We start from the raw sequence: 55861 nt of genomic DNA, 5'->3' as shown, positions 1-55861 counted from the left end.
GGTCGCCGTCGTCCTCGCCCTCATCGGCCGGCTCGACCTGGCCGCCACCGCGCGGGCGCTCCGTGTCGTACTCGTCATCGCCGTGGTGGTCGCCCTCCTGCAGTGGTGGCTGTTCACGTTGCCTCGGGCTGTGGAGTCCCTGCTCGACCTGGTCTCGTTGGCCCTGCTGGCACTCACCCTGACCGTCACCACGCCGACCACCGAGACGCTCGACGCCGTGGTCCGCTGGATCCGCCCGCTGCGTCGCGTCGGCGTCGACCCGGAGCGCGTCGCCCTCACGATCTCGATGGCGATCCAAGCGCTCCCCGGCACCCTCACCATCGCCCAGGAGACCCGCGACGCCGCCCGCGCCCGCGGCCTCGGCCGCTCCCCCAGGGCCTACCTCACCCCTTTCGTCATCCGCGTCGTCGCCCGGGCCCACGAGACCGGCGACGCCCTCAAGGCCCGCGGTCTCGGCGACTGACGCTCCTCCAGCCGAATCGGTAGTTCTGTCGGCCGAATCTGTAGTTGTGGGTGACGAAACTCGACTCTCGTCACCCACAACTACAGATTCGGCTCTTCATTTCTGCGGTTTCGGCGAGGGGTTACCAGCCGGGCGGGAGGCGGTGGTCCCAGAGGGCGGCGTCCTCGATCTGGGCGGCGAGGGAGAGCAGGAGGGACTCCTCGGCGGGGCGGGCGGCGAGCATGACGCCGACCGGAAGGCCGGCCGGGGTCCAGTGGAGGGGCAGCGAGATGGCGGGCATGCCGGTGACGTTCCAGGCGGAGGTCCAGGGGGTGAACTCCTTCTGGGCCTCGAAGTCGGCGGCGGGGTCGGCGTCGTCGCGGATCTCGCCGACCTTCGGCGGCGGGGTGGCGAGGGTCGGGGTGAGCACGGCGTCATAGGGCGCCAGCGCCTCCAGCGCCACCGCCGCGAAGCGGCGCAGCTCCGCGATCGCCAGCCCGAACTCCGGGCCACTGACCGCCTCACCCCGCTCGGTGAGCCAGCGGGTCAGCGGCCGGATCTGCGAGCGCTGCTCGGGGGCGAGGTTCACGACCGCCATCGCGGTCCCGACGGCCCAGACCGTCTCGAAGATCGCGACCGCCTCGACCGGCAGCGGCCGCGGGATGTCGATGATCTCGTGACCGAGCGACTCCAACAAGGACGAGGCGTTCTCCCAGGCGGTGACGCACTCGGGGTCGACCGTGGCCGGGGCGATCAGCGGCTCGATGAACCGGGCGATACGCAGCCGCCCGGGCGGGCGCTCACAGGCGTCCAGGAACGGGAGCGGCTCCTCGGGAGCCCAGAACGGATCACCCGTACGCCGCCCCGCGAGCACGTCGAGGAAGGCGGCCGCGTCCCGCACCGTCCGGGCGATCGGGCCGGCGGTGGCGAGCCCGGCCGCGTCGCCGTACATCGGCGACGGGGAGATCCGCGCGCGGGTCGGCTTCAGGCCGACCAGGCCGCAGCACGAGGCCGGGATCCGGATCGAGCCGCCACCGTCGGATCCCTGCGCGACCGGCACGAGCCCGGCGGCCACCGCAGCGGCAGCACCTCCGGAGGAGCCACCGGCGATCCGCGTACGGTCCCAGGGGGTGACGGCGGGCGGCGCCACGTCCGGCTCGGTGTAGCAGGGCGACCCGAACTCGGGGGTGTTGGTCTTCCCGAGCGAGATCATCCCGGCCGCCTCGATCGAGAGCGTCACGTTGTCGGAGACGTCCGGGACGAAGTCGGCGAAGGCGGCCGACCCGAAGGTGGTGCGTACGCCGCGGGTGAGGTTGAGGTCCTTGATAGCGGTGGGTACGCCCCACAGCGGTGAGGCGCCGACAGGCTTGACCGCGAGCTCACGAGCACACGTCGAGATCCGCTCCTCGGCCACGGTGACGAAGGCGCCGACATCGTCGAGCCTGGCGATCCTGTCGAGATAGTGCTCGGCGAGCTCTCCCGGGGAGACCTCGCAGCGATGCAGCAGCTCTCCCTGCTCCAGGGCGGTCAGATCATGAAGCTCGGCCACCCCTGCAGGCTAACGCCACTCGTCCTCGAGCATCGCGTAGTGCACCAATGTCGTCCACTCCCCCTTGAACCACTCGGCCTCACGCTCGACCGCCTCCTTGCGCATCCCGAGCCGCTCGACCACCCGCGCCGAGGCGGTGTTGCGCTCGTCGATCCGGGCGACCACCCGGTGCAGGCCGAGCCCGTCGAAGGCCAGGCCCAGCAGCGCACGAGCGGTCTCGGTGGCGAAGCCCTGACCGTGGAAGTCGGGGTTGAAGGCGTACCCGATCTCGCCCGCCCGCTGTTCCTTGCTGTGCCAGAAGAGCACGATGTCGCCGATCAGCCGGCCACTGTCCCGGTGTTCGACGCCGAGGCAGAGCACCTCACCCTCCCGGCGCAGCACCGACGGCCGCTTCCACGCCGCATAAGACTCGCGCAGCGCGTCGCGGTCTTTCGGCACCGGCGGGATGTAGCGGCACACGTCCTCCCGCGACAGATAGGCGTGCAGATCCTCCAGGTCCCGCTCGACGTCGAGGGGACGCAGCAGGAGCCGCTCGGTGGTGATCGGGTAGTCCGGCGCGAGCACGGGCTCGCCGAGCTCCTGGAAGAGGCTCAGGTGCAGGTCGGCGGGGCCGTCGAGGCGCGCGTTGAGCGACTCCCACGGGGTGCGGGTCGGCGGCGCCACCAGCGTCGCGCCACCGTCCACGAGCCGGGAGGTGACTCCGGCGGAGTCCTCGACCTCGAACGCCACCCGTACGTGCCCGGCGGCCGGGCGCCCGACCTCGACCTCGTCGATGTAGGCGTGCTGGGCGGAGTTGGCGAGCTCGAGCGTGGCCCGGCCGGCCTCGAGGATCATCACCTGCGCCTCACCCGGGCCGGAGTAGGCGGCCTGCTCGGGAAGGCCCAGGGTGTCGCGGTAGAAGGCCACCGCCTCCTCGTAGTCCTTCGCCTCGACCACCAACCGAAGCTGCTTCACGGGTCCACTCATGCCCGCAACGTACGGCCGAATGCGCGAACGCGCACGCGATAAATGACGAAGGTCAGGTCTCTCCCCCCGGAGAGACCTGACCTCGTGGTGCCGTCAGGATGGGGATCAGACGGCAGCGGGCTGGAAGCCCGCGAGCTTCTCGACGGCAGCGGAGAAGCGCGCCTGGACCTCGGCATCGGCGAACACGTCGACCTCGTGCGCAGGCTGCGAGACGATCGCGTCCTCGACGACGACCCCGCCCGCGATGCCGATGGAGCGAGCGGCGTCGGCGTGCGCCCACTTGCCGCCGTAGGGGGTCGGGGTGATCCCGACGACGGAGACGATCTTGTCCTTGATGGCGCCCGCGGCGTACGGACGGGAGAGCCAGTCGATCGCGTTCTTGAGCACACCCGGGATGGTGGCGTTGTACTCCGGGGTGACGATCAGCACGCGGTCGGCCTCGGTGATCGTCTTGCGCAGCTGGGTGACGGCCTCGCCCGGCTCGGCCTCGAGGTCCTCGTTGAAGAACGGCAGCTCGCCCAGGCCGTCGACGATCTCCAGGGTCACGCCCTCGGGCGCCTCGGCGGCGAGCTTCTCGGCGAGCTTACGGTTGGTGGACTCGGCACGCAGGCTGCCAACGAGTACGGCGATGCGGGTGTCGGACACGGGTTCTCCTCGAAAGACGCGGAAAGTTCAATGTTGAACCGTCCAACGTCGTCCTTCCGGAGATTCATTCCGCGACGACGGCCTCCGACGGTGTGGGCTCGCTCACATGCCGGCGAAGACCGAAGGTCAGCCCGTCGACGAGCGCCTCCCAGGACGCCTCGATCACGTTGGCCCCGACCCCGACCGTCGTCCACGACGTCGAGCCGTCGGAGGTCTCGATCAGCACCCGCGTCTTCGCGTCGGTGCCGTGCCCCTGGTCGAAGATCCGCACCTTGAAGTCGATCAGGTCGAAGTCGGCGACCACCGGGAAGGCACGCGTGATCGCGGCCCGCAGCGCCTGGTCCAGCGCGTTGACCGGGCCGTTGCCCTCTCCCGTCTCGACATGACGTACGCCGTCGGCATGGATCTTCACGATCGCCTCGGTGGTCGAGGCGGCCTCTGACCCGCCACCGCGAGCCTCGGAGATGACCCGCCAGGACTCGACGTCGAAGTAGGAGGGGCGGGCACCCTCCACCTCCTCGATGAGAAGCAGCTCGAAGGAGGCATCGGCCGCCTCGAAGGTGTAGCCCTGCTCCTCGAGCGCCTTCACCCGGTCGGTCACCCGGGTCACCAGGTCACGGTCGTCGGAGAGGTCGTAGCCCAGCTCGCGGCCCTTGAGCTCGATCGACGCTCGGCCGGCCATGTCGGAGACCAGCAGCCGCATGTCGTTGCCGACGCCGGCCGGGTCCATGTGCTGGTAGAGGTCGGGGTCCACCTTGATCGCGGAGGCGTGCAGACCGGCCTTGTGGGCGAACGCGGAGGCACCGACATAGGGCTGCCGGCCCGCGGGTGGCACATTGGTCACCTCGGCGACCGCGTGGGCGACCCGGGTGGCCTCGCCCAGCAGCCCGGTCGGCAGCACCTCCCGGCCGAGCTTGAGCTGGAGGTTGGCGACGACGGAGACCAGGTCGGCGTTGCCCGTACGCTCCCCGTAGCCGTTGATGCAGCCCTGCACGTGCATCGCGCCGGCGTCCACGGCGGCCAGCGAGTTGGCGACGGCACACCCGGTGTCGTTGTGACAGTGGATCCCCACCGCTCCCTGGGTGTGCTCGCGGACGTCGTGGACGACGTCGGCCACCCAGGTCGGGAGCATCCCGCCGTTGGTGTCGCACAGCGCGACCACCTCGGCACCCGCCTCGTAGGCGGTCCTGAGGACCTCCAGCGCGTAGTCGCGGTTGGCCCGGTAGCCGTCGAAGAAGTGCTCGGCGTCGAGGAAGACCTGCTGGCCCTCCTCGCGCAGGTGGGAGACGGTGTCGCGGATCATCGCGAGGTTCTCCGCGAGCGTGGTGCGCAGCGCCAGCTCGACGTGGCGGTCGTGGGACTTGGCGACCAGGGTGACGACGCCGGCGCCCGAGTCGCGGAGGGCGGCCACCTGGGGGTCGTCGGCCGCCTTCACCCCGGCTCGGCGGGTCGACCCGAAGGCGGCCAGCCGGGCATGCTTGAGGTCGAGCTCATCGACCGCTCGGCGGAAGAACTCGGTGTCCTTGGGGTTCGCCCCGGGCCAGCCGCCCTCGATGAACCCGACGCCCAGCCCGTCGAGGTGTCGCGCGATCGCGAGCTTGTCGGCGACGCTGAGATTGAGGCCCTCCTGCTGCGCGCCGTCGCGCAGGGTGGTGTCGTAGACGTGGAATTCCATGGCGCTGTGTCCTCGGGCTGGCTGAATCTGGGCTGGGCTGGGCTGGGCAACAAAAAACCCTCTCGGGAACGAGAGGGTGGCGCGTCGGGCAGGGCTCGACGCGCTAGCGAATGATGATGACGTGGTTCGTCATACGCCTGATACTGCCACGAAATCTCCGTCCGTGGGACGGGCGTCTCACCAGCCGAGGAGCTCCACCCACCACGGCTCGTCGCCACCGGAGAACTGCGAGCCCTCCTCGGAGAGCGACTGGATCGGGAAGAGCGCGAGCGTGACCACCACGGCGAACGCGAGGATCCACGGAACCCATCGCGCCGAGGTCCGGTGGACCACCCTGGTGACCGGGTCACGCAGCCGGTCGCGCCCCGACCCGGTCCACAGCGCGGTCACGAACGCCAGCCCGGCGAAGGTCAGGGTGGCTTCGAGGGAGAGCTGCAGGGCGTAGCCGATCAGCACCGCGGCCACCACGAACCCGAAGCCCCACACCCCGACGACGAACGTCTTCGGCAGTGCGCGGACCAGCCGCCAGGGCGCGCCGATGAGAAGGCGTGGCGCGTCGTGCCACTTGCGGCCTCGGTACCAGCGCCAACGCCGCAGGTCGCCGGCCGCGAGGGTGCCGGCGCGGATCAGCCAGGCGGCACCGAGCACGGCCAGGAAGCCGCCGCTCGGGAAAGCCGCGATGACGCCGACGGTGAAGGCCAGCAGGCCCAGCCAGATGGCGGCGCGCCGGGGCTTCTCCAGGCGGGGGTCGTGTCGCCGGCTCACCGGCAGGGCGACCGGGGTGACCGGCGTGGTGGCCTTCTCCCGCTCTGCCCGGTCGCTCAGCGAGAGCTGCTCGACCGGCTTGTGCACGAACGGCCGGCGCGGCGTACGCAGCCACTCGCGGATCTCGTCCAGAGTCGGACGGTCGGCGGGGTCGGGCGAGAGCGCCTGGCCGAGCAGCCCGCGCAGCGGCTGCGGCACTCCCTCCAGGTCGTGCTCGCCGCGCCGGGCGCGGTCCATCAGCTTCATCGGGTTGCCCTCGCCGAAGGGCGGACGGCCGGTCGCTGCGTACGCCACCACGGAGGCCCACGAGTGCACGTCCGAGGCCGGGGTCGCCGGGTCGCCGACCGCGATCTCGGGCGGCAGGTAGCCGGGCGTGCCGATCAGCAGCCCGGTCACCGTGATCCTCGGGTCGTCGGCGACGCGGGCGAGCCCGAAGTCGATCAGGATCGGGGTGCGCCCCTCGACGATGATGTTGGCCGGCTTGATGTCGCGGTGGAGGACGCCGACGGCGTGGCAGTCGGCGATGCCCTCGGCCAGGTCGCTGGCCAGCTGCTCGACGTCCTCACGCGAGAGCGGGCCCTCGTTGACGATCTTGTCGTGCAGCGTCGGGCCCGGGACGTACCTGGTCGCCAGCCACGGCACCTGGCCCCACGGGTCGGCGCCGACCACGCCGGCCACCCACCGGCTCCGCACCCGCTGCAGCGACGAGACTTCGCGCGCGAGCCGCTGGCGGCCTTCCTCGTCGCCGACGAACTGCGTACGCAGCACCTTCAGCGCCACCCGCTCACCGCTCGTGCGGTGGCTGGCCAGGTGGACCCGCCCCATCCCGCCCTGCCCCAGCAGGGAGATCAGGTCGTAGTCGCCAACGGTCTCCCGCTGGCTCGCCGGCGAGCGGCGTGGGGCTGTCGTCACGCGACAAACCTTATCCGCCGCAGCCGACATCCGGCCGAGGCGTCGGCCCCGCAGGCCGAGACGTCACGTACGTCGGCCGAGGTGGCACCTCGGTGCCACCTCGGCCGACCTGAGTGACGCTTCGGCCTGCCGACCTGACGCCTCGCGAGTCAGACGATCTTGCGCATCCAGCCGAAGGTGTCCTCGGCCCGGCCGAACTGGATGTCGACGAGCTGCTTGCGGATGGTCTTCCAGACCTCGCCGCCGGCGGAGGCGATGGAGCCGCCGTTGTAGACGAGCTCACCGACCGGGGTGACGACGGCGGCGGTGCCGCAGGCGAAGACCTCGGTGATCTCGCCGGACTCGACGCCCGACTTCCACTCGTCGATGGCGAACTTGCGCTCCTCGACGGTGTAGCCGAGCTTGCCGGCGAGCTCGATGATCGAGGACCGGGTGATGCCCTCGAGGATGGTGCCGGTCTCGGGGGTGACGATCCGGCCGTCGGCGTGGACGAAGTAGAGGTTCATGCCGCCGAGCTCCTCGACGTACTTCCCCTCCTGCGCATCCAGGAAGACCACCTGGTCGCAGCCGTTGGCCGACGCCTCGGCCTGGGCGACCAGAGAGGAGGCGTAGTTGCCGCCGGTCTTGGCCGCGCCCATGCCACCGCGGCCGGCGCGGGTGTATTCCTCGGTGAGCCAGATCCGGACGGGCTTGACGCCGCCCTTGAAGTAGGAGCCGGCGGGCGAGGCGATGACCATGTAGGTCACGTGCTGGGCCGGACGCACACCGAGGAACGCCTCCGAGGCGAACATGAAGGGCCGCAGGTAGAGGCTCTTCTCGTCGGTCTCGGACGCCTCGGGCACCCAGCGCTGGTCGACCTTGACGAGGTCGAAGACGGTCTGCACGAAGTCCTCGATCTCGAGGACGGGCAGCGCGAGCCGCTCGCTGGAGCGGGCCATCCGGGCGGCGTTGGCCTCAGGGCGGAAGGCCCAGATCGAGCCGTCGCCGTGACGGTAGGCCTTCATCCCCTCGAAGATCTCCTGGGCGTAGTGCAGCACGGCTGCCGACGGGTCCAGGCTGATCGGTGCGTACGCCTCGATGCGACCGTTGTGCCAGCCCTGTTCGGGAGTCCACTCAACGGTGAGCATGTGGTCGGTGAAATGGTTGCCGAAGCCTGGGTTCGCCAGGACCTCCGCGAGCTGCTTGTCGGTGGCCGGTTGGGTCGACAATGTGGTGCTGATCTCCATGACCATGAGATTAGTCCTGTTCTGCGATCGCTGTGCTATGCGGGCGGGTGAGTGTTGTGGACAGACGAAGGGCCGGGCGCAGCAGATTCTGCGCCCGGCCCTTCGAGGGTGAGCGTCTAGCTGGTTACGCGGGCGGCGATCGCGTCGCCGACCTCGGAGGTCGTACGCGGCTCCGAGCCACGCTCGGCCAGATCGGCGAGCACGGCGGCGTCGATGGCGGCGGCGGCCTCGGGGTGGCCGAGGTGCTCGAGCAGGAGGGCCCCGGACAGGATGGCCGCAGTGGGGTCAGCCTTCTGCTGGCCGGCGATGTCGGGGGCGGAGCCGTGGACGGGCTCGAACATCGAGGGGAACTCGCGGGACGAGTTGATGTTGCCGGAGGCGGCCAGGCCGATGCCGCCGGTGATGGCAGCGGCGAGGTCGGTGATGATGTCGCCGAAGATGTTGTCGGTGACGATCACGTCGAAGCGGCTCGGGTCGGTGGCGAGGAAGATCATCACCGCGTCGATGTGGAGGTAGTCCACGGTGACGTCGGGGAACTCCTCGGCGACCTGCTGGGTGATCCGCCACCACAGCGAGCCGGCGTTGACGAGCACGTTGGTCTTGTGGACCAGGGTCAGCTTCTTGCGCGGTCGAGCCTGAGCGCGGGCGAACGCGTCGCGTACGACTCGCTCCACGCCGTAGGCGGTGTTGACCGAGGTCTCGGTGGCGACCTCGTGCGGGGTTCCGACCCGCATGGCGCCACCGTTGCCGGTGTAGAGGCCCTCGGTGCCCTCGCGCACGACGACGAAGTCGATCTCGCCCTTGTCCAGCACGGCGGCCGCCAGCGGGGAGGTCGCGCCCGGGAAGAGCCGGCTCGGGCGGAGGTTGACGTAGTGGTCGAGCTCGAATCGGAGCTTGAGCAGCAGCCCGCGCTCGAGGATGCCGGGAGGCAGGTTCGGGTCGTTGGGCTTGCCGCCGACCGCACCGAGCAGGATGGCGTCCTGCTCCTTGATCTCGGCGAGAACCGACTCGGGAAGCACCTCACCGGTGGCGAGATAGCGCTCGGCGCCGAGGTCGTAGCGGGTCTGCTCGAACTTCACCGGAGAAGCGACCTCGAGCACCTTCAGCGCCTCGGCGGTCACCTCCGGCCCGATGCCGTCGCCGGGGATCACTGCGAGGTTGGTCGTAGACATACGGCGAGACTAGTTGTCGTCGGGACGCTGGCCGCCGTTGTCCCGCAGGTCGAGCGCCTGCTGCACCGCGGCGATGGTGTTCTCGACGCTGTGCGGGTTGTCGGGGTTGTGGCTGGCCGGGCCCCACTCGCGGCTCCACTGGTTGTACTCAGCAGGGCTCTCGGGGTACATCGCGTACATGGCTTCTTCCTTCACACATCGGGGAATCACAGGGGTGTGGGAGAGAGAAGCCGGGGTCTTCAGAAGACGGAAGCCACCGCGACGAGGTGGCTTCTCCTGCGGTCGTTACCGCCGGGCCCCGTCGCGGCACTCGAGTACGAGAAAAATGCTCCGCATGGTGAACTGACGGTAACCCGAGATGGCCGCTCCGTCATCGAATCTGGACCAAAGGTCCGACATCCGAGACACAGATGCGGGCAAGTCCTCCGGCTATCCGGAAGACTGGACCTGTGAGCGCACCTCCAGAGCTGCCAGACATCGTGACCCGCGCCTTCGACGTCTCCCGTCGTGCGGGCTACGTGTCGTTCTGCCGCAACGAGACCGGACGGCTGCTGGCGACCCTGGCGGCCACCCGCAGCGGCACCATGGCCGAGTTCGGCACCGGGTGCGGTGTCGGCACCGCCTGGCTGCGCAGCGGCGTACGCGGCGGGGCCGCCAAGATCGTCTCCGCCGAGCTCGACGAGCACCTCGCCAAGGAGGCGGCGGAGATCTTCGCGGACGACGAGCAGGTCGAGGTGATCGCCGCCGACTGGGCCATCCTCCGCGACCGCGCGCCGTTCGCGTTGCTCTTCCTCGACGCCGAGACCCCCGGCGGGGTCTCCCCCGACCAGCTCGCCGACCTGGTCGAGGAGGGCGGGATCGTCGTCATCGACGACCTCATCCCCACCGACCTGTGGCCGCCGATCGTCTACGGCCGCGTCGACAGCCTGCGCGAGTCCTGGCTCACCGACGAGCGCTTCACGACCGTCGAGGTCATGGTCGCGCCTGACACCAGCGTGCTGATCGCCACCAAGCGCTGAGCCCCGCCACTGGCGCGGCGGTCAGATGGCGCAGCCGTCGGGACCGCAGGCGTCGCCGTCGCCGACGAGCGTGAGCGCAGGCTTGGTCTCGGCGTGCACCTTCTCCAGCAGCTGGCTGAACAGCTCGGTCGGCTGGGCGCCGGAGACGCCGTACTTCCCCTCGACGACATAGAACGGCACCCCGGTGGCGCCGTAGTCGCGCGCCTGATCGATGTCGGCCTGGACGTCGCCCGCGAACTCCTCGCTCGCGAGCACCTCGTCCACGCGGCCGGCGTCGAGGCCGACATTCACAGCGGCCTGCTTCAGGACGGCGTGGTCGCCCATCGACTCACCGCGGGTGAAGTACGTCGCGAGCAGCTCCTCCTTGAGCGCGGCCTGCTTGCCCTCGGCCTTGGCGAGGTGGAGCAGCCGGTGGGCATCGATGGTGCGCGCGTGCGGGGTGTCCTCGTGGCGGAACTCCAGCCCGGCCTCGGCGGCGGGCACGTTGGCCCGCTTCATCAGCTCGCGGGCCTGGTCCACAGAGGTGCCGAACTTCTTCGCCAGCGCCTCGACCGTGGTCTCCACCGGAACCTCGGGAGCGGTCGGGTCGAGCTCGAAGGAGTGGTAGACGATCTCGACCTCGTCGCTGTGCTCGAAGCGCTCCAGGGCCTCCTCGAGGTGGCGCTTGCCGATGTAGCACCACGGGCAGACAACGTCGGACCAGACATCAATACGCATGTCACGGGAACGTTTGGTTCGGTACGAAACATTCCGCAACGGACCGATCAGCCCCGAGACGGTCTCAGGGGAGATCAGGGGTAGGCCCAGGAACCGGCCAGGGGTCGTCCAGGGATCTGCCCGACGCGCGCGGGGACGCCATGGCGCGAGGCTCGGAGCATGATCCAGATCGATGCCCTCTCCAAGAGGTACGGCGGGTTCACGGCCGTCGACGACGTGACCTTCACCGCCGAGCCTGGCCGGGTGACCGGCTTCCTCGGCCCCAACGGCGCCGGTAAGTCCACGACCATGCGCATCCTGGTCGGACTCACCGATCCGTCCTCCGGCAGTGCACACCTCCTCGGCCGCCACTTCTCCCAGCTGCCCAACCCCGGCCGCGAGGTCGGTGTGCTCCTCGACGCCTCCGCCCAGCACGGCGGCCGCACCGGCCGCGAGATCCTCACCCTCGCGGCACGCACCATGGGCCTGCCGAAGTCGCGCGTCGCCGAGACCCTCGAGCGGGTCAGCCTGACCGAGGAGGAGGCCGGCCGCCGGGTACGCAACTACTCCCTCGGGATGCGGCAGCGGCTCGGGATCGCGACGGCCCTGATCGGCGACCCGGAGGTGCTGATCCTCGACGAGCCCGCGAACGGCCTCGACCCGGCCGGCATCCGCTGGATGCGGGACCTGCTGCGCGGCTTCGCCGACGACGGCGGCACCGTGCTGCTCTCCTCGCACCTGCTGCACGAGATCGAGGTCATCGCCGACGACATCGTGGTCATCGGCAACGGCCACATCGTGGCGCAGGGCACCAAGCAGGAGCTGCTCGCCAGCGGCGAGACGTACGCCCGTACCGGTGACCCCACCTCACTCGGCCGGGCGCTGCAGCGGGCCGGGTACACCGCCGAGATCACCACCGAGGGCGCCGTCCGCAGCGACGCCGACCTCGCCACCGTCGGCCAGATCGCCTTCGACGCCGGGCTGGTGCTGACCGAGCTCCGCGCCGCCGACGGCGCCGGCCTGGAGGAGATGTTCCTCCAGCTCACCGCCGAGACCCAGCGTGACCACCTCCAGACCCCGGAAAGGGAAGCAGCATGACGACCACGACCATCGCTCCGGAGCCTGCCGGCCCGGCTGCGGTACGCCGCCGCGAGCGGCCCGTGCCCGCCCCGATCCCGTTCGGCCGGATCGCCGGCATCGAGCTGCGCAAGATGTTCGACACCCGCTCGGGGTTCTGGCTGATGGCCAGCCTGGTCGTGCTCTCCCTGGCCGCGACCGCGGCAACGATCATCTTCGTCGACGCCGACAACCTCGACTACGAGGGCTTCGCCAGCGCCTGGGGCATCCCGATGTCGGTGATCCTGCCGATGATCGCGGTGCTCGCCGTCACGAGTGAATGGAGCGCTCGCAGCGCGTTGACGACCTTCACCCTGGTGCCCGGACGCGGTCGCGTGATCGGTGCGAAAGCCGTGGTCACCGCCCTGGTCGGAGTGGCCGCCATCGCGGTCGCAGCACTCGTGGGTGCCGTGGGCTACCTCGGCGTCGCGACCGTCATGGACCTCGACCCCGTGTGGAACCTCTCCTTCGCCGAGCTCGCCCGGGTGACCTTGGCCAGCGAGATCGGGATGTTCATGGGCTTCATGCTGGGGATGCTCTTCCGCAACTCCCCCGCGGCCATCGTGGCCTACTTCGTCTATGCGCTCGTGCTCCCGACCGTCTCCTCGGCACTCGCCTCCACCAACACCTGGTGGGCCGAGCACGCCACGTGGTTCGACCTCAACTGGGCCACGATGAACCTCTACACCGAGATGACCGACAAGATGTGGGCGCAGCTGGGAGTCGCCGGCCTGATCTGGCTGATCATCCCCACGCTCGTCGGCCTCCGCCTCGTCCTCAGGTCCGAGGTCAAGTAACCCGCCGAGTCGGCGCAACTGTCCCACCCAAAACCGCCGAGTCGGCGCGTCTGTCCCAATGCTCTGGGACAGACGCGCCGACTCGGGTCGGTTTTGCGGGACAGTTGCGCCGACTCGGCACTTGGGTCAGCGGGCGGCCGAACCCTCGGTGTAGTCGTCGTCGGTCTGGCTCCACGAGAAGTGGGCGCGCAGAGCCTTGCCGGTGGCCTCGATCGGGTGACCGGCCTCCTCCTCGCGCAGCTTCTGGAACTCGACCGCACCGTTGTCCTGGTCGGCGATGAAGCGGCTGGCGAAGGAGCCGTCCTGGATCTCGGCGAGCACCTGCTTCATGGTCTCCTTGACCTGCGGGCCGATGACGCGCGGGCCGGAGACGTAGTCGCCGTACTCGGCGGTGTCGGAGATCGACCAGCGCTGCTTGGCGATGCCGCCCTCCCACATCAGGTCGACGATGAGCTTGAGCTCGTGGAGCACCTCGAAGTAGGCGATCTCGGGCTGGTAGCCGGCCTCGGTCAGCGTCTCGAACCCGGCCTGGACCAGGTGGGACACGCCGCCGCAGAGCACGGCCTGCTCGCCGAAGAGGTCGGTCTCGGTCTCCTCGGTGAAGGTCGTCTTGATGACGCCGGCGCGAGTGCCGCCGATGCCCTTGGCGTAGGACTTCGCGAGGTCCCAGGCGGAGCCGGAGGCGTCCTGCTCGACGGCGATGATGTCCGGGATGCCGCGGCCGGCGACGTACTCACGACGGACGGTGTGGCCCGGAGCCTTCGGGGCCACCAGGATCACGTCGACACCCTCGGGCGCCTTGATGTAACCGAAGCGCACGTTGAAGCCGTGGCCGAAGACGAGGGTCTTGCCGGCGGTCACGTGGGGCGCGAGCTGGTCGTTGTAGAGACCGCGCTGGTGCTGGTCGGGGGCGAGGATGACGATCACGTCGGCCTCGGCGGCGGCGTCGGCAGGGCTGAGGACCTTGAAGCCCTCCTCCTCGGCCTTGGGGGTCGACTTCGAGCCGGGCTGCAGGCCGATGCGCACGTCCACACCGGAGTCACGCAGGTTGAGCGCGTGGGCGTGGCCCTGGCTGCCGTAGCCGATGACGGCGACCTTCTTCGCCTGGATCAGCGCGAGGTCGGCGTCGTCGTCGTAGAAAATCTCAGCCACGAGGGCTTCTCCTTCAGTTGTTGTTGATAGGGGTTCAGACCGCGGAAGGCGGAGCGGGCACAGCCACGGATCGCAGGCTGCGCTCGGAGATCGACCGGGAGCCGCGGCCCATGCCGACCATGCCGGACTGGGAGAGCTCACGGATGCCGAAGGGCTCGATGACCCGGAGGAAGTCGTTGAGCTTGCCGGTGTTGCCGGCGAGCTGGACGATGACGGAGTCCGTGGACACGTCGACGACCTTGGCCCGGAAGAGCTGGATGGTGTCGAGCACCTGGCTGCGGGTCTCCGTGGTGGCGGAGATCTTGACCAGCATGAGGGCGCGCTGGACGCGCGACTCAGGCTCGAGCTCGACGATCTTGATCACCTCGACCAGCTTGTTGAGCTGCTTGGTGACCTGCTCGAGGGGGGTGTTCTCGAGATTGACCACGACCGTCATGCGGGAGACCTCGTCGTGCTCGGTCGGTCCCACCGCGAGGGATTCGATGTTGAAGCCGCGGCGCGAGAAGAGCGCGGCCACGCGGGCCAGGACGCCGGGCTTGTTCTCGACCAGGACGCTCAGCGTGTGCTTGCCACCGGTCTTCACGGGCTGGATGCTCATCAGAGGTCGTCCTCGTCGAACTCGGGCGCGAGGTCGCGCGCGTACTGGATCTCGTCATTCGAGGCGCCGGCCGGAACCATCGGCCACACCATGGCGTCCTTGTTGACACGGAAGTCGACCACGACGGGCATGTCGTTGATCTCCATGGCCTTCTCGATGGTCGCGTCGACGTCGTCGGCGGAGTCGCAGGCCAGGCCGACGCAGCCCATGGCCTCGGCCAGCTTCGGGAAGTCGGGGATGCGCTTGGGCTGGCCGTGGGACTGCAGGTTGGTGTTGGAGTAGCGCTCCTCGTAGAAGAGGGTCTGCCACTGGCGCACCATACCGAGGTTGTCGTTGTTGATGATCGCGACCTTGATCGGGATGCCCTCGATCGCGCAGGTGGCCAGCTCCTGGTTGGTCATCTGGAAGCAGCCGTCGCCGTCGATCGACCACACGGTGGAGTCCGGGCAGCCGACCTTGGCGCCCATCGCGGCCGGGACGGAGTAGCCCATCGTGCCGAGCCCGCCGGAGTTGATCCAGGTGTTGGGGTGCTCGTAGCCGATGAACTGCGCGGCCCACATCTGGTGCTGGCCGACGCCGGCGGTGAAGATCGTCTCCTCGCCGGAGATCTTGCCGAGACGCTCGATGACGTACTGCGGCGAGAGGCCCTCGGCGGGGATGTCGTAACCGAGCGGGTACGCCTTCTTGATCCCGGCCACGAAGGCGACCCAGCCCTCGTAGTCGCCCTCCTTGCCGGCTTCCTTCTCGGCGGTGAGCACCGTGATCAGGTCGGCGAGGACCTCGCGCACGTCGCCCACGATCGGGACGTCGGCGTAGCGGTTCTTGCCGATCTCGGCCGGGTCGATGTCGGCGTGGATGACCTTGGCGTTGGGAGCGAAGGAGTCCAGGTTGCCGGTCACTCGGTCGTCGAAGCGGGCACCGAGGCTGATCAGCAGGTCGGACTTCTGCAGACCCGCGTTGGCGGCGACGGTGCCGTGCATGCCCGGCATCCCGAGGTGCTGCGGGTGGGAGTCGGGGAAGGCCCCGCGCGCCATCAGCGTGGTCACGACCGGGATCCCGGTGAGCGTGGCCAGCTGCAGCAGCTCGCCGTGGGCACCGGAGCGGATCGTCCCGCCACCGACGTACAGGACAGGCTTCTTGGCCTCCAGCATCAGGCGCGCCGCCTCGCGGATCTGCTTGGCGTGCGGCCTGGTCACCGGGCGGTAGCCCGGCAGGTGGAGCTCGGTCGGCCACCGGTAGGTGGTGGTGGCCTGCAACGCCGACTTGGTGACGTCGACGAGGACCGGACCCGGACGTCCGGAGGACGCCAGGTGGAAGGCCTCAGCGACCCGGAGCGGGATCTCCGCCGGGTCGGTGATGAGGAAGCTGTGCTTGGTGACCGGCATCGTGATGCCGCGGATGTCCGCCTCTTGGAAGGCGTCGGTGCCGATCATCGCCGCGCCGACCTGGCCGGTGATGGCGACCATCGGCACGGAGTCCATGTTGGCGTCGGCGAGCGGGGTGACCAGGTTGGTCGCCCCTGGGCCGGAGGTCGCCATGCAGACGCCGACCTTGCCGGTCGCCGCGGCGTAGCCCTGGGCGGCGTGGCCGGCACCTTGCTCGTGGCGTACGAGGATGTGGCGGATCTTCGAGTCCATCAGCGGGTCGTACGCCGGAAGGATCGCTCCTCCCGGAATGCCGAAGATGTTCTCGGCCCCCGCTGCTTCCAGCGACTTGATCAGGCTCTGGGCGCCTGTCATCTGCTCGCTCATGTCCGCCGTCCTACTCCTCGGAGCTTCTACTCATGGGATCTCGTGGGGTTGCTTGTGCAACAAAAAACCCTCCGGCCCGGCGGGCAACGGAGGGAGACGCGTCGTCTGGGGCCAGTGGCTCCTAGGCGACGCGCCTGATAAGTACGAGAATGCTGTGCAGCATGCCCACACGTTAACCCCATGTGTCGCGCCGTGTCACCACACCCTACCGCGCGTCCCATGATTTGAGATCACCGTCCCAGTATCTGTCAGTCGTTCGATCGGGGATCTCAGGGTTCTCACCGAGGCGGCGGGCCCGCGCGGATCGCTAGCCTGTCCCTACGTCCCCGACGGGTCGACGTACGTCACGCTGGCGATGAACGGCTGGGCCGACCCGGCGCCCGCGTGGTGGCTCAACCTGAAGGCCCGGCCCGAGGCCCTCGCCGAGACCGTCGACGGCCCGCGACGGGTGCGCGCCCGCGAGGCCACCGGGGCCGAGTGCGAGCGCCTCTGGACGCTGCTCGCGGAGGCCGACGACGGCTGGGGCGACCTCGACGACTTCGCGGCCCGGCGCTCCCACCAGACGCCCGTCGTGGTCCTGGAGGTCACCGAGCCGGCGTCGTGACCCGTCCGCTCAGCCCAGGCCGAGCCGCTCGCGCAGGAAGGTCCAGGCGAAGGCGGAGAGGTGGGCAGACTGCGCGTTGTTGGCCGCGCCGCCGTGGCCGCCCTCGATGTTCTCGTAGTAGGTGACGTCCTTGCCGGTCGCGGCCAGCAGCGCGGCCATCTTGCGGGCGTGGCCGGGGTGGACGCGGTCGTCCTTGGTGGAGGTGGTGAGCAGGACCGGCGGATAGGTCTTCGACCCGTCGAGCAGGTGGTAGGGCGAGAACGTCCGGATGTACTCCCACTCCTCCGGCACGTCCGGGTCGCCGTACTCCGCCATCCACGACGCCCCGGCGAGCAGGTGGGAGTAGCGCTTCATGTCCAGCAGCGGCACCTGGATCACCACAGCGCCGAACAGCTCCGGGTAGAGCGTGAGCATGTTGCCGGTCAGCAGCCCGCCGTTGGAGCCGCCCTGGATCCCGAGGTGGCTCGCGTTGGTCACACCGGTCTCGGCGAGGTGGCGGGCGACGGCGGCGAAGTCCTCGTAGGCCCGGTGCCGGTTCTCCTTCAGTGCCGCCTGGTGCCAGGCCGGGCCGTACTCCCCTCCACCGCGGATGTTCGCCACGGCGTAGACGCCGCCCTCGTTGAGCCAGGCGCGCCCGACGCCGGCGGAGTAGCCCGGGGTCATCGGGACCTCGAAGCCGCCGTAGCCGTAGAGCAGGGTCGGCGCCGGGCCACCGCTGCCGTCGAGGGCGGCTTCGGAACCGACGATGAAGTAGGGGATCCGGGTGCCGTCGGCCGAGGTCGCGAAGCGCTGCTCCGCACGGAGCCCGTCCGTGTCGAACCAGGCCGGCGCCGACTTGAGCGGTTCGACGGTCTCGGCGCCGATGGTGGTCAGGCCGTACGTCGTCGGGGTCAGGTAGCCGCTGGTGACCACCCAGACCTCGTCGGACTCGACCGCGTCGACGGCACGGGTGCCGACCGCGGCCACCGGGTCGGTCTCCGGGAACTCCGAGCGCACCCACTCCCCGGACGCCGACGCCGGTGGGGTCAGGACGTGCAACCGGTTCTTGACGTCCTCGAACACGTTGAGGACGAGGTGGTTGCGGGTCCAGGTCGCCCCGGCCAGCGAGGTCTTCGGGGTGGGTTCGAAGAGCACGGTGAGGTCCCGCGCGCCGGCCAGGAACCGGTCCGCGTCGGTCGCGAGCAGCGAGCCGGCGGCGTACGTCCGCTCGCCGACGGTCCACTCGTCGCGGAGCTCGACGAGCAGCCACTCCCGGTGGAACCCCGCCTCGGCCGAGTCGGGGATGTCGAGCTTGGTGAGCGTCTGCTCGGGCGTGCCGGGGTCGGTGGCGACGTACGTCTCGGACTTGTAGAACGCGATCGAACGGCTGACCAGGTCGCGCTCGAAGCCGGGGGTGTGGATGCGGCGCGCGGAGATGTACATGTCCTCGGCGGTGCCCTCGTAGACCACCGTCGCGTCCTCGAACGGGGTGCCGCGGCGCCACAGCTTCACGATCCGCGGGTAGCCGCTCGGGGTCAGCGAGCCGGGGCCGAAGTCGGTGAAGACGTAGACCGCGTCGGGGCCGCACCAGGAGAGGGCGCCCTTGGCGCCGCCCTGCTCGACGGCACGGGTGAAGCCACCGTCGGCCGGGCTCACGAACGCCTTCTCGACGAGGTCGAACTCCCGGGTGACGTCGGCGTCCGAGCCGCCCGGGGACAGGTCGACGAGCACCTTGCGCCAGGGCTCGCCGGGCTCGGGCCGGAGCACCGAGGCGCCGTGCCACACCCAGCTCTCGCCCTCCTCGGCGGCGAGCGCGTCGAGGTCGAGCAGGATCTCCCACTCGGGGTCGTCGGTGCGGTAGGACTCCGGCGTCGTGCGTCGCCAGATGCCGCGCTCGTGGTCGGCGTCGCGCCAGAAGTTGTAGAGGTGCTCCCCGAGCCGCGAGACCTCGGGCACCCGGTCGTCGGAGTCGAGCACCTCGAGGATCTGAGCCTCGATCTTGGCGAACACCGGGTCGGAGCCGACGCTCGCGTGCGCCTCGTCGTTGCGCGCTCGCACCCAGGCCAGCGCGTCGACGCCCTCGACCTCCTCCAGCCAACCGAACGGGTCGTCCCCGGCGGGGTCGAGCGGGGTCACGATCGTCTGCTCAGCGGTCATGCGGGAAGGCTACTTCGCGGGGCACAAGTTGCAGCCGACCGGCACAATTGCGGCATGAGCGAAGCGGACGGGTCGTCGAAGGGTCTACCGCGGCGAGCGGCGACACGGACGGCCAAGCTGGCCGCGCTGCCGATGGGGTACGCCGGGCGCAAGGCGCTCGGGCTCGGGAAGCGGATCGGGGGCCGTCCCGCCGAGGCGGTGCTGGCCGACGTCCACCAGCGTACGGCCGATCAGCTGTTCCGCACCCTGGGCGAGCTCAAGGGCGGCGCGATGAAGTTCGGGCAGATGCTCTCGGTGATGGAGGCGGCGCTGCCGGAGTCGCAGGCGGCCCACTACCGCGCCCAGCTCACTCGGCTCCAGGACTCCGCTCCCCCGATGCCGACCGGGATCGTACGCGGCCTGCTGGCCCGCGACCTCGGCGCCGACTGGGCCTCGCAGCTGGTCGAGCTGTCCGAGGAGCCGGCGGCCTCGGCCTCGATCGGGCAGGTGCATCGCGGCCGGTGGGCCGACGGCCGTGAGGTCGCGGTGAAGGTGCAGTACCCGGGCGCCGACGAGGCGCTGCGCGCCGACCTGCGCCAGATCGGCCGGGTCGCGGCGATCGGCAACGCGGTCGTGCCCGGGATGGACGTCAAGGCGCTGGTCGCCGAGCTGCAGGAGCGGGTCGTCGAGGAGCTCGACTACCCGAAGGAGGCCGAGGCCCAGCACGTCTTCGCCGAGGCGTATGCGGACCATCCCCTGATCGACGTCCCCGATGTCGTCGCGGTGGGACCGTCGGTGCTCGTCACCGAGTGGGTGGAGTCGGAGGGCTCGATCGCGAAGGTGATCGCCGAGGGCACCGCCGAGGAGCGCGACCACTACGGTGAGCTGCTGGCACGGTTCTGGTTCTCCGCACCGGGGCTGACCGGGATGCTCCACGCCGACCCCCATCCGGGCAACTTCCGGGTCCTGCCCGGTGGCCGGCTGGCGGTGCTCGACTTCGGCCTCGCCGCGCGGCTCCCGGACCGGGGCTTCCCGGAGCCGATGGGCCGGCTGATCCGGATCGCGGCGACCGGAGATGCCGAAGCGCTGGTCGCGGGCCTGCGCCACGAGGGCTTCATCCGGGAAGGCATCAAGGTCGAGCCGCAGCACGTGCTCGACTACCTGGCGCCGTTCGTGACTCCCGCGCTGCAGGAGCGCTTCCGGTTCACCCGGGAGTGGATGCGGGAGGAGTTCAAGCGGATCAACGACCCCAAGGACCCCGCCTACACGGTCGGGCTGAAGCTCAACCTGCCGCCGTCCTACCTGCTCATCCACCGGGTCTGGCTGGGTGGGCTCGGCGTGCTGGCGCAGCTCAACGCCGAGGCGCCGTTCCGGGAGATCCTCGAGGAGCACCTGCCCGGCTTCGCCGGCTGAAGAGTCAGCCCGGCAGCACCGTCTGCCCCACCGGGCCGGGGTTGTAGGCGATCTCCCAGCGGACGCCGTCGGGGTCTGCGAAGTAGCCGGTGTAGCCGCCCCACTCCCGTTCCGCGGCCGCCGAGACCTCCCGCCCGAGCGACCCGGCGAGCCCCAGCACCTCGTCGACCTCCGCGCGGGTGGCAACGTTGTGGGCGAGGGTGAACGGCGCGACGCCGTCGGCGACGGCGATCCTGCCGACCTCCTCCTCGAACTCGCTCCGGTCCCACAGCGAGAGGATGACGTGCTCGCCGACGCGGATCATGACCACTCCGTCGGCCTCCATCTCAGGGGTCCAACCGAGGCCGTCGACGTAGAACGACCGGCTCGCCGCCACGTCGGCGACGGCCACGGTGATGAAGCTGATGCGCTGGTCCATGGCAGCCACACTGCCACGGACCAGCGCGGGTGTCAGGCGTCCTTGACGCGGCTCGGCTTCTCGCGCAGGACGTCACGACGAGCGCGGTACTCGTTCTCGTCGATCTCGCCCGCGGCGTACCTCTCCGCCAACCGTGCCTCGCCCGCGCGTCGTGGCCCCTCGGCCATCCGCTTGCGGTTGTAGAGGACGACCGCGGTGATGATCGCCGCGATCACCAGGAACCACAGGATCGGGAAGATCGGCCAGAACGCCGGCGGCCCTCCCCCGTCCTGCCACGGTCCGCTCTCGCGCCACGGACCCCAGTGGTCGTCGGCCACCACCGTGGCCACCGTCTCGTTGATGCTCATCGCTCGTGTCCAATCTGTCGGGCTTGCCTATGCCCTCCAGAGTGCTGCGCGCGAGCCGCCGGCACATCGGCTCAGGAGCGGGTGCGTCGTACGCAATCGTGCGTACGCATCCCCTACTCGCACCGGAGCCGGCTGAGCTGGCGGCCCTGCTCGTCGAAGTTCGTGGGGTCGAGCCAGCGCTCGTGCGCGTCCCGCACGTTGGGCCACTCCTCCGCCGTGACCGAGAACCAGTCGGTGTCGCGGTTGCGGCCCTTGACGACCATGTGGTTGCGGAACCGGCCCTCGTAGCTGAACCCCAGCCGCTCCGCGGCCCGTCGCGACGGCTCGTTGAGCGCGTCGAGCTTCCACTCGAACCGCCGGTAGCCCAGGGTGTCGAAGGCGTGCCGCATGAGCAGGTGGATCGCCTCGGTCGCCGCCCGGGTCCGGGCCATGGCGGGCCCGAAGAGCACTCCGCCGACCTCGATGCTCCCGTTGCTCGGGTGGATCGCGTGGTAGCCCGCGACGCCGCTCGCGCGGCCCTCTCGCTCACCCTCCTTCGGGACGAACGCGAACGGCACCACGTCGTCCGCGTCGACCAAGCCCGCCAGATGCATCCACAGGTCCTGCAGGGTCGTCGGCATCGCGATCGGACGGTACGTCCACAGGTCGGCGTCGTCGGGGCCGCAGACCGCAGCGTACAGGTCCGAGTACTGCGCCGACGAGAGCGGCGCGACCCGGACGTAGCGTCCCTCGAGAGCCACCGGCTCGGGCCAGGGCCGGGGCTCCCAGCCCTCGACGACGTCACCCACCGGATACGAGAAGTTCAGCACGGTCCTCATTCTCGCCGACCGTCGCGAGCGAGCGCCGGGCGCCACCGAGGGCGAGCATCCCGGCCAGGCAGCCGAGGAGCAGCACCCCGGCGAGGATCATCACCGACTCCACCGCGAACCGGTCGGCCAGCGGCCCGAAGACGATCATCGAGACCGGCATCGCCACCGACATCACGATCCCGTAGAACCCGAACACCCGGCCGCGCATCGAGTCCTCGACCTGCTCCTGCAGGACCGTCGCGGCGGGCACCAGCAGCATCTGGAAGAGGATGCAGATCACCAGACCGGCGACCGAGAACACCCAGAAGTCCGTCGAGACACCCAGCCCGACCACGAGCAGTCCGACGCCGACCGAGGCCGCCACCATCAGCCGCACACGGCGCTTCACCTTCGGTCCGAAGACGGCCATCGCCGCGCCGCCGACGACCATGCCGACGCTCCAGAACAGCTCGTTGACGCTCAGCATCCAGACCTCGTCGCCGAAGCTGCGCGTGATCATCAGCGGCGTGAGGTGAGCCGGCGCGCCGGCCATGAACATCACGACGGCCACGAGGCCCATCACCCAGCGGACCGAGGCGTTCCCCCGGACGTACCGGACGCCGGCGACGAGGTCACCGAGGTAGCTGACAGGCTCCGACGAGCCCGTCGAGCGGACCGTCCGGGCCACCGGCACCAGCAGGAGCAGCAGTACGCCGATCACGGCCGTCACCACGTCGATGAAGAAGACGGTGACGATGCCGGTGCTCGCGTAGACCGCGGCGGCGACCGCCGGCGCGAACAGCATCATCCCCGACTGGATCGTCTGCTGGACGCCGTTGACCCGCATCAGGTGCTCGGCCGGGACGATCTGCGGCAGCATCGCGTTGACCGCGGGCGCCTGCACCCCGGCCAGCGCCGAGCGGACCGCCATCGCCAGGAAGATCATCCACAGGTCGCCGGCCCCGCTCAGCATCAGCAGCGCGAGGACCAGGGTGGCCGCCGCGATCGTCGAGTCGGCCCCGATGATCAGCAGCTTGCGCGAGTGCCGGTCGGCCCAGACGCCGCCGAAGACCGACACCACCGCCTGCGGCAGCATCCCGGCCGCGACGCTCAGGGTCAGCACGGCGGCCGACCCGGTCTCGACGGTGAGGTGCCACATCACCGCGTACGCGACGATCATCGAGCCCAACGACGACACCGTCTGGCCGCCCAGGAAGACCAGCAGATTCCGCTTCCAAGACTTCTGATCCGACCTCTGACCCGACATGACCACTCCCGCATCCGGTGGGCCGCCGTGTCGGCCCCTCACCCATGCCACGAACGGCCACGGCCCGTTTCGACAGAAGCCGGTGCGGGCTATTCGGGTGCCGGGTCGAAGTCGAAGGCGGGCAGCCCGTCGAGGCTGGTCAGGTTCTTGGTACGCCGGTAGGCGGCCGAGCCCTCGACCCCCTTGCGCTCGAAGTACGGCCCGAGCAGGTCGCGCTCACCGACGTACGACATCAGCGGGACCGCGAAGCCGCACGAGTCGGAGACCCGCTCGATGTCCACGACGACGACCGCGCGGGCGCCGGGGAGGTCGGTGAAGCGACCGGCCAGGTCGGCGTACTCCTCGTCGTAGCGGGTCACGACCCGGCCGCGACCGTGGAAGCGGACGATGTTCGGCGCCCCGTCGAAGGCGCAGAACATCACCGTGATCCGGCCGTTCTCCCGTACGTGCGCGATCGTCTCGCTGCCGCTCCCGGTGCCGTCGAGCCACGCGAAGGTGAGCTCGTCGATCATCCCGAAGGTGCCCGGGATGCCCCGGGGCGACAGGTTGACGTGACCCTCACCGGAGAGTGGCGCGGTGGCCACGAAGAAGACGACCTGACGATCGACGAACTCCCGCAGGCGTCCTTCGACGCGCGCGTGAACCTTTCCCATCGCCGGTTACTCGGGCACGTTGCGGTAGGCGCCGTCGGAGGCCGAGGTGGCCATCGAGGCGTACGCCCGCAGGGCCGCGGAGACCTTCCGGTCGCGGTTGGCCGGGGTGTAGGGCTTCTCGCGCTTCTCCTGCGCCGCGCGACGCTCGCCGAGGACGATGTCGTCCACGTCGAGGGAGATCGAGCGGTTCGGGATGTCGATGGAGATCTGGTCGCCGTCCTCGACGAGCGCGATCAGGCCGCCTCCGGCCGCCTCCGGGGAGACGTGGCCGATGGAGAGACCGCTGGTGCCGCCGGAGAAGCGGCCGTCGGTGATCAGGGCGCACTTCTGGCCCAGGCCGCGGCCCTTGAGGAACGAGGTCGGGTAGAGCATCTCCTGCATGCCCGGCCCGCCCTTCGGGCCCTCGTAGCGGATCACCACCACGTGACCGGCCTCGACCTTCTTGGAGAGGATGCCCTCGACCGCGGCGTCCTGGGACTCGAAGACGATCGCGGTGCCGGTGAAGGTGAGGCACTCCTCGGGCACGCCGGCGGTCTTCACGACGCAGCCGTCGGGCGCGATGTTGCCCGACAGGATCGCGAGACCGCCGTCGGCGGAGTAGGCGTGCTCGAAGTCGCGGATGCAGCCCTCGGCGGCGTCGGTGTCGAGGCTGGCCCAGAGGTTCTCGGTGGAGAACGCCTCGGTCGTACGCACCCCGCCGGGCGCCGCCAGGAACAGGTCGAGCGCCTCCTGGCTGGGGTTCTCGGCGCGGATGTCCCAGGTGTCCAGCCACTCGTCGACGGAGGCGGAGTGGATGGTGTGGACGTCCTCGTTGAGCGCGCCGCCGCGGCGCAGCTCACCGAGCAGGGCGGGGATGCCGCCGGCGCGGTGGACGTCCTCCATGTGGTACTTCGGGCTGTTGGGGGCGACCTTGCTCAGGCACGGCACCCGCCGCGAGATCGCGTCGATGTCGTGCACGTTGAAGTCGAGCTCGGCCTCGCGGGCCGCGGCGAGCAGGTGCAGCACCGTGTTGGTCGAGCCGCCCATGGCGACGTCGAGCGCGACCGCGTTCTCGAAGGCGCTGCGGCTGGCGATGTTCCGCGGCAGGACGGACTCGTCGCCCTCCTCGTAGTAGCGGCGGCACAGCTCGACGATCGTACGTCCCGCCTGCTCGAACAGCGCGCGGCGCTTCGCGTGGGTGGCCAGGGTCGACCCGTTGCCGGGCAGGCTCAGGCCGATGGCCTCGGTGAGGCAGTTCATCGAGTTGGCGGTGAACATGCCCGAGCACGAGCCGCAGGTCGGACAGGCCGAGCGCTCGACCGTGTCGAGCAGCTCGACGCTGACCGCCTCGTTGACCGAGAGCACCATCGCGTCGACCAGGTCGAGCTTGTCGTGGACGATGCCCTCGATGGCGGTCGTCTTGCCGGCCTCCATCGGTCCGCCGGAGACGAAGACGACCGGGATGTTGAGGCGCAGGCTGGCCAGCAGCATGCCGGGGGTGATCTTGTCGCAGTTGGAGATGCACACGATCGCGTCGGCGCGGTGCGCCTCGACCATGTATTCCACCGCGTCCGCGATCAGCTCGCGGCTCGGCAGTGAGTAGAGCATCCCGGCGTGGCCCATCGCGATGCCGTCGTCGACGGCGATCGTGTTGAACTCCTTGGCCACTCCCCCGGCCTCCTGGATCTTCTCGGCGACGATCTTGCCGAGGTCACGGAGATGGACGTGGCCGGGTACGAACTCGGTGAACGAGTTGGCGATCGCGATGATCGGCTTGCCGAAGTCGTCATCAGTCATGCCGGTCGCGCGCCAGAGCGCGCGGGCACCCGCCATGTTGCGGCCCGAGGTCGAGGTTGCGGAGCGAAGAGTGGGCATGCCAGAAGGCTAGACCCGTTGGCGTACGTCCTCTAACACAACGCCACGCGGTGGACGGATCGTGTGTCAGCGGAACGCCGGTGCCAGGCGGAGGGGGTGATCACACCCCAACGGTCAAGGAGCTCCGTACGGCGGCCGGAGGCAGGGCCGGCATAGTGATTCCAGAAGTGGTCGATCTGGGCTGATTCAGCGCTTGACGATGAGCCCAGATCGACCACTTTTCCGAACCAGAATCTAGCGTCTACATGCTAGATCTAGCCCATGAAGACGATCACGATGACCGAGTTGAACCAGCGGATCTCCGCGGTGACTCGAGCCGTCATCGAGGACGGCGAGTCGTTCCGGGTAACCAACGGGGGTCGCGCGGTGCTTCGCCTCGTGCCCGAGGTCCAGTGGTTGGACAACCCGGTGGAGGCGCTGGTCAACGCCGGACTGGCGACTCCCCCGAAGCGACCGCACAGGCACCTCTCGGATCGCAGTGCCGCCGCACTCTCGGCCGAGCTCGATGAGGTCAACGGCGCCATCGATCTTTGAGCGGGTGTAGAGCGGCACTCGTCCGAATGCGTAAGGTCGCCGCACTCCTCGGGTTCGCGGTCCACGACCCCGTGACGGACTGATTCAGACCTTGGCCGCTCGGACCACCATCACGTCGGGGATGTCGCGGAGGATCTCGCGCCAGGTCTCACCGGCGTCGGCGGAGGCCCAGACGGAGCCGTTGCGGGCGCCGAAGTAGACACCGGCCACCTCGTGGTCGTCGGCGCACATCGCGTCGCGCATGACGCCGACGTAGAAGTGGTCGGGCAGGCCCTTGTCGAGCGGCTCCCAGTGGTCGCCGGCGTCGCGCGAGCGCCACACGATCGGCTTGGCCTCCGGTGGGTAGCGGGACTCGCCGGCCCCGATCGGGAAGGTGAAGATCGTGTCCGGCTCCTGCGGGTGGACGACCATCGCGAAGCCGAAGTCGGTGGGCAGCCCGTCTGCGATCGACTTCCAGGACTCGCCCTCGTCGTCGGAGCGGTAGACGCCGCCGTGGTTCTGCAGGTAGAGCCGCTCGGGGCGGGAGGCGTGGCGGGCGACCTTGTGGACGCACTGGCCGAACTCGGGGTACTGCTGCCCCTCGGGCAGGAAGACGGCGATGATGCCGTTGTTGCGCGCCTCCCAGGTCTCCCCGCCGTCACGCGTCTGGTAGACGCCGCCGGTGGAGATGGCCGCGGTCGCCGAGTCCGGGTCGGTGGGGTGCGGCAGGATCGTGTGGAAGGCCTGCCCGCCGAAGCCCTCGTTCCACTCGGTGCGGTGGGGGTGGTCCCACAGGCCGCGGACGAGCTCGAACGATGCGCCACCGTCGCGGGAGCGGAAGATCGCGCCGGGTTCGACGCCGGCCCAGATCGTGCCCTCCGGCAGCCCCGGCTGGAGCTGCCAGACGCGCGCGAGCGACGCGTCGACGTCCTCGGGGAACGACATCGAGGTCTCGGTCCAGGTCTCGCCGCCGTCGGCGGAGGTGCGCACCAGCGCACCCAGCCACAGCGAGGAGCATCCGGCAAGGATCCGCCCGGTCCCGGGCTCGATCATGGCGGAGTAGATCTCCTCCATGTCATGGTGCGGACCGGTGAAGTCCCAGTCCTGCCGGGCGTCGTCAGAGCGCCCTATCCACAGACCCTTCCGGGTCCCGACAAGCAGCTGCGTACCCATGTCTTCCAGCATCCACCCGCTCGACGTCTGTGACCAGGAGATTTCAGCGAAAGAACGCACCGGAAAACGACCCACGTCTGCGGTATCCCCCGGGCGCGGATTCTTCGGCCTGGGCGGCCCAGCCCCTAGCCTGAAGTCATGACCAGACCTGTTTCCTGGGAGCAGTTCACCGCGATCCTCTTCGACCTCGACGGCGTGATCACGCCGACCGCGGTCGTGCACATGCGCGCGTGGGAGGAGATGTTCAACGCCTATCTCCAGGAGAAGACACCGGGGGCGCCGGCCTACACCGACCAGGACTACTTCGCGTACGTCGACGGCAAGCCGCGCTACGACGGCGTGCGTGACTTCCTCGCCTCCCGGGGCATCCGGCTTCCCGAGGGCACCCCGGACGATGCGCCGGAGCTGGAGACCGTCTGCGGTCTCGGCAACCGGAAGAACAACGCCTTCAACCTGGTGCTCGAGCGGGACGGCGTGGAGGCCTACCCCGGCTCGGTGAGGTTCTTGGACTACCTCGCTACGCTCGATGTCCGGCTCGGCGTGGTGTCGTCGTCGGTCAACGCTCCGACCGTGCTGAAGGCGGCGGGGCTGCTGGACCGCTTCGAGACCGTCGTGTCGGGAGCCGTCGCAGATGAGCAGGGCCTACCCGGCAAGCCGGCGCCGGACACCTTCGTCTACGCCGGTAAGGTCCTCGGAGCCACCCCGGACGAGGCCGTCGTTCTCGAGGACGCGGTCTCCGGGGTGCGCGCCGGCAAGGCAGGAGAATTCGCGCTCGTCGTCGGGGTGGATCGTGGTGCGGGCCACGACACCCTCACGGCCGCCGGCGCCAGCCTCGTCGTATCGGACCTTGCTGAACTCATCCCTGACGGACACAGTCCTGAACCACCTGCTCGAGGAGCACAGCAGTGAAGACCAACGTCGGCCCGAACCCCTTGGACCGGGCCCGTTACCCCATCGACCCGTGGCGGCTGGTGGAGACCAGCTACTCCCCCGACGATCTCGGCCTGACCGAGACGATCTTCAGCGTCGCCAACGGCTATCTCGGCATGCGCGGCACCCCTGAGGAGGGGCGCCCGACCTATGCGCACGGCACCTTCATCAACGGGTTCCACGAGACCTGGCCGATCCGTCACGCCGAGAACGCCTACGGCTTCGCGAAGACCGGCCAGACGATCGTCAACGCCCCCGACGCCAAGATCATGAAGATCTACGTCGACGACGAGCCGCTGACCTTCGGCACCTCCGACCTGGAGGAGTACGAGCGGGTGCTCGACTTCCGCGAGGGTGTGCTGCGGCGACACCTGGTGTGGCGTACGCCGTCGGGCAAGCGGGTCGCGATCAAGTCGACCCGGATGGTGTCGATGACCCAGCGTCACCTCTCGATCCAGACCCTGGAGATCACGATGCTGAGCGGCACGGCGCCGATCGTGATCTCGTCCCAGCTGCTCAACCGGCAGGACGGCAAGGACGAGTACCACGTGCCGGCGGCGGCGCTCGGCGAGGGCATGGACCCGCGCAAGGCCTCCGCGTTCGACACCCGTGTCCTCATCCCGCAGATGTCGGTCGCCGACGAGGACCAGATGACCCTCGGCTACCGGTGCGCCAACTCCGGGATGACGATCGCCGTCAGCGCCGCCCACCAGATCGACACCCCGGACCCGGTCGAGACCGTGGTCCGCGCCGAGGACGACCTGGCCAAGACCGTCTTCCGGGTCGACGCCACCGAGGGCAGCACGCTGCGGATGCAGAAGACGGTGGCGTACCACACCTCCCGCGGGGTGCCGGTGCGCGAGCTGGCGGACCGCTGCGGACGTACGCTCGACCGGGCGATCCGGCTGGGCATCGGTCACTTCGAGCGCGACCAGCGCAACTGGTACGACGAGTTCTGGTCGGCAGCCGACGTCGAGATCACCGCCGCGGCGGCCGAGGACGACGAGGACATCGCGGCAGCCCAGCAGGCGATCCGGTTCAACCTGTTCTCCCTGGCGCAGGCGACCGCCCGCACCGACGGGCTCGGCGTGCCCGCGAAGGGCGTCACCGGCTCCGGCTACGAGGGACACTATTTCTGGGACACGGAGTGCTACGTCGTCCCGTTCCTCTGCTACACCCAGCCCGAGGTCGCCCGCAACGTCATGCACGCCCGCTCGGTGATGCTCCCGGCGGCCCGGCAGCGGGCGCTGGAGATGGCGGCGAAGGGCGCGCTGTTCGCATGGCGCACCATCAACGGCCAGGAGGCCTCGGCCTACTACGCGGCCGGCACCGCGCAGGTTCACATCGACGCCGACATCGCCTTCGCGCTGATGAAGTACGTCTACGCGACCGGCGACACCGGTTACCTGATCCGTGAGGGCGTCGACATCCTGGTCGAGACCGCGCGGATGTGGGCCGACCTCGGCTTCTGGCGCCACAACGGCGAGCCGTCGTTCCACATCCACGGCGTGACCGGGCCGGACGAGTACACCACGGTGGTCAACAACAACCTGTTCACCAACGTGATGGCCCGCTACAACCTGGAGAAGGCCGTCGAGACGATCGAGATGCTCCGGACGGAGTACCCGCGCGAGTACGCGCAGGTCATCGGCCGGCTCGACCTCTCCCCCGACGAGGTCGTGGAGTGGGGTCGCTGCGCCGCGGCCATGCACATCCCCTACGACGAGGGTCTGGGGATCCACCCGCAGGACGACAACTTCCTCGACCGCGAGGTGTGGGACCTGCCCAACACCCCCGACGAGGTACGTCCGCTGCTGCTGCACTACCACCCGCTGGTGATCTACCGGTTCCAGGTGCTCAAGCAGACCGACGTCGTGCTCGCCCTCTTCCAGCAGGGCAACCGGTTCACCGCCGAGGAGAAGCGCGCCGACTTCGAGTACTACGACCCGATCACCACCGGAGACTCGACGCTGTCGGCGGTCGTGCAGTCGATCATGGCGGCCGAGGTCGGCTACCACGACGACGCGCTGCGCTACTTCTACGACGCGCTCTACGTCGATCTGCACAACATGCACGGCAACACCGTCGACGGGATGCACATCGCCTCGACCGGCGGCGTGTGGGGCGGGCTCGCCTTCGGCTTCGGCGGGATGCGCGACTACGACGGCAGGCTCTCCTTCGACCCGCGTCTCCCGGACTCGTGGGGCTCGCTGATCTTCCGGGTGCAGTGGCACTCGACCCGGATGCAGGTCGCGGTCACCCGTGACCAGATCGTCTTCACGGTCGTCGACACCCCGGGCGAGGAGTTCGACATCCCGATCAGCGTCCGCGGAGAGGAGTTCGTGGTGTCGAAGGGCTCGCCGGTCATCGTGCCTCTCGCCGACCAGGGGCCGCGGATCGGCACTCACCTGGACGAGGAGCCGCACGGCGGCGTACGGCCGGACGGGTCGAAGATCACCGCCACCGTCCCGACGCCGATCCCGCCGGAGATCTACGAGCTGGACCACGTGGAGCACCCGATGGTGCCGCACGACCCTCCGCGCGGCTCCGAGCGGCTCGCGGAGGAGGCCAACAAGGCCGCCAACCTGTCCAACATCTCGCAGACGGACTCGGCCGAGTAGCCGGTCTTTACCTGGCCTAGACTGACCGGGTGGTGCATGCTTCCTCTTTCCGGGCGAGGCTTGCCCACCCGGTCGTCCTGGTCCTGATCGGGATCGCGTCGGTGCAGGTCGGCGCGACCTTCGCGAAGTCGCTCTTCGACGAGGTCACGCCGACGGCCATGGTGTGGCTGCGGCTATCGATGTCCGCGCTGATCCTGCTGGCGATCACCCGGCCTCGGGTCCGGGGGCTGTCGCGGCGCGACTGGCTGGTCGTGGTCGCGTTCGGAGCCTCGCTCGGGCTGATGAACTGGGCGATCTACCAGGCCTTCGCCCGGCTCCCGATCGGGATCGCGGTCACGATCGAGTTCATCGGCCCGCTCACGATCGCCCTGGTCACCTCGCGGCGTGCCCGCGACCTGGTCTGGGTCGCACTGGCGGCGGCCGGAGTGATCCTGCTCGGTCTCGAGCCCGGCCGGATCTCGCTCGTGGGCGTGCTGTTCGCGTTGCTCGCGGGGGCCTGCTGGGCAGCGTACATCGTGCTGTCGAAGGCGACCGGCGCCCGCTGGGAGGGGCTTGACGGGCTCGCGCTGGCCTCCACCGTCGCGGCGGCGGCGCTGACCCCTGCGGCGATGGCGTACGCCGACGGGCTGGGGTCTCCACACGTGTGGCTGGTGGGGCTGATGGTGGGCCTGATGTCGTCGGTGATCCCCTACTCGCTCGATCTTGTTGCCCTGCGTTCGATCAAGCCGGGGCTCTACGCGATCCTGATGTCGCTGGAGCCGGCTGCCGGTGCGCTGGCCGCGATCCTGGTCCTGCACGAGGGTCTCTCGGTCCTGCAGTGGCTGGCCATCGCCTGTGTCGTGGTCGCCTCAGCAGGGGCGACGCGCACTGGCAAGCCCGATCATCACGTGCCGGCGGAGTCGACCCCGGCGTGACGTACGCGCCTCGTCGCACGACGTAGTGGGGCGTTTCACACAAGCGACATCGGATCGTCACTGACTCCGAATGTTCGGGTCACTACAGTTTGGTGACAACTCCCCCGCACTTCCTCCATCCGGTCCCCCGCCTGTCTCTGGAGTTGCTCCGTTGTCGACCGTCATCGCCCCCGCACACACCACTGCCGTCGCCCAGGTCGCCGCCCTCTTCGCCGCTCGCACCGCGGGGCGGATGGTGGGCCCGTTCCTGCGACCGATCCAGCTGCTGCTCGCCTGGCCGGTCGCCTCCCAGCTCGTCGCCCGCCACAACGCGAAGGCCGCCGAGGAGGCGCTCCTGCTCCGGCGTGCCGAGCGTGAAGACGTCCAGCACTACCTCCAGCTGCTCGCATCGGAGAGAATGTCTGCATGAGTGTTCCGCGGGCGATGGCCGAGTCGACGGTCGCGTTCCGTGACGTGCTCTCCGACGACGGCACCCTGATCCGCGCCTGGACCAACGACCCTGAGGGCGTGATCGACGGGCCGACCGTGCTGCTGTGCAACGGTCTCGGCACCGGCCCGTGGAACTGGCCGGCGCTGCTGCACACCTCGTGCGGCGTACGCGTCGTCTCCTGGCAGCACCGCGGCACCTCCGGCTCGGCGCGACCCAAGGACCTGGAGCAGACCACCTCGCGACACTTCGCCGAGGACGCGTTGTCGGTGATGGACGCCTTCGCGCTCTCGCGGCCGGTCGTGATGGGCTGGTCGATCGGCGTCAACACCGCCTTTGAGCTGGCCGCGGACCACCCCGAGCGGGTCTCCGGCATCTTCGGGGTCGCCGGGGTGCCCGGCGACACCTTCAAGTCGATGCTCGGGCCGCTGCCGCTGCCCGCCCCGGCCGCCGCGCTCGTGACCCGCACCGCCGCGAAGGTGCTGCGCCGCACCGGCTCCCTCATCACCCCCGTGGCGACCCGCCTCGAGCTCGGGCCGCGGGCGATCGAGATGTTCTCGAAGGCCGGGCTGATCGGGAAGGTCCCCGACCCCGAGCTCGCCGCGGCCGCGCTGGCCGAGTTCCTGACCACCCCGGTCGAGTGGTACTTCCACCTCGCGCTGCGCACCTCCCAGCGCCGCTCGGTCTCCCCGCGCCGCATCAAGGTGCCGGTCGTGCTGGTCGCGGGCACCCGCGACCTCATCGCCGGGGCGCGCCACATGTCGCGGGTCGCCTCCGACCTCAAGAACGGCACCTTCGTCGAGCTCGACGGCACCCACTTCGTACAGATGGAGCAGCCCGACCGCGTCCATCAGCTGCTGCTCGGATTCCTTGCCCGGGTCTCCGAGCACCAGCGCGCCTGACCGGCGCCGAGACGTCACTCCGGTCGGCCGAGACGTCATGCGCGTCGGCCGAGACGTCACGTGCGTCGGCCGAGGCGTCGGCGGGTGCGGCTGCAGCGGGCTGTAACACGTCGTTCGTGGAACTACTCGCCCTTTCGGAACGACCGGATAGTCCTACGAACGACGTGTTACACGTGCGGCGCCGGCCAGATCTCGGCCGACAGGAGCGACTACTCGGCCGACCGGAGTGACGGCTCGGCGGGGGTGATCATGGCTCGGCGAGCGGCTCGGCGGAGGGTGGCGAGGACTGCCGGCCCGAGGAGGGCGACCGCGATCGCGGTGGTGATCGCGCGCATGGTGTCCCAGCTGCTGGTCGAGGTGACCAGGGTGTAGCGCAGGAACGTCGCCAGGTTCTCGCCGAACGCGGCACCGGGCTCGTAGGAGAGGTTGCCGCTCGCCCCGGGCACGGTGACCCCGGTGAGCAGCGGCCAGCCCTGCAGGTTGAGCAGGAGCCCGTAGACGTACGAGGCGAAGATTCCGTACGCAGCGAGCAAGGCGATCTCTGTGCGCCCGGTGGCGCGTGGCAGGAGCCCGGCGCCCATGGCGACCCAGGCGGCGCCGAGCATCTGGTAGGGCAGCCACGGCCCGACGCCGGCGGTGACCAGCGCCGCGACGAACAGGCTGGTGCAGCCGAGCACGAACCCGAAGGCAGGGCCGAAGACCCGGCCGCCGAGGATGAGCATGAAGAAGACCAGCTCCACCCCGCCGGTGCCGGCGGAGACCGCGCGCAGGACGGCCTCGATCGCGCTGAGCACGCCGAGGAGCGCGATCATCCGGGTGTCGATGCCGCCCGCGGCGAGCTCGCTCAGCAGCACCACCAGCATCAGCGGCAGCAGCGCGAGGAAGATGAACGGCGGCTGCACCCGCTCGTAGCCGTGGAGCAGCAGCGGCCAGGCGAACATCATCAGCCCGGCCACGGAGATGATCGCGAGCAGAAGAGCGGTGCGGGGCGAGAACCTGATCATCCCTCGCCCACCGCCTCGACGACCTCGCGCACGCTCAGCCAGCCCGGCCCGAAGACCTTGCTCACCTGGGGCGCGAAGGCCGGCGACTCGGCGGTGACGCTGCGTACGTCGCCCGCGGAGACCACCTCGCCGTCGGCGAGCACCACCACGTCGTCGGCGGCCTCGGCGACGAACTCGACGTCGTGGGTCGCCACCAGGACCGCCTTGCCCGCGTCGGTGAGGTCGCGGAGGATCGCAGCGAGCGCGTGCTTCGCCGCGTAGTCGAGGCCGCGGGTGGGCTCGTCGAGGAGCACGATCGGCGGGTCGGCGCTCAGGATCAGCGCCAGTGCCAGGGCGAGGCGCTGCCCCTCGGAGAGGTCGCGCGGGTGCTGGTCGTCGGGGATGCCCGGGACGAGGCTGTCGAGGATCTCGCGCGTCCGCGGTCCGCCCGCGTCGCACTCCTCGGCCACCGTCTCCAGGTAGAGCAGGTCCGCCGCGGTCTGCGGCAGCAGCCCGACGAGGGTGCGGCGCTCCTCGGGGTCGAGGATCGCCGGATCCTTGCCGCCGACGTCCACCGACCCGGCCAGCCGCTTCTGGGTCCCCTGCAGCGTCCACAGCAGCGTCGACTTGCCCGAGCCGTTGCGCCCCATCAGCGCTGTCACCCGCCCCGCGGGCAGGTCGATCGAGACGTCGTGCAGGACCGGTGTACGTCCTCGGGTGACGGTGAGGCCGGAACTTCTCAGGCTTTTCCTGCACCTCTCTGGCGTTGCATTGCCAGAGAGGTTCAGGGATACCCGGTTAACCGGGTATCCCAACGCCCGCGCCTTCCGCCTCGCATCCCGCACCGTCAACGGCAGCGGCGACCAGCCGAGCTCACGCCCGAGCTCGACGAGGGGCGGTACGACGGGCGAGTCCTCGAGGACGTCGCCGGGGTCGCCGACGGCGACGGAGCCGTCGCCGACGAGAAGGGCGATCCGGTCGGCGAAGGGGACGACGCGCTCGAGGCGGTGCTCGGCGAGGACGACGGAGGTGCCGAGGTCGTGGACGAGCCGGGTGATGGTGGCGAGCACGTCCTCGGCGGCGGTCGGGTCGAGGGCGGAGGTGGGCTCGTCGAGCACCACGACCCGCGGGTGGGTGGTGAGGACCGAGCCGATCGCGACGCGCTGCTGCTGCCCGCCCGAGAGCGTACGCAGCGACCGCTGCCGCAGCTCGGCGATGCCGAGCAGGTCGAGGGTCTCCTCGACCCGGCGCCGCATGGTCGCCGGCGGGAGCCCGAGCTGCTCCATGCCGTAGGCCAGCTCCTCCTCGACCGTGTCTGTGACGAAGCCGGCCACCGGGTCCTGGCCGACGTAACCGATGATCCCGGCACGCTCGCGCGGCGGCGTACGGACGATCGAGGCGCCGTCCAGCATCAGGTCGCCTTCCAGAACCCCGCCGGAGAAGCGCGGCACCAGGCCGGCGAGGACGCCGAGCAGCGTCGACTTGCCGGAGCCGGTCGGGCCGGAGACGAGCAGCAGCTCGCCCTCCTCGACGGTGAGGTCGACGTCCTTGAGCACGTGCTCGGAGGAGTCAGGCGGGGTGAACGTGATCCCTCGCAGCTCGATCATGCGACTGCCTCCTCCGGGACGAGCGATGATGAAGGAACGGGCGCGGCGACGGCCGGGACCAGCCCGACGAGCACGCCCGCCAGGGCGGTCAGGGTGACCTCGGGAGCGGCGCTGACACCGGGAAACGCCACCGGGACCTGGTCGCGGGCGACCCACCAGCCCGCGGCCGCGACCAGCACACCGCTCAGCGCCACCACCACCTCCGGCCAGCGCCACCGGTCGGGCCGGTAGACGGTCCGGGTCACCCGGCGGCCGGCCAGCCTGAGCCCGACGGCCGCGGCTCCGACGCCGAGCACCAGCATGCTGGCCGCCAGCCAGCCGGGGGTGGTCCCGTCGAGCACCGCGTACACGCCGGCGCAGAGCCCGACGAGCGAGACCAGCATGAGCGCCGAGGTGACCCGCCGGGTGGCGACCGGAACCCCGGCCGTACGTCCGTAGCCACGCGTGTCCATGCCGGCCGCGAGCGCCATCGAACGCTCCAGCGCGTCCTCGAGCACCGGGACCAGGAAGCGGCGCAGCCGCTTGACCCTCCCGGTCGCACCGGCTCGGAGTCGCTGCGCCGCGCGCACCCGCTGGACCGACTCGGCGAGCTGGGGCAGCACGGTCACGGCGACCACGACCGCGGTCCCGATCTCGTAGAGCGCGGGCGGGAGCGACCGCAGCAGCCGCTTCGGGTTGGCCAGCGCGTTGGCCGCCCCGACGCAGATGACGATCACGCCGAGCCGCATCCCGTCGTAGAGGCCGGCCAGCAGGGCCTCGCGGGTGAGCGGCCCGAGCAGCCGGATCCCGAGCACCCACTCGGGCAGCGGGATCTCGGGCAGGTCGACGAGCACGTGCCCCGGCACGGCGCCCAGGAGCACCCGGAAGAGCACCCGGGTCGCGACGATGAACAGCGCGAGCCCGACGTACAGCCGGAACGCCCTCGCCCACGGTTGCTCACCCCGCCGGGCGGCGACCACGACCGCCGCCACCCCCACCAGGAGCAGGAGCAGCAGCGGGTTGGTGGTGAAGGAGGCGTACGCAGCCAGCCCGATCGCCCACACCCACCAGGCGACAGGGTGCAGGTCACGGGGAAGGCGCGCGACGGCTGCCTCACGGACCAAGGTGCTCATCGCCGACGCCACCACACCGCACCGGCGGCGGAGAAGAGGGCGAGGATGGCAACCGGAGCGACCCAGACGGGCAGCGGCTCGGGCTCGGACGACGGTCGAGAAGCCGAGTCGTCCGGAGACAACTCCGGCGACGGGCTGGAGGGCGCCCCCACAGCATCCCCAAGCACCGTCGCCGGAGCGGTAACGACATCGTCGTCTATCCACGTGAACGCAACACCCTGCCCGGAGGTCACGCTGATTTCGGTAACATTTCTGGAGGCATAGCTCCATGCCCCGGATTCGTCGGTGATCCACAGCGACCAGTACGCATCGGCGGGCGGCATCTGGGCACAGCCGGCCTCCTTCGGCCGGCCATCGACGCGGCAGACCACGCTGGGCATCGAGGTCACGTAGGTGAGCGGGTGGCCCGCCTTCTCGAACAGGTCGGCGCCGGTGTCGCCCTCCTCGGGCTGGACGCAGGCGACCTCGGGGGCGCCGCCCAGCGCGTTGGGCTCGACGACGACGGTCACGCCGTCGCATGCCACCGCGGCGGACGACGCGGAGGCCGGGGTGACGACGAGCGCGATGACCCCGGCGAGGATCGCCGGGGCCACCAGCAGCGCCCGAAGGATCAGCACGAGCTCTTCGCGGTCGCGTCCTTGGGCAGGAAGACCAGCGACGGCAGCGCCTGAGCGGCCGCGAGGCGGTACATCCCCTCGGACTCCTTGGTCAGCCCCTTGGTGTTGCCCTCGGTCAACGCGGCGTCGTCGTAGGCCACCGCACCGGCGTCGTCGCCGCAGGTCACGACGTGCTCGGCGACCCAGGACGCCGCCTTCTCGGCGGCGTCGGTCTCCCCGGCGCGCCCGAACGCCCAGCCGGCCAGGCCGGTGGTGTTGGAGTTGGCGACGTTGCCGGTGGCCGCCTTGAACGAGCCGTCCTCGGCCTGGGTCTCCTTCAGCCACTCGACGCCGGCCTTGACCGCCTTCTCCGCCTCCGGGGAGGAGACCGAGGACAGCGCGATCAGCGCGAACGCGGTGGCGTCGGCGTCCGGGGTCGCCTTCGGGTCGCCGTCGCAGGTCTGGTCGGCGGCCGCGGGGTCAGCGGTGAAGGTGACTCGGAACCAGCCCTCCTCGCACTGCTGCCCGGCCAGGAACTCCGCCGCGCCCGCGGCCTCCTTGCTCTCGGCGTTGCTCAGCGCCCACACGGCGTACGACTGTCCGATGGTGTTGGAGTAGTCGGCCGCCTTCTTGTTCTTCGGGTCGAGCTGGTCGGCGATGCGGCCGTTGTCGGCGACGGTGTCCTCGAGCTGCTTCAGCAGACCGGGGTCGGAGGCGTCGACGTTCTGCTGCAGGACGAGCGCCTTCGCGGTCGCCCCCGCCGAGATTGCGGTGCCGAACCCGGGCGAGGTGTAGGCCTTCTTGTTCTTCATCACGGCGGCGGCGATCGTGGCGATCTCCTCGTCGTAGCCGCCGACCTCGGCCAGGGCGATCCCGATGTCGGCGCTGAGCCCGAAGTCGTCGGTGCCGTACTGCGCGTTGTGGGCCACGCCCTTCGGCGCCTGGGCGACGAGCCAGTCGGCCACCGAGGTGGACACCTTGGCGTCGTAGGTGGGCTTCTCCCCCTCCTCGACGGCCTTCTCGCCGCAGCCGGCGAGCGAAGTGAGGGCGAGGGCGGCGGCGATGCCACCGAGGACGGTCTTCTTCATGGTTCCTTCCACGCTGCTCGTCGGGAAGGCCCTGGGCCGACCCGCTGCTTTCCACGACAGCGTCAGGTCAGTACGCGTCCGTCGGCGGGTGCTCCGGCTCGCTCAGGCCACCTCGGTGTCCTGGGCCTACGGTTGCGGGTCAGCGCCGGGATTCGACCGGCTTCCCCCACCACGGCGTGTGTTGATTGAGAGGGGGCCATCTTATGACGCGTACGCCCTGCTTGCCGGATCGACGTCGAGCAGTCACTCTGTCCCCATGCGCCACAGGATTCTCGGCCTTGTCGCAGTATCGATCTCGGCCACCCTTCTTTCCCTCTGCCCGGCCACGACAGCCGTCGCGGCACCGGCTCGGACCTCGGTCACGTACGCCGATCTGGTCGCCATGTTCGGCGACAAGGTCGGGAACAAGAAGACCGTCGAGACCGGGCTGCCGACGCTCAACCGCGCCATGTCCGACGCCCGGATCACGACCCCCTACCGGCAGGCGGCCTATCTGACCACCCTCGCCAACGAGAGCTCCTTCCACCACGATGCCAAGGGACCGCACGACAAACGGAAGTACGCCGGCCGCGGCTACATCCAGCTGACCGGCGAAGCCAACTACACCGACGCCGGCGCGTACTTCGGGATCGACCTGCGCCGCCGCCCCGAGCTGGCCCGCTCGCTGGACCACAGCGCGCCGATCTCGCGGTGGTACTGGACCGTCGCCCGCGACATCAACCCGCTCGCAGACGCCCTGGAGATGGGCAAGGTCAACGCAGCGATCGGCTATCCCTACGACAAGGAGGAGGACGCCGAGCGCTGCCGCGACTTCAAGGCCGCACTCGAGCATCTCAACGGCTCCGTCCCCCGGGGGATCGACTGCACCCGGCCGAAGCCCAAGAAGGCAGACGACCAGGACCGCACCGCGGACGCACCCTAGCCGTACGTCACTTCTTGGTGCGCTTGTCGCTGACCGCGATCGCCGAGGTGCCCTCGTCCTTGAGCTCGAAGAGGTCGATCGCCTTGATGAGCTTGGTCCAGGTGGCGTAGCCGTAGTTGCGCGGGTCCTCCGAGGACTGGTTACGGATGCGGGAGACGACCGTGCCGACCAGGGCCCAGCCGTCGTCGTCGGCGGCCGCGGCGATGGAGTTGCGCAGCAGCTGGATCAGCCGGGCGTTGCGCTTGAGCGCCGGGCCGGTGGTCGCCGAGGACGGCTTGCGGGCGAGGGCGGCGCCGGCCTCGGTGTCGGCTTCCTCCTCGGAGTCGCCGAGCTTCTCGACCACGGTGAACCGGGTGCACGCGCTCTTGAACGGCGCAGGCGTCTTCTCGCGGCCGTAGCCGTAGACCGCGCGCCCCTTCTCCCGCAGGTAGTGCACCAGCGGGGTGAAGTCGGAGTCGGAGGAGACCAGCGCGAACGCATCCGGGATCGCCGCGTGCAGCAGCTCGACGGCGTCGATCGCGAGCGCCATGTCGGAGGCGTTCTTGTGGGCGGTCAGGTCGAACTGCTGCATCGGCCGGATGGCCGCGTCGTGCAGCTCCTCGATCCACCCCTTGAGCTCGGACTTCGTCCAGTTCCCGTACGCCCGGCGGATCGTCACCTCGCCGTACTCGGCCAGGTCGTTCAGGATCGCGTCGATCTTCGCGGCGGGCGCGTTGTCGGCGTCGATGAGCAGGGCGATGCGGAAGGGTTCGGTCACCGGATCAGTGTGGCAGGAACAGGAATGTGTTGGTCTCGACACGCCTTCGCCTAGCGGCTCCGGCGGCTCGACCAGCGAACGCTGGTCGAGCCGGGAGGCCGCCTGCGGCCGAGCGTGTCGAGACCAACACAGTCGCTACGTCAGGCGAGCTTCTCCAGGATCAGCTCGCGGACACGCTTGGCGTCGGCCTTGCCACCGGTCGCCTTCATGACCGCACCGATGAGCGCACCGGCCGCGGCCTGGTTGCCGCCGCGGATCTTGTCCGCGACCGCGGGCTGGGCGGCGATGGCCTCGTCGACGGCCTCGCCGAGGGCGCCGTCGTCGGAGACCACGGCGAGGCCGCGGGCGTCGACGATCTCGGCGACCGAGCCCTCACCGGCGAGCAGGCCCTCGAAGACCTGGCGGGCGAGCTTGTCGGTCAGCGAGCCGCCGTCGACCAGCTTCTGCACCTCGGCGACCTGGGCCGGGGTGACCCCGACCTCGGCCAGCTCGACGCCGCGGTCGTTGGCGGCCCGGGAGAGCTCGGCCATCCACCACTTGCGGGCGGCCTGGGCGGAGGCGCCCTCGGCGACGGTCGCCTCGATCAGCGTCAGCGCGCCGGCGGCCCACACGTCCCGCATCTCCAGGTCGGAGTAGCCCCACTCGGCCTGCAGCCGGGCCCGCTTCTCGGCGGGCGGCTCGGGAAGCGTGCCGCGCAGCTCCTCGACCCACTCGCGGCTCGGCGCGACCGGGACCAGGTCGGGCTCCGGGAAGTAGCGGTAGTCGTCGGCGTCCGACTTCGGCCGGCCGGCCGAGGTGGTGCCGGTGTCCTCGTGGAAGTGGCGGGTCTCCTGGAAGATCGCCTCCCCCGCGTCGAGGATCGCGGCGTGGCGCGACATCTCGAAGCGTACGGCCCGCTCGACCGAGCGCAGCGAGTTCACGTTCTTCGTCTCGGTGCGGGTGCCGAGCTTGTCGGCGCCCTTCGGGGACAGCGACAGGTTCACGTCGCAGCGCATCGAGCCCTGGTCCATGCGTACGTCCGAGACACCCAGACCCAGCAGGATCTCGCGCAGCGCGGCGACGTAGGCCTTCGCCACCAGCGGCGCCTTGGCACCGGTGCCGAGGATCGGGCGCGTGACGATCTCGATCAAGGGGATGCCGGCGCGGTTGTAGTCGACCAGCGAGTAGTCGGCGCCGTGGATGCGTCCGGTCGAGCCACCGATGTGGGTGGTCTTGCCGGTGTCCTCCTCCATGTGGGCGCGCTCGATCTCGACCCGGAAGGTCTCCCCCTCGACCTCGACGTCGAGGTAGCCGTCGTAGACGATCGGCTCGTCGTACTGCGAGGTCTGGAAGTTCTTCGGCATGTCCGGGTAGAAGTAGTTCTTCCGGGCGAACCGGCACCACTCCGCGATCTTGCCGTTGAGCGCCAGGCCGATCCGGATCGCCGACTCCACCGCCTTGGCGTTCACGACCGGCATCGAGCCGGGCAGGCCGAGGCAGGTCGGGCACACCTGCGAGTTGGGCTCGCCGCCGAACGTCGCCGGGCAGCCGCAGAACATCTTGGTGTTGGTGTTGAGCTCGACGTGAACCTCGAGGCCCATCGCCGGGTCGTAGCGCTCCAGCACCTCGTCGAACGGAACGAGTGTCTCGGTCATCGGGCCACCTCCAGCTTGTCGATCGAGAGCACCGGACCGATGGCGCCCTCGAGGGCGGCACCGACGCGGTAGAGACGGGCGTCCTCCAGGACCGGCGCCAGGAGCTGTACGCCGACGGGCAGCCCGTCCACGTCGGAGACCCCGGCCGGGATGGAGATGCCGGGCGTGCCGGCCAGGTTGGCCGGGATGGTGGCCAGGTCCTGCATGTACATGGCCAGCGGGTCGTCGAGCTTGGCACCCAGCGGGAACGCGGTGGACGGCGACGTCGGCGAGACCAGCACGTCGACCTGCTCGAAGGCCTTGTTGAAGTCCTCGATGATCAGGGTGCGGATCTTCTGCGCCTGACCGTAGTAGGCGTCGTAGTAGCCACTGCTCAGCGCGTAGGTGCCGAGGATGATCCGGCGCTTGACCTCGTCGCCGAAACCGGCGTCGCGCGAGGCCTTCATGACGTCCTCGGCGCTCGGGTCGCCGTCGGGGGTGACCCGCAGGCCGTAACGCATGGCGTCGAACTTGGCCAGGTTGGAGGAGCACTCCGCCGGCAGGATCAGGTAGTAGGCCGCCATCGCGTGCTCGAAGCTCGGGGTCGAGACCTCGACGACGTCGGCACCGAGCTTGGTGAGCAGGTCGACCGACTCGTTGAACTTGCGCATCACGTCCGGGGCCCAGCCCTCGCCCGCGAGCTCCTTGATGACGCCGACCTTGAGACCCTTCAGGTCGCCGGTCGCGCCCGCACGGGCGGCGTCGACGAGCCCGGTGACCGGAGCCGTGGTGGAGGTGGAGTCGAGCGGGTCGTGACCACCGATGAGCTCGTGCAGGAGCGCCGAGTCGAGGACGGTGCGGGTCACCGGACCGACCTGGTCGAGCGAGTTGGCCAGGGCGACCAGGCCGTAGCGGGACACGGAGCCGTAGGTCGGCTTCACACCGACGGTGCCGGTGACGGCACCCGGCTGGCGGATCGAGCCACCGGTGTCGGTGCCGAGTGCGAGCGGCGCCTCGAAGGCGGCGACGGCGGCGGCCGAGCCACCGCCGGAGCCGCCGGGGATCCGGTCGAGCTTCCACGGGTTCTTCGTGGGGCCGTAGGCCGAGTGCTCGGTCGAGGAGCCCATCGCGAACTCGTCCATGTTGGTCTTGCCCAGGATCGGCAGACCGGCGTTCTTGATCTTCTTGACCACGGTCGCGTCGTAGGGCGGGATCCAGCCCTCGAGGATCTTGGAGCCGCAGGTCGTCGGCAGACCGATGGTGGTCAGCACGTCCTTGACCGCGATCGGTACGCCGTCGAGAGCATGCAGCGCATCGCCGTTGGCACGGCGCGCGTCGGAGGCGGCGGCCTGGGACAGCGCACCCTCGGCGTCGATGTGCAGGAAGGCGTGGACGTCGCCGTCGACCGCCGCGATGCGGTCGAGGTGGGCCTGGGTCAGCTCGACCGAGGTGGTCTCGCCGGCGGCGAGCGCGTCGGCCAGCTCCGCGGCCGTCTTCAGGATCAGATCGCTCACTGCTCGTCCCCCAGAATCCGCGGCACCGAGAATCGCTGCTCCTCGACGGCAGGCGCCCCGGAGAGCGCCTGCTCTGGCGTCAGGCCGGGCACGACGACGTCCTCACGGAAGACGTTGGTGAGCGGGAGCGGGTGGGAGGTGGCAGGCACGTCGTCGCCGGCAAGCCCCTGGATCGAGGCGACGGACTCGAGGATCACCTGCAGCTGCGGGGCAAGGTGATCGAGCTCGGCGTCGCTGAGGTCGATGCGGGCGAGGTCGGCCAGGTGCGCGACCTCGTCGCGGGTGATTTCTGGCATGCGCACATCCTAGGTGTCACCGGCCCCAACTCTCACGTCGGTAACGCCCCAGGTGAGCAGATCGGGTCGAGCGATCGCCTACTGCACCTTGTTCGGTCCGCCACCCCGGGACGGCTTGTCGGTCGGCCTGCGTGGGCCGACGTACGTCAGATACAGCAGGCCGACGTCGATGGTGAGCGCCCACGCCACCAGACCGCGTACGTCCCAGGAGAGCGAGCCGGTTCGCGGCGTGCGGATCGTGAACAGCAGCACGGTCGCCGGGACCAGGACGACCGCGGCGACCGTGAGAAGCGGGGGGAAGGGCGTCGAGCACGACGCCACACTATTGGAGGGTATTTTCTAGCCGAGTCCAGTCGGGCCGCTCTCCAGCAGGATCTTGAACGCCGCCTCGTCCAGGATCGGCAGGCCCAGCTCCTCGGCCTTGGCGGCCTTGGAACCGGCGTTGTCGCCGACCACGACGTAGTCGGTCTTCTTGGAGACCGAGCCGGCCGCCTTGCCGCCCCGGCTGATGATCGCCTCCTTGGCGCCGTCGCGGGAGAAGTCCTCCAGCGACCCGGTGACGACGACGGTCAGGCCCTCGAGCGTGCGGGCCACCGACTCGTCGCGCTCGTCGGCGAGGGACACCCCGGCCGCGCGCCACTTGTCGACGATCTCCTGGTGCCAGTCGACCTGGCGCCACTCGACGATCGCCTCGGCGATGATCCCGCCGACGCCCTCGGTGGCGGCGAGCTCCTCCTGGGACGCCGCCCAGATGGCGTCGAGCGAGCCGAACTCGGTGGCCAGCGCGCGGGCCGCGGACGGGCCGACGTGGCGGATGGAGAGCGCGACCAGCACCCGCCACAGCGGGACCCGCTTGCGCTCCTGGAGGTTGGCGAGCAGGCCGAGGGCGTTGGCGTTGAGCACGCGCTCGCCCGCCCCGGCCTCCTTCTCCGCCTTCTTCGCCGTGCGGGTGAAGAACGTGGTGGTCGCGAGCTTGGCCTCGTCGAGGTCGAAGATGTCGCCCTCGTTGGTGATCACGTCGTTGGCGAGCAGCGCGTCGGCCGCCTCGTAGCCCATCCCCTCGATGTCGAAGGCGCCGCGTCCGGCGGCGAAGAAGACCCGCTCGCGCACCTGCGCCGGACAGCCGCGGTGGTTGGGACAACGCAGGTCCTTGTCGCCCTCCTTCTGCTCGGCGAGCGTCGTTCCGCACGCGGGACACTCGGTCGGCATCACCCACTCGGGCAGTCCCTCGGGTCGCAGCGGCAGCACCGGGCCGAGGATCTCGGGGATCACGTCGCCGGCCTTGCGGAGGATGATCGTGTCGCCGGGACGTACGTCCTTGCGCTTGACCTCGTGGGCGTTGTGCAGCGTCGCGCGCTCGACGGTCGAGCCCGCGACCTTGGTGGGCTCCATGACACCGAAGGGGGTGACCCGGCCGGTGCGGCCGACGCCGACGTCGATGGCGAGCAGCTTGGCGTTGACCTCCTCGGGCGGGTACTTGTAGGCGATCGCCCAGCGCGGCGCGCGGCTGGTGGAGCCGAGCCGGCGCTGCAGCGAGATGTCGTCGACCTTGATGACGACACCGTCGATCTCGTGCTCGGTGACGTCGTGGCGGTGCTCGCCGAAGTAGTTGATGAACTCCTCGACCTCCTCGAGCGTCTTGAGCACCTTGACCCGGTTGGAGGTGGGCAGGCCCCACGCCTTGAGGGCGTCGTACGCATGCGACTGGGCGACCGGCTGGAAGCCCTCCCGGGCCCCGATGCCGTGGCAGACCATGCCGAGCTCGCGGGTCGCGGTCACCCGCGGGTCCTTCTGGCGCAGCGACCCCGCGGCGGAGTTGCGCGGGTTGGCGAACATCGGCTTGCCCGCGTCGACCAGGGAGGCGTTGAGCTTGTCGAAGGCCTCGATGGACAAGAAGACCTCGCCCCGCACCTCGACCAGGTCGGGCACCGGGAAATCGTCGGTGCCGGTGAGCCGGTGCGGGATCGACTTGATGGTGCGTACGTTCGGAGTGACGTCCTCACCGGTGCGGCCGTCGCCACGGGTCAGCGCCCGGACCAGGCGGCCCTTCTCGTAGAGCAGGTTGATCGCGAGACCGTCGACCTTGAGCTCGCACAGCAGCTCGGCCTGGCCGGCCCCGTCCTTGGCGATCCGGGCGTGCCAGCCGGCGAGCTCCTCGAACGAGAAGACGTTGTCGAGCGACTCCATCCGCTGCAGGTGGTCGACCGCGGTGAACTCCGTCGAGAACGTGCCGCCGACCTTCTGGGTCGGCGAGTCGGGCGTGCGCAGCTCGGGGAACTGCTCCTCGAGCTCGTTGATCCGTCGCCACTTCTGGTCGTAGTCGGCGTCGGAGAGCGTCGGGTCGTCGAGCACGAAGTAGCGGTAGCGAGCATCCTCGATCTGCTCGGCGAGCTCCTGGTGCTCGTTCTTCTGCTCAGGGCCCGCCGCGGTCACGTCATCGTTCACAGGCACCATCTTGCCCGGTCCCGCCGACATTTTGCGCCCGCATACCCTCCCGGGCGTTTTCGGCGTTTCACCAGCCCAAACGACTCTCAACGCCCTCAATATCGACGCAACCGATCAACACCTGGGTGACGCGTCTCACGATCGCAGGTAAAGCAGGCTACCTTCCACCCGCGTCGGGAGAGGCGGGCCGACACCTTGCCCCCAAGTGACCGCCTTGTGAGGTCTGCGGTGTTTTCTCGGCTCGTGGTGACGCTGTTGACGGCGCTCGCGCTTCTGCTGGCCCCGGTCAGTGCGACGTACGCCCTCGGTCTGGGGAGCGTCTTCTCCGACGCCGAGGTCGAGGTGTCGATCGTCGAGCAGTCGAAGGACGGCGTGGTGCTCCGCGTCCACGGCACCGACTACACCGGCCGGGATCCCGGCATCGAGATCGCGCTCAACCCGGTCGGCTACCGCGGGTCGGGCACGAGGAACACCTTCATCAAGTCGGTCGTGATCGATCCCGCCGACCCTGATGACTGGACCTACGAGTTCACCCTCGACGCCGCGCAGGTTGCCCGGCTCGACCCCGGCACGGACTACCAGATCATGACGATGCGGGCCGAAGGGCACGACGTCTACGACTCCTCCGACTCCCGGGCGGTGGGCGTGCCCTTCGACTTCGAGGCGCTCTCCGAGCCCAGCAGCTCGCCGACCCCGGAGGAGCCCTCGGACGACACCGGGTCCTCGGACGGCTCGGGCTCCGGCGCGGGCTCGGGATCGGGCTCCGGCGGCGGTACGTCCTCGGGCCGGCCCGCGGGCGGCGACTCCGGCGAAGAGGCCGGTGGCGACGGCGACAAGCCGAAGGGCAAGGCCCCCAAGAAGCCGTGGACCGCGCCCGAGGAGCCGCCGACGACCAGGGGCCTGACCCTCACCGGTCTCGACGACGTCTCCGTCGACGCCGACGAGGTGATCCACGCCCAGGCCTCCGGTTTCAAGCCCAACGAGACCGGCATCAGGGTCGTCGTCTACTCGACCCCGCTGGTCCTCTCCACCAGCGTGAAGGCCAACGGCCACGGCGTCGCCAAGTGGTCCGGCCGACTGCCCAAGGACATCGGCCTCGGCAAGCACACCTTGACCTTCCAGGGGTCGGTGAACCGCGGGATCAGGTTCGTCGTCACCGGCACGCCCAGCGACGGCGAGTGCGCCGAGAGCAGCTGCGCACCGGCGGCGACGAGCACCGTCAAGACGGCCACGCCGACCGAGGAGAGCGGGGTCGGTCCGCTCACCTGGATCATCGTCGCCGCGATGATCGTCCTCGGCCTCGTGGGTGCCGCGGTCGCCATGCTCGCCGGACGCCGCAAGCGCGACCAGGAATGGGACGAGCCCGGCTACGCCCAGGCGCCGCCGCGCTATCCCGCGGACCCGCGGCACGCGTCGGATCCCTACTCGGCCCACGCTCGCCAGCAGCCCCAGCCCCGTCGGCAACCTCAGCCCCAGCACGAGACGCCGCTCCCCCGCCGGCTCCCCGAGGACCAACAGTCGATCCGGCGTCAGCCCGGCCCGCGACAGCCCAGCCGCCGTCAACCGGTGCCCCAGCACGCGGTGCCCCAGCACGCAGCACCGCAGCATCGGGAACCGCAGCACGCGGCTCCGCAGCAGCCCACCCACCGCCAGCCCCGTCCACCGGAGTCGTTCGCTCCGCCGAGCCAGCGAGCCCAGGCCTACGAGGGCCAGCGGGTCGCCGGACGCTGAGGGCGGTCAGAGCAGCGACTCACCCCGGCGCGCGGTCTCAGCCGGAACGGTCGGCCACAGTGCCTCCAGCCCGGCCTCGAGGGCGGAGAGGACCGGGTCGAGGTCGTCGCCGGGGAACGGCGCCGGCGCCTGCTGACGTACGACCGCGCAGAAGGCGTGACTGTCCCCCTGCGCCTCGTGGCAGCGGACGGTCTCTGCCGAGCCCTCGGTCCAGCCGTCGTAGCCGTCGGTGTCGCCCTTGGAGCAGGTGAGCGTCTTCGCGCACTTCCGCGCTTCGGCGGGCAGGTTCGGGGCGTGGATCGCGGTGACGGTGCTGCCGTCGGGTCGGGTGCCGACGACGCCGAAGGCGCCCTTGCCGTAGTCAGCGACGTCGGCCTTCTCGAACGAGTCGATGTCGGCGTACGCCTTGGTCTCGAGCAGCCCCGCCGCGATCGCGCCGGCGGTCAGCGGGACCTCGCCGGCGCCGTTGGCGCCCTCGGAGGGGAAGCCGTCGACCTGCGCCTTCGTCATCTCCGTGGTCGTCTTCGTGCCGAGCCGCGGGTCGGTGACGAGGGCGACGAGGTCGTCCACGCTCACCTCCAGATCGAGCTTGCGCGGGTCCTCGGTGATCTTCTCGCCGACGTAGGCCGCCCGGCGCTCCTCTCCCCCGGCCTTGTGGGAGACCATCAGCTGGCCGGGAGTGCCGTCGTCGGTGGCCAGGTCCCACGCGACGGTGGCGGTGCCGGTGTCGCCCTTCACCTCCGCACAGCCCGACATCCCGTCGTGGCACCAGGTCGAGAGCAGGTCGTCGTCGACCGGGCCGGCCTTGACCTCGAGCGTGTGGTCGGCTCCCCACACGAGCACGGTGCCTACCTCATCCTGCTCGAAGTAGAGGTCGCCGCCGTCGAAGGCCTCCGGCACGATGCGTACGTGCTGGAGCGTGATCGCCGCCAGCGCCTCCGGGGTCGCGGGCCGGTTGCCGGGCTTCAGGTCGGCCGGGTCGATGCTCACCGACGGCGCCGGCTCGGGCTTGTCGCTGGCCTTGTCGCCGGACCCGTCATCCGCCTCGGTCGCGCTGCTCCCGCAGCCGGCGAGCAGAAGAGCCGCCGCCAACAGTGCCATCCCCCGTCGTCGCATGGAGGGAATCTACGCCAGGTGACGGGCGCTTTCGGTGAGGATGCGCAGGACGGTGCGGGCCCAGCGCCAGTCGGCACCGGCGAGACCGCACGCGGGCGTCAGCACGAGGTCGTACGCCGCATCGAGCCCGAGCATGTCGAGCCAGCGTTCCACGGTCTCGGTGACCGTCTTGTCGGTGGGCGTGGTGCCGGCCGGATCGACCGAGGGAACCACGCCCAGCGCGACCGTGTCGCCGGCTTCCAGGGCCGTGGCCAGGTCGTCGTGGTCGGCAGCGGCGAGCTGGGTCAGGTCGACGCTGATCCCCTTCGCGCCGGCCTTGCGGAGCAGGCCGAGCGGTGTCCCGGGCGCGCACGAGTGCACCCACGGGATCGCACCCTCGTCGGCGATCGCGCCGAGCACCCACTCCAGCGACTGGGAGGCCTCGGGGAGGTCGATGCTGCGGTGCTTGCCGAAGCCCGAGGCGGTCGGCACCTGGGCGTTGAGCACGGCGCTCAGCGCTGGCTCGTCGACCTGGACGACCAGGGTGTCCGCGCCGGGGAGGCGGCGGCGTACGTCTCGGACGTGGGTGCGTACGCCCTCGGCCAGCGCCTGCGCGAGATCGCGCCGGGCTCCGTGGTCGGCGAGCAGCTTGTCGCCGCGCGGGCGCTCGACGGTGGCGGCCAGGGTCCACGGTCCGGCGACCTGGATCTTGAACGCGCCGCCGCCGGAGGTGAGCGGAGAGTCCTGGACCAGCTCCTCGACGGTGTCGAGGTCCTGGGCGAGCAGGCTGCGGGCGCGGCGATGGTCGACGCCGGCAGAACCGGAGGTGCCGGTCAGCCGCCAGCCCGCCGGCTGCAGGTCGGCGTCGAGGCCGTCGAGGACGGCCAGCGCCCGGCCGGTCATGTTCGCGATCGCGCCGCGTGCGGGCAGCTCGGGCAGGTGCGGGAGATCCTGGAGCTCGCCGAGCACGATGCGGCAGGCCTCTGCGTAGTCCTCGCCCGGCAGCGACCCGACTCCGGTCGCCCTCACGTGAGAGCCGCCCGACGGGTCGAGGAGATCGTGGCCGACCCGACGACACGGGTGCCGTCGTAGATCACCGCGGCCTGGCCCGGCGCGATGCCGTAGGCGGGGTCGAGCAGCTCGATCTCGACGTCGTCGCCGGTCACGGTCACCCGCGCGCGGTGCTCGTCGCCGTGGGCGCGCAGCTGGACGGTGCCCTCCAGGACGCCCTCGGGCGCCCGCCCGGCCCAGCGCGGCCGGATCCCGGAGAGACCGTCGACGGCGAGGTGCTCACGAGGTCCCACGGTGACGGTGCCGGAGACCGGCTCGATGTCGAGCACGAACCGAGGCTTGCCGTCGGGCGCGGGCTTGCCGAGGCGGAGGCCCTTGCGCTGCCCGATCGTGTAGGCGTACGTCCCCTGGTGCTCGCCCAGCACCTCACCGGACTCGTCGACGATCGGCCCGGACTCGTTGGGGGCGCGGTCACCCAGCTTCTCGCGGAGCCAGCCGGCGTTGTCGCCGTCGGCGACGAAGCAGATGTCGTGGGAGTCGGGCTTGTCGGCGACGAGCAGGCCCCGGCGGGCCGCCTCCTCGCGTACCTGCGGCTTCGGGGTGTCGCCGAGCGGGAACAGCGAGTGGCGCAGCTGGTCCTGGTCGAGGACGCCGAGCACGTAGGACTGGTCCTTGCCACCGTCGACGGCACGGTGCAGCTCGACCAGCCCGTCGGCGTCCTCACGGAGCGTCGCGTAGTGGCCGGTCGCGACCGCGTCGAAGCCGAGCGCGAGCGCCCGGTCGAGCACAGCGGCGAACTTGATCTTCTCGTTGCAGCGCAGGCACGGGTTGGGGGTGCGGCCCTCGGCGTACTCCGACATGAAGTCCTCGACCACGTCCTCGTGGAAGCGGTCGGAGAGGTCCCAGACGTAGAACGGGATGCCGATCACGTCGGCGGCACGGCGGGCGTCGTTGGCGTCCTCGATCGTGCAGCACCCGCGCGCGCCGGAGCGGTAGGACGCCGGGTTGCGGGAGAGCGCCAGGTGGACGCCGGTGACGTCGTGGCCGGCCTCCTTGGCGCGCGCGGCGGCGACGGCGGAGTCCACGCCCCCGGACATGGCGGCTACTACTCTCATCGCTGGAGTCCTGCCGCGCGGCCGCGCTCGACGGCCGGACCGATCGCCGCGACGAGCCGGTCCACGTCCTCGTCCGTCGTGGTGTGGCCGAGCGAGAAGCGCAGCGAGGAGCGCGCCTGCTCGTCGGACTGGCCCATGGCGAGGAGCACGTGAGAGGCCTGAGGTACGCCGGCCGAGCAGGCCGCACCGGTCGAGCACTCGACCCCGGCGGCGTCGAGCAGCATCAGCAGCGAGTCGCCCTCGCATCCCGGGAAGGCGATCTGGGCGTTGTTGGGCAGCCGGTGGCGACCCAGCGGCTGCAGCGGCGGACCGTTGAGGTGGGAGTCCGGCACCGCCGCCAGCACCTGCTCGACCAGCCGGTCGCGCAGCGCGCCGACCCTGGTCGCGTACGCCTCCTGCTCCTTGACCGCGAGCTCGACGGCCGCAGCGAAGCCGGCGATGGCCGCGGTCGCGTGGGTGCCGCTGCGTACGTCTCGCTCCTGGCCGCCACCGTGGACGAGCGCGGTCAGCTCGAGCTCGCGGCGCACGACCAGCGCACCGGCGCCCACCGGGCCGCCGAGCTTGTGGCCGGTCAGGGAGAGCGCGTCGACGCCGCTGGTCGCGAAGTCGACCGGCACCGCGCCGACCGCCTGGACGGCGTCGGTGTGGACCGGGATGCCGTGGGCGGCGGCCATCTCGGCGACCTCCGTCACGGGCTGCAGCGTGCCGACCTCGTTGTTGGCCCACATCACCGAGATCACCGCGACCGAGGCGGGGTCGCGCTCGATGGCCTCCTTCATCGCGGCGAGGTCGACCCGGCCGGTCTCGTCGCACGGGACGAGCTCGACGTGGGCGCCCTCGGTCGTCTCCAGCCACTGCAGCGGGTCGAGCACGGCGTGGTGCTCGACGGTGGTCGTCAGGATCCGGGTGCGGGCGGGGTCCTGGCCACGGCGCGCCCAGAAGGCGCCCTTGAGGGCCAGGTTGTCGGCCTCGGTGCCGCCGGAGGTGAAGACGACCTCGCCCGGCCGGGAGCCGAGCGCGGCCGCGATCCGTTCCCGGGACTCCTCGAGCACCCGGCGGGCGCGGCGGCCCGATGCGTGCAGCGAGCTCGCGTTGCCGACCAGTGCCAGCTCCGCGGTCATCGCCTCGATCGCCGCCGAGGCCATGGGAGTGGTGGCGGCGTGGTCCAGATAGACGGTCCGGGGGTTCATCGTCTACCAAGGGTACGGCGCACCCGGCCGACCCCACGAACCGCGGCCGACGGTCCGGATGGCTTGCTGCGCAACCTGGCGTTCACCTCAGATCTTTAGGTTCGAGCCATGTCCCAGGGATTCCGTGAGTACATCGACAACCTGATCACCGAAGGCCACACCATCGGCGAGGACCACGATGACGATCCGGTGCTCCTGGACCCGGCCGGCAAGGCCGTCGACACCTGGCGGGAGAACTATCCCTACTCCGAGCGGATCGCCCGCGAGGTCTACGACGAGCAGAAGTACCTCCTCCAGGTCGAGCTGCTGAAGTTCCAGCGCTGGAACGACCGCGTGGGCGGCAAGCACGTGCTGATCTTCGAGGGCCGGGACGCCGCCGGCAAGGGTGGCACGATCAAGCGGTTCATGGAGCACCTCAACCCCCGCTACGCCCGCACCGTGGCCCTGTCGAAGCCGTCAGACCGGGAGTCGCAGCAGTGGTTCTTCCAGCGCTACGTCCAGCATCTGCCCACCGCCGGTGAGATGGTCCTGTTCGACCGGTCCTGGTACAACCGCGCCGGCGTCGAGCGCGTCATGGGCTTCGCCACCGACGACCAGTACGAGCAGTTCATGCACCAGGTGCCGCTCTTCGAGCAGATGCTCGTCGACTCGGGCATCACGCTCACGAAGTTCTGGTTCTCGGTCGCCCGCTCCGAGCAGCGGACCCGCTTCATCATCCGCCAGATCGACCCGGTGCGGCAGTGGAAGCTCTCCCCGATCGACGTGCAGTCGCTGGACAAGTGGGACTCCTACACCGCCGCCAAGGAGGAGATGTTCCGCCGCACCGACACCGACTGGGCACCCTGGACCACCATCAAGTCCAACGACAAGAAGCGCGCCCGCCTCAACGCGATGCGCTACTTCCTCGCCAACCACGACTACGACGACAAGGACCCCGAGATCGTCGGCACCCCCGACCCCCTGATCGTCCAGCGCGGCATCGACGCCGTCGGCGACTGACCGATCACGCCGGCCACGGGATGTGGGCAAGGTGCGCCTCGACGATGTCGTCGAGCGCACCGGCCTCGTCCTCCTCCAGAGGAAGAACCCGCTCGTACGCCGCGACGAACGCCGCCCGCACCTCGACCGGCGTCGGGCGCCAGTCGTGGTAGCGCGTCCCGAGGAGGACCGCCGCCTGCGCGAGGTCGTCCACCCGCCTGCGGTACGTCGCCTCCTCCAGATCCAGGACCGCCACGATCCCGCCGTCCACCCAGAGGATGTTGGCCGACCGGAAGTCGTTGCCGACCAGCTGGGTCCCCGGCGCCGGCGGCTCGTCCGTGGGGATCTGCTCCGGATAGCTCGCCATCTCCGTGTGCATCCGTGCGAGCATCTCCCCCGCAGCCTCCACCTGCGCTGCGTCAGCGATGTCGAGCAGTTCGCCGTCGATCACCCGCTGAAGCCCGATCGAGAACCCGTCGACCTCCACCTGGACCCTGCCGTCCCGAGCCGGATGCGGCATCGAGACAGGTATCCCCCGCTCCCCCAGCCAGCCGGTGAGCCTCGCGATCGCTGCCAACCGCCCGAACAGCCGCGGCTCCATCGACCACTTCGCGATCATCATCCGGCCGTCGTCGACGGTGATCCACGCCAGGCAGTTGGCGTCGCTGATCACCAGCCGTTCGCAGGCTTCGACCCTCAGTCCCCAGTGCTCGGCCAGGGTGTCTCGTAGCCAGGCGTTCGCGTCGGATGTTGAGGTGAAGCGGAAGCGTTCGGTCAGGGCGGCGTGTGGGTCTGCCGACTCCCAGAGCATGCTGATCGGCGTACTCGGGGTCTGGGTGTCGGTCATGGTGGCAGTCAAGCAGGTGGGCTGTGGGTCGGGTGTCGTGGTGCTCGATCTCGATGGCTGGTGGCCGCCGACCCGTTACGGAGGGTGTTCTCGACGAACCCCGGAGTCAAGGACGGGCCTCCGGCCCGCCGGCTTCGCCGGCCGCCTTCGGCGATCCTGGACACCGGGCTCCGCCGAGAAGATTTGGCTGGCTATCGGGTCGGCGGCGGCAGTATGGCGCAGCAGAATCCGGGTTGGGCACGGGCTTGGGGACCCGGGCCAGTGCTCCGGGCAGGCAGACGTGTCTCCTCGGGCTTTTACTAGACGATGACACCTTGTGAATCCTTCACAAGGGACGAGCCAATGCCCTCAGTACCTCAGGTACGCCGGATGAACCGGATCCGACCATCCGGGAGCCGCTCGTAGCCGTAGTTGGGGTCGTGGATCCGACGATGGTCACGCGAACACAACAGCACCATGTTCACCAGGTCGGTCCTTCCGCCTTCAGACCACGGTTTCAGATGATGCGCCTCGGTCCAGGCTGCGGGGGCATCACAGTCCTCGGCCTGGCAGCACTTGTCACGTAACCGCAGTGCTCGGTGCTGGATCGGATGCGCCAACCGGGCCGTGCGACCGAAGTCGAGGATCTCGGAGTCCGTTCCGAGGACAACCGGGACGAGGTCGGCGTTGCAGGCCATCCGGCGGGCTTCGGCGGCGGTGATCTGCTCCCCGTCGAACCCGAGGGCTGCGGTGCCGAGGTCGGCACGCAACTGGTCCAGGGTCATGGTGATGAACACCGTCGTGCCATAACCGCCGTGGCGGGGCAACTGGTCGACGTCGTAGGTCTCGACCACCCGGGCGAACGCCTGGCCCAGCAACCGGTCATACGGGGCCTTGACGCCCTTGTCTTCAGCCGAGAGCTTCCGCGGCTGCGCGAGCGAGTCCAGGATGGTGCGGAGCCGGACCCCGATGGCGCGGGAGACCCGGGCGTGGATGTCGATGGTGCCGTCGCCGTTGTCCCGGGATTGGAAGAAGGTGCGCCGCTGCGCCCGCTCCTCCTCCCGCTGCAAGGCTTTGGCCTCGGCCTGTTCGAACCGCTCGGGGTCGATCTCGACCAGGATCCGTCTCCCGACGATCTTGAGCTCGTTCGCGGTCAGCCGGGTGGCGTAGTCGACCAGCAGCTTCTCCGCCAAAACCAGGTCCTCGCCACTAGCGGCGGGATCGGCCTCGATCGCATCGAGCGCCTTGGTGATCACCCTGGCCTTGTCCTGCGACACCACACCTTCAGCCAGGCCATCGGCGACGAGGTCGTACTTCGCGATCCCAGCCGCCAGCTTGACCTGCGAACGCGCGACCGCCTTGTCGACCAGCAACTCTGTCCGCAGCCACCCCGAGGCGTCCTTGGCCCCGGTCTCCTCGGCGATATCACCGGCCGACGCGAGCACTCGGAGCTTCAACGCGGCCTGTTGGGCCTGCAGCTTCTCGAGCCGTTCGAGGAGGTCTTTCTTCTGCCCGGTCCGCCAATAGGCGGGGTCGGTGGCGAGCAGGTCTTGGACGGAGGA

52 protein-coding genes and 1 riboswitch (1 of these 53 cut by a window edge) are annotated in these 55861 nt (G+C 70.1%); of the genes, 15 read left to right on the top strand and 37 right to left on the bottom strand.

From position 1 onward, the window contains the following. Positions 1 to 463: the 3' portion of a CbiQ family ECF transporter T component gene (locus G5C66_RS07100; protein ID WP_165110278.1), read on the top strand. It extends 143 nt beyond the left edge of the window; 463 of the gene's 606 nt are visible here — the last part of the coding sequence; its start codon lies off the left edge, out of view; it ends in the stop codon at positions 461 to 463. 121 nt (positions 464 to 584) lie between these two features. On the opposite strand, the gene G5C66_RS07095 is transcribed toward G5C66_RS07100, so the two are convergent. The 8 genes from G5C66_RS07095 to G5C66_RS07055 form a co-directional block, all read right to left on the bottom strand. After that, positions 585 to 1991: an amidase family protein gene (locus tag G5C66_RS07095; RefSeq protein WP_165110277.1), complete on the bottom strand. Its 1407-nt coding sequence runs from the start codon at positions 1989 to 1991 to the stop codon at positions 585 to 587. 9 nt (positions 1992 to 2000) lie between these two features. Next, entirely contained in the window at positions 2001 to 2957 is a 957-nt protein-coding gene (locus G5C66_RS25860; RefSeq protein WP_241248312.1) for a GNAT family N-acetyltransferase, read from the bottom strand. 105 nt (positions 2958 to 3062) lie between these two features. Further along, positions 3063 to 3602 carry an NAD(P)H-dependent oxidoreductase gene (locus tag G5C66_RS07080; protein WP_165110276.1) on the bottom strand — a complete coding sequence of 180 codons (540 nt, stop codon included), beginning with the start codon at positions 3600 to 3602 and terminating at the stop codon, positions 3063 to 3065. A 64-nt stretch (positions 3603 to 3666) separates the two neighbouring features. Further along, entirely contained in the window at positions 3667 to 5277 is a 1611-nt protein-coding gene (gene cimA / locus G5C66_RS07075) for a citramalate synthase (protein WP_165110275.1), read from the bottom strand. A gap of 177 nt (positions 5278 to 5454) precedes the next feature. Next, on the bottom strand, positions 5455 to 6954 hold the full coding sequence (locus G5C66_RS07070; RefSeq protein ID WP_165110274.1) for a protein kinase domain-containing protein: 1500 nt from the start codon (positions 6952 to 6954) through the stop codon (positions 5455 to 5457). Positions 6955 to 7103: 149 nt separating this feature from the next. Continuing rightward, a complete protein-coding gene (locus G5C66_RS07065; RefSeq protein ID WP_165110273.1) occupies positions 7104 to 8180 on the bottom strand; it encodes a branched-chain amino acid aminotransferase in 1077 nt (358 codons plus the stop codon). 116 nt (positions 8181 to 8296) lie between these two features. Continuing rightward, entirely contained in the window at positions 8297 to 9352 is a 1056-nt protein-coding gene (locus G5C66_RS07060) for a 3-isopropylmalate dehydrogenase (RefSeq protein ID WP_165110272.1), read from the bottom strand. A 9-nt stretch (positions 9353 to 9361) separates the two neighbouring features. After that, on the bottom strand, positions 9362 to 9532 hold the full coding sequence (locus G5C66_RS07055) for a hypothetical protein (RefSeq protein WP_165110271.1): 171 nt from the start codon (positions 9530 to 9532) through the stop codon (positions 9362 to 9364). 269 nt (positions 9533 to 9801) lie between these two features. On the opposite strand from G5C66_RS07055, the gene G5C66_RS07050 reads away from it, so the two are divergent. Then, on the top strand, positions 9802 to 10371 hold the full coding sequence (locus G5C66_RS07050) for a class I SAM-dependent methyltransferase (protein ID WP_165110270.1): 570 nt from the start codon (positions 9802 to 9804) through the stop codon (positions 10369 to 10371). 21 nt (positions 10372 to 10392) lie between these two features. On the opposite strand, the gene G5C66_RS07045 is transcribed toward G5C66_RS07050, so the two are convergent. Then, positions 10393 to 11088 carry a DsbA family oxidoreductase gene (locus G5C66_RS07045; RefSeq protein WP_165110269.1) on the bottom strand — a complete coding sequence of 232 codons (696 nt, stop codon included), beginning with the start codon at positions 11086 to 11088 and terminating at the stop codon, positions 10393 to 10395. A 159-nt stretch (positions 11089 to 11247) separates the two neighbouring features. On the opposite strand from G5C66_RS07045, the gene G5C66_RS07040 reads away from it, so the two are divergent. Further along, on the top strand, positions 11248 to 12165 hold the full coding sequence (locus G5C66_RS07040) for an ABC transporter ATP-binding protein (protein ID WP_165110268.1): 918 nt from the start codon (positions 11248 to 11250) through the stop codon (positions 12163 to 12165). After that, the gene (locus G5C66_RS07035; protein WP_165110267.1) at positions 12162 to 12980 is read left to right on the top strand and encodes an ABC transporter permease; all 819 of its coding nucleotides are present in this window, start codon (positions 12162 to 12164) and stop codon (positions 12978 to 12980) included. Before G5C66_RS07040 ends, G5C66_RS07035 begins: the two co-directional genes overlap by 4 nt. Positions 12981 to 13106: 126 nt before the next feature. Here G5C66_RS07035 and ilvC read toward each other — a convergent pair whose 3' ends face one another. From ilvC to G5C66_RS07020, 3 genes are read right to left on the bottom strand one after another with little or no spacing between them, the layout of a single operon-like run. After that, a complete protein-coding gene (gene ilvC, locus G5C66_RS07030; protein WP_165110266.1) occupies positions 13107 to 14132 on the bottom strand; it encodes a ketol-acid reductoisomerase in 1026 nt (341 codons plus the stop codon). 34 nt (positions 14133 to 14166) lie between these two features. Then, positions 14167 to 14730 (bottom strand): acetolactate synthase small subunit, encoded by a 564-nt coding sequence (ilvN, locus tag G5C66_RS07025; RefSeq protein ID WP_165110265.1) that lies wholly within the window; start codon positions 14728 to 14730, stop codon positions 14167 to 14169. Then, positions 14730 to 16481 (bottom strand): acetolactate synthase large subunit, encoded by a 1752-nt coding sequence (locus G5C66_RS07020; RefSeq protein ID WP_165110264.1) that lies wholly within the window; start codon positions 16479 to 16481, stop codon positions 14730 to 14732. The genes ilvN and G5C66_RS07020 overlap by 1 nt, the downstream gene beginning before the upstream one ends. Before the next feature lie 229 nt (positions 16482 to 16710). On the opposite strand from G5C66_RS07020, the gene G5C66_RS07015 reads away from it, so the two are divergent. After that, positions 16711 to 17085 carry a nitroreductase/quinone reductase family protein gene (locus G5C66_RS07015; protein WP_165110468.1) on the top strand — a complete coding sequence of 125 codons (375 nt, stop codon included), beginning with the start codon at positions 16711 to 16713 and terminating at the stop codon, positions 17083 to 17085. A gap of 9 nt (positions 17086 to 17094) precedes the next feature. On the opposite strand, the gene G5C66_RS07010 is transcribed toward G5C66_RS07015, so the two are convergent. After that, the gene (locus tag G5C66_RS07010) at positions 17095 to 19221 is read right to left on the bottom strand and encodes a prolyl oligopeptidase family serine peptidase (protein WP_165110263.1); all 2127 of its coding nucleotides are present in this window, start codon (positions 19219 to 19221) and stop codon (positions 17095 to 17097) included. Positions 19222 to 19275: 54 nt separating this feature from the next. Between G5C66_RS07010 and G5C66_RS07005 the strand changes: the two genes are divergently transcribed. Further along, entirely contained in the window at positions 19276 to 20613 is a 1338-nt protein-coding gene (locus tag G5C66_RS07005) for an ABC1 kinase family protein (RefSeq protein WP_165110262.1), read from the top strand. 4 nt (positions 20614 to 20617) lie between these two features. Here G5C66_RS07005 and G5C66_RS07000 read toward each other — a convergent pair whose 3' ends face one another. From G5C66_RS07000 to ilvD, 6 genes are all read right to left on the bottom strand, one after another. Further along, on the bottom strand, positions 20618 to 21031 hold the full coding sequence (locus tag G5C66_RS07000; protein WP_165110261.1) for a VOC family protein: 414 nt from the start codon (positions 21029 to 21031) through the stop codon (positions 20618 to 20620). A gap of 32 nt (positions 21032 to 21063) precedes the next feature. Beyond that, positions 21064 to 21378 (bottom strand): SHOCT domain-containing protein, encoded by a 315-nt coding sequence (locus G5C66_RS06995; RefSeq protein WP_165110260.1) that lies wholly within the window; start codon positions 21376 to 21378, stop codon positions 21064 to 21066. A gap of 113 nt (positions 21379 to 21491) precedes the next feature. Continuing rightward, complete coding sequence (locus tag G5C66_RS06990) at positions 21492 to 22187, bottom strand: GNAT family N-acetyltransferase (protein WP_338144094.1); 696 nt, start codon at positions 22185 to 22187, stop codon at positions 21492 to 21494. Further along, positions 22159 to 23433 (bottom strand): MFS transporter, encoded by a 1275-nt coding sequence (locus G5C66_RS06985; protein ID WP_165110258.1) that lies wholly within the window; start codon positions 23431 to 23433, stop codon positions 22159 to 22161. The genes G5C66_RS06990 and G5C66_RS06985 overlap by 29 nt, the downstream gene beginning before the upstream one ends. A gap of 89 nt (positions 23434 to 23522) precedes the next feature. Continuing rightward, complete coding sequence (locus G5C66_RS06980) at positions 23523 to 24086, bottom strand: pyridoxamine 5'-phosphate oxidase family protein (RefSeq protein WP_165110257.1); 564 nt, start codon at positions 24084 to 24086, stop codon at positions 23523 to 23525. 6 nt (positions 24087 to 24092) lie between these two features. After that, the gene (gene ilvD / locus G5C66_RS06975) at positions 24093 to 25940 is read right to left on the bottom strand and encodes a dihydroxy-acid dehydratase (RefSeq protein WP_165110256.1); all 1848 of its coding nucleotides are present in this window, start codon (positions 25938 to 25940) and stop codon (positions 24093 to 24095) included. A gap of 276 nt (positions 25941 to 26216) precedes the next feature. Between ilvD and G5C66_RS06970 the strand changes: the two genes are divergently transcribed. Then, complete coding sequence (locus tag G5C66_RS06970) at positions 26217 to 26474, top strand: type II toxin-antitoxin system Phd/YefM family antitoxin (RefSeq protein ID WP_165110255.1); 258 nt, start codon at positions 26217 to 26219, stop codon at positions 26472 to 26474. An 84-nt stretch (positions 26475 to 26558) separates the two neighbouring features. Here G5C66_RS06970 and G5C66_RS06965 read toward each other — a convergent pair whose 3' ends face one another. Continuing rightward, positions 26559 to 27626 carry a WD40/YVTN/BNR-like repeat-containing protein gene (locus G5C66_RS06965; RefSeq protein WP_165110254.1) on the bottom strand — a complete coding sequence of 356 codons (1068 nt, stop codon included), beginning with the start codon at positions 27624 to 27626 and terminating at the stop codon, positions 26559 to 26561. A gap of 138 nt (positions 27627 to 27764) precedes the next feature. Between G5C66_RS06965 and G5C66_RS06960 the strand changes: the two genes are divergently transcribed. The 5 genes from G5C66_RS06960 (at position 27765) to G5C66_RS06940 (ending at position 33420) form a co-directional block, all read left to right on the top strand. Next, on the top strand, positions 27765 to 28535 hold the full coding sequence (locus G5C66_RS06960; protein ID WP_165110253.1) for an HAD family hydrolase: 771 nt from the start codon (positions 27765 to 27767) through the stop codon (positions 28533 to 28535). Further along, the gene (locus tag G5C66_RS06955) at positions 28532 to 31177 is read left to right on the top strand and encodes a glycosyl hydrolase family 65 domain-containing protein (RefSeq protein WP_165110252.1); all 2646 of its coding nucleotides are present in this window, start codon (positions 28532 to 28534) and stop codon (positions 31175 to 31177) included. Before G5C66_RS06960 ends, G5C66_RS06955 begins: the two co-directional genes overlap by 4 nt. Positions 31178 to 31209: 32 nt before the next feature. Then, entirely contained in the window at positions 31210 to 32091 is an 882-nt protein-coding gene (locus tag G5C66_RS06950; protein ID WP_338144092.1) for an EamA family transporter, read from the top strand. Positions 32092 to 32242: 151 nt separating this feature from the next. Beyond that, a complete protein-coding gene (locus G5C66_RS06945) occupies positions 32243 to 32500 on the top strand; it encodes a hypothetical protein (protein WP_165110250.1) in 258 nt (85 codons plus the stop codon). Beyond that, positions 32497 to 33420, top strand: a complete 924-nt coding sequence (locus G5C66_RS06940) for an alpha/beta fold hydrolase (RefSeq protein ID WP_165110249.1) — start codon at positions 32497 to 32499, stop codon at positions 33418 to 33420. The genes G5C66_RS06945 and G5C66_RS06940 overlap by 4 nt, the downstream gene beginning before the upstream one ends. Before the next feature lie 209 nt (positions 33421 to 33629). Here G5C66_RS06940 and G5C66_RS06935 read toward each other — a convergent pair whose 3' ends face one another. Genes G5C66_RS06935 through G5C66_RS06915 form a run of 5 tightly spaced genes read right to left on the bottom strand, consistent with a single transcriptional unit; the run spans position 33630 to position 38806 of the window. Continuing rightward, a complete protein-coding gene (locus G5C66_RS06935) occupies positions 33630 to 34424 on the bottom strand; it encodes an ECF transporter S component (RefSeq protein WP_165110248.1) in 795 nt (264 codons plus the stop codon). Beyond that, positions 34421 to 36010: an ABC transporter ATP-binding protein gene (locus tag G5C66_RS06930; protein WP_165110247.1), complete on the bottom strand. Its 1590-nt coding sequence runs from the start codon at positions 36008 to 36010 to the stop codon at positions 34421 to 34423. The genes G5C66_RS06935 and G5C66_RS06930 overlap by 4 nt, the downstream gene beginning before the upstream one ends. After that, entirely contained in the window at positions 36007 to 37122 is a 1116-nt protein-coding gene (locus G5C66_RS06925) for a CbiQ family ECF transporter T component (RefSeq protein ID WP_165110246.1), read from the bottom strand. Before G5C66_RS06925 ends, G5C66_RS06930 begins: the two co-directional genes overlap by 4 nt. After that, positions 37119 to 37739 carry a hypothetical protein gene (locus tag G5C66_RS06920; protein WP_165110245.1) on the bottom strand — a complete coding sequence of 207 codons (621 nt, stop codon included), beginning with the start codon at positions 37737 to 37739 and terminating at the stop codon, positions 37119 to 37121. Before G5C66_RS06920 ends, G5C66_RS06925 begins: the two co-directional genes overlap by 4 nt. Next, positions 37733 to 38806 (bottom strand): prenyltransferase/squalene oxidase repeat-containing protein, encoded by a 1074-nt coding sequence (locus tag G5C66_RS06915; RefSeq protein WP_165110244.1) that lies wholly within the window; start codon positions 38804 to 38806, stop codon positions 37733 to 37735. Before G5C66_RS06915 ends, G5C66_RS06920 begins: the two co-directional genes overlap by 7 nt. A 66-nt stretch (positions 38807 to 38872) precedes the next feature. Beyond that, positions 38873 to 38995: riboswitch (cobalamin riboswitch) on the bottom strand. A 67-nt stretch (positions 38996 to 39062) separates the two neighbouring features. Here G5C66_RS06915 and G5C66_RS06910 point away from each other — a divergent pair. Next, the gene (locus G5C66_RS06910; protein WP_165110243.1) at positions 39063 to 39728 is read left to right on the top strand and encodes a glycoside hydrolase family 19 protein; all 666 of its coding nucleotides are present in this window, start codon (positions 39063 to 39065) and stop codon (positions 39726 to 39728) included. Positions 39729 to 39735: 7 nt separating this feature from the next. Here the strand turns inward: G5C66_RS06910 and G5C66_RS06905 are convergent, their stop codons facing one another. From G5C66_RS06905 to ligA, 6 genes are all read right to left on the bottom strand, one after another. Further along, positions 39736 to 40485: an NYN domain-containing protein gene (locus G5C66_RS06905; RefSeq protein ID WP_165110242.1), complete on the bottom strand. Its 750-nt coding sequence runs from the start codon at positions 40483 to 40485 to the stop codon at positions 39736 to 39738. A 140-nt stretch (positions 40486 to 40625) separates the two neighbouring features. Continuing rightward, positions 40626 to 42119: an Asp-tRNA(Asn)/Glu-tRNA(Gln) amidotransferase subunit GatB gene (gatB, locus tag G5C66_RS06900; protein WP_165110241.1), complete on the bottom strand. Its 1494-nt coding sequence runs from the start codon at positions 42117 to 42119 to the stop codon at positions 40626 to 40628. Further along, on the bottom strand, positions 42116 to 43612 hold the full coding sequence (gatA, locus tag G5C66_RS06895) for an Asp-tRNA(Asn)/Glu-tRNA(Gln) amidotransferase subunit GatA (RefSeq protein WP_165110240.1): 1497 nt from the start codon (positions 43610 to 43612) through the stop codon (positions 42116 to 42118). Before gatA ends, gatB begins: the two co-directional genes overlap by 4 nt. Further along, a complete protein-coding gene (gene gatC / locus G5C66_RS06890; RefSeq protein WP_165110239.1) occupies positions 43609 to 43908 on the bottom strand; it encodes an Asp-tRNA(Asn)/Glu-tRNA(Gln) amidotransferase subunit GatC in 300 nt (99 codons plus the stop codon). The genes gatA and gatC overlap by 4 nt, the downstream gene beginning before the upstream one ends. A 78-nt stretch (positions 43909 to 43986) precedes the next feature. Continuing rightward, positions 43987 to 44229: a hypothetical protein gene (locus tag G5C66_RS06885; RefSeq protein WP_206443816.1), complete on the bottom strand. Its 243-nt coding sequence runs from the start codon at positions 44227 to 44229 to the stop codon at positions 43987 to 43989. 18 nt (positions 44230 to 44247) lie between these two features. Beyond that, the gene (gene ligA / locus G5C66_RS06880; RefSeq protein WP_206443833.1) at positions 44248 to 46362 is read right to left on the bottom strand and encodes an NAD-dependent DNA ligase LigA; all 2115 of its coding nucleotides are present in this window, start codon (positions 46360 to 46362) and stop codon (positions 44248 to 44250) included. Between the two features lie 237 nt (positions 46363 to 46599). Between ligA and G5C66_RS06875 the strand changes: the two genes are divergently transcribed. After that, positions 46600 to 48084 (top strand): hypothetical protein, encoded by a 1485-nt coding sequence (locus tag G5C66_RS06875; RefSeq protein WP_165110237.1) that lies wholly within the window; start codon positions 46600 to 46602, stop codon positions 48082 to 48084. A 6-nt stretch (positions 48085 to 48090) separates the two neighbouring features. Here the strand turns inward: G5C66_RS06875 and G5C66_RS06870 are convergent, their stop codons facing one another. The 4 genes from G5C66_RS06870 to G5C66_RS06855 are packed head-to-tail and all read right to left on the bottom strand — an operon-like array spanning position 48091 to position 52495. Then, positions 48091 to 49200, bottom strand: a complete 1110-nt coding sequence (locus G5C66_RS06870; protein WP_165110236.1) for a hypothetical protein — start codon at positions 49198 to 49200, stop codon at positions 48091 to 48093. A gap of 9 nt (positions 49201 to 49209) precedes the next feature. Continuing rightward, on the bottom strand, positions 49210 to 50208 hold the full coding sequence (locus tag G5C66_RS06865) for a uroporphyrinogen decarboxylase/cobalamine-independent methonine synthase family protein (protein ID WP_165110235.1): 999 nt from the start codon (positions 50206 to 50208) through the stop codon (positions 49210 to 49212). Continuing rightward, positions 50205 to 51305, bottom strand: coding sequence for a tRNA 2-thiouridine(34) synthase MnmA (gene mnmA, locus G5C66_RS06860; protein ID WP_165110234.1), 1101 nt, complete (start codon positions 51303 to 51305; stop codon positions 50205 to 50207). The genes G5C66_RS06865 and mnmA overlap by 4 nt, the downstream gene beginning before the upstream one ends. Continuing rightward, the gene (locus G5C66_RS06855) at positions 51302 to 52495 is read right to left on the bottom strand and encodes a cysteine desulfurase family protein (RefSeq protein WP_165110233.1); all 1194 of its coding nucleotides are present in this window, start codon (positions 52493 to 52495) and stop codon (positions 51302 to 51304) included. Before G5C66_RS06855 ends, mnmA begins: the two co-directional genes overlap by 4 nt. 108 nt (positions 52496 to 52603) lie before the next feature. Here G5C66_RS06855 and ppk2 point away from each other — a divergent pair, with 108 nt between their 5' ends. After that, positions 52604 to 53494: a polyphosphate kinase 2 gene (ppk2, locus tag G5C66_RS06850; RefSeq protein WP_165110232.1), complete on the top strand. Its 891-nt coding sequence runs from the start codon at positions 52604 to 52606 to the stop codon at positions 53492 to 53494. Between the two features lie 4 nt (positions 53495 to 53498). Here the strand turns inward: ppk2 and G5C66_RS06845 are convergent, their stop codons facing one another. Then, positions 53499 to 54320, bottom strand: a complete 822-nt coding sequence (locus G5C66_RS06845; protein WP_165110231.1) for a phosphotransferase enzyme family protein — start codon at positions 54318 to 54320, stop codon at positions 53499 to 53501. 356 nt (positions 54321 to 54676) lie between these two features. Further along, a partial coding sequence (locus G5C66_RS06840; protein WP_165110230.1) for an HNH endonuclease signature motif containing protein occupies positions 54677 to 55861 on the bottom strand: 1185 nt, incomplete at its 5' end.

Source organism: Nocardioides turkmenicus (assembly GCF_011045035.1).
Classification (GTDB): Bacteria; Actinomycetota; Actinomycetes; order Propionibacteriales; family Nocardioidaceae; genus Nocardioides; species Nocardioides turkmenicus.
The sequence above is the reverse complement of the archived record's forward strand: the minus strand, read 5'-3'. Positions and strand labels throughout refer to the sequence as shown.

What these genes read in the sequence shown, in the direction of transcription:
- G5C66_RS25860 (WP_241248312.1), bottom strand. Translation starts at nt 2,957, where the DNA reads ATGAGTGGACCCGTGAAGCAGCTTCGGTTGGTGGTCGAGGCGAAGGAC.
- cimA (WP_165110275.1), bottom strand. Translation starts at nt 5,277, where the DNA reads ATGGAATTCCACGTCTACGACACCACCCTGCGCGACGGCGCGCAGCAG.
- G5C66_RS07065 (WP_165110273.1), bottom strand. Translation starts at nt 8,180, where the DNA reads ATGGAGATCAGCACCACATTGTCGACCCAACCGGCCACCGACAAGCAG.
- G5C66_RS07060 (WP_165110272.1), bottom strand. Translation starts at nt 9,352, where the DNA reads ATGTCTACGACCAACCTCGCAGTGATCCCCGGCGACGGCATCGGGCCG.
- G5C66_RS07055 (WP_165110271.1), bottom strand. Translation starts at nt 9,532, where the DNA reads ATGTACGCGATGTACCCCGAGAGCCCTGCTGAGTACAACCAGTGGAGC.
- G5C66_RS07045 (WP_165110269.1), bottom strand. Translation starts at nt 11,088, where the DNA reads ATGCGTATTGATGTCTGGTCCGACGTTGTCTGCCCGTGGTGCTACATC.
- G5C66_RS07040 (WP_165110268.1), top strand. Translation starts at nt 11,248, where the DNA reads ATGATCCAGATCGATGCCCTCTCCAAGAGGTACGGCGGGTTCACGGCC.
- G5C66_RS07035 (WP_165110267.1), top strand. Translation starts at nt 12,162, where the DNA reads ATGACGACCACGACCATCGCTCCGGAGCCTGCCGGCCCGGCTGCGGTA.
- ilvN (WP_165110265.1), bottom strand. Translation starts at nt 14,730, where the DNA reads ATGAGCATCCAGCCCGTGAAGACCGGTGGCAAGCACACGCTGAGCGTC.
- G5C66_RS07020 (WP_165110264.1), bottom strand. Translation starts at nt 16,481, where the DNA reads ATGAGCGAGCAGATGACAGGCGCCCAGAGCCTGATCAAGTCGCTGGAA.
- G5C66_RS07010 (WP_165110263.1), bottom strand. Translation starts at nt 19,221, where the DNA reads ATGACCGCTGAGCAGACGATCGTGACCCCGCTCGACCCCGCCGGGGAC.
- G5C66_RS07005 (WP_165110262.1), top strand. Translation starts at nt 19,276, where the DNA reads ATGAGCGAAGCGGACGGGTCGTCGAAGGGTCTACCGCGGCGAGCGGCG.
- G5C66_RS07000 (WP_165110261.1), bottom strand. Translation starts at nt 21,031, where the DNA reads ATGGACCAGCGCATCAGCTTCATCACCGTGGCCGTCGCCGACGTGGCG.
- G5C66_RS06995 (WP_165110260.1), bottom strand. Translation starts at nt 21,378, where the DNA reads ATGAGCATCAACGAGACGGTGGCCACGGTGGTGGCCGACGACCACTGG.
- G5C66_RS06985 (WP_165110258.1), bottom strand. Translation starts at nt 23,433, where the DNA reads ATGTCGGGTCAGAGGTCGGATCAGAAGTCTTGGAAGCGGAATCTGCTG.
- G5C66_RS06980 (WP_165110257.1), bottom strand. Translation starts at nt 24,086, where the DNA reads ATGGGAAAGGTTCACGCGCGCGTCGAAGGACGCCTGCGGGAGTTCGTC.
- ilvD (WP_165110256.1), bottom strand. Translation starts at nt 25,940, where the DNA reads ATGCCCACTCTTCGCTCCGCAACCTCGACCTCGGGCCGCAACATGGCG.
- G5C66_RS06970 (WP_165110255.1), top strand. Translation starts at nt 26,217, where the DNA reads ATGACCGAGTTGAACCAGCGGATCTCCGCGGTGACTCGAGCCGTCATC.
- G5C66_RS06965 (WP_165110254.1), bottom strand. Translation starts at nt 27,626, where the DNA reads ATGGGTACGCAGCTGCTTGTCGGGACCCGGAAGGGTCTGTGGATAGGG.
- G5C66_RS06960 (WP_165110253.1), top strand. Translation starts at nt 27,765, where the DNA reads ATGACCAGACCTGTTTCCTGGGAGCAGTTCACCGCGATCCTCTTCGAC.
- G5C66_RS06940 (WP_165110249.1), top strand. Translation starts at nt 32,497, where the DNA reads ATGAGTGTTCCGCGGGCGATGGCCGAGTCGACGGTCGCGTTCCGTGAC.
- G5C66_RS06935 (WP_165110248.1), bottom strand. Translation starts at nt 34,424, where the DNA reads ATGATCAGGTTCTCGCCCCGCACCGCTCTTCTGCTCGCGATCATCTCC.
- G5C66_RS06930 (WP_165110247.1), bottom strand. Translation starts at nt 36,010, where the DNA reads ATGATCGAGCTGCGAGGGATCACGTTCACCCCGCCTGACTCCTCCGAG.
- G5C66_RS06925 (WP_165110246.1), bottom strand. Translation starts at nt 37,122, where the DNA reads ATGAGCACCTTGGTCCGTGAGGCAGCCGTCGCGCGCCTTCCCCGTGAC.
- G5C66_RS06915 (WP_165110244.1), bottom strand. Translation starts at nt 38,806, where the DNA reads ATGAAGAAGACCGTCCTCGGTGGCATCGCCGCCGCCCTCGCCCTCACT.
- G5C66_RS06910 (WP_165110243.1), top strand. Translation starts at nt 39,063, where the DNA reads ATGCGCCACAGGATTCTCGGCCTTGTCGCAGTATCGATCTCGGCCACC.
- gatB (WP_165110241.1), bottom strand. Translation starts at nt 42,119, where the DNA reads ATGACCGAGACACTCGTTCCGTTCGACGAGGTGCTGGAGCGCTACGAC.
- gatC (WP_165110239.1), bottom strand. Translation starts at nt 43,908, where the DNA reads ATGCCAGAAATCACCCGCGACGAGGTCGCGCACCTGGCCGACCTCGCC.
- ligA (WP_206443833.1), bottom strand. Translation starts at nt 46,362, where the DNA reads ATGGTGCCTGTGAACGATGACGTGACCGCGGCGGGCCCTGAGCAGAAG.
- G5C66_RS06870 (WP_165110236.1), bottom strand. Translation starts at nt 49,200, where the DNA reads ATGCGACGACGGGGGATGGCACTGTTGGCGGCGGCTCTTCTGCTCGCC.
- mnmA (WP_165110234.1), bottom strand. Translation starts at nt 51,305, where the DNA reads ATGAGAGTAGTAGCCGCCATGTCCGGGGGCGTGGACTCCGCCGTCGCC.
- G5C66_RS06855 (WP_165110233.1), bottom strand. Translation starts at nt 52,495, where the DNA reads ATGAACCCCCGGACCGTCTATCTGGACCACGCCGCCACCACTCCCATG.
- ppk2 (WP_165110232.1), top strand. Translation starts at nt 52,604, where the DNA reads ATGTCCCAGGGATTCCGTGAGTACATCGACAACCTGATCACCGAAGGC.
- G5C66_RS06845 (WP_165110231.1), bottom strand. Translation starts at nt 54,320, where the DNA reads ATGACCGACACCCAGACCCCGAGTACGCCGATCAGCATGCTCTGGGAG.